This is a genomic window from Caballeronia sp. LZ008 (genome assembly GCF_031451435.1).
GTDB lineage: Bacteria > Pseudomonadota > Gammaproteobacteria > Burkholderiales > Burkholderiaceae > Caballeronia > Caballeronia zhejiangensis.
Genome location: NZ_JARUXK010000002.1, coordinates 558128 through 615798, shown reverse-complemented (window position 1 = coordinate 615798; position 57671 = coordinate 558128). Strand labels below are relative to the sequence as shown.

Below are 57671 nucleotides of genomic sequence, written 5' to 3'. Positions count from 1 at the left end.
TGTTCGCCCATTTGATTGAGGACTTGCCTGTGCAAGGTCGGCATTCAGCTCCCTCTAGATCATACGTATGATTTGGAAGGTAGCAGACGATCTTTCATCGGAACAATCGGGGTTGACCCGGTGCAAGTGCATTGCCGGACGCGGGCATCAAACCTTGATATAGGTCGGCTCAACCATTCGGCGGGGCAGTCAACCTTTTGTACGGCTAGGCGGGCCGTTTCCGTTTCTTTAACGTTGAGTCATCGCTGTGCCGGTCCTCGGCACGCCGTCAGATCCAAGCAAGAGAAGGAAACATCATGACGCTCGACCTGCTTTCGCAAGCCGGGACGCCGCGCGCGCCCCTGATCGAACTCGAAGACCGATGGCGCAGCCCAAGCCCGCGCGTGCTGCAGCCCGCAGCGGATGCGCAGTCCGAGCGAATGGCAATGTCTCGGTGGCTGCATCACGGCGAAGCGCCGCTCGAAGCCGTCAACGAAGGCAGCGGCACGCATCATTGCGTCAGCCTGAATCTCCGGTGCGCGCAACTGATCTTTCGTCATGCGGGGCGCAAGCTGCTGCACGGGCGCGTGCCGGCCGGCGTGGTGCAAGTGACCGCACCCGCGACGCGCGTCTCGGCCGTGTTCGAATCCGCGATGGATGTGCTGCATCTCTTCGTGCCGCAGCGGGCATTGGCGGAATGCTACGAGGATCTGTTCCAGCGGCCGCATGCGGGCGACATCGTGCTCGGCGATCCGAAGCTGATACGCGATCCCGCGCTCGAACGTCTGGGACAAGCGCTCGCCGTCTGCAAGACGGAAGGCGCGGCGCCTGGCAGAGTGTTCATCGACAGCGTCGCTTGTGCAATCGCGTCGCGGCTCGTCGCGCGTCATTTCTCGGCGCCGGCCGTGCGCGGACGCGAGCCTTCGGCGCTGCCGCAATGGCGCATCAACCGCGTATCGGAGTTCGTCGAATCGCATCTGGCCGACAACATCAGCCTGGCCGACATCGCCGCGAGCACCGGACTCACACGGATGCATTTCGCCGCGCAATTTCGGCGCGCCACCGGCATGCGCCCGCACGAATACCTGCTGCAAAAGCGCATCGATCACGCGCAGGCGCTTTTGCGCACCTCGAAGCACAGCATTCTCGATGTCGCGCTTTCCTGCGGATTCCGCTCGCAGGCGCACTTCACGACGGTCTTCAAGCGTCTGGTCGGCGCTACGCCGAAGCACTGGCAGACGACGCTCGACGCGGCATGAGCGCTGTCCGATCGAATGGCGCGACTTCAATGAAACGCCGCCCCAGGGCGGCGTTTTCGTGCCCATCAACGAAGATCGTTCACTCTCCCGCGTGCGCGCCGCCCGCGAGCTTGCCGCGGAAGATGTGATACTGATAAAGGTTGTAGCCGATCATCACCGGAAAGACGAGTCCGATGCCGATGAGCATGAACGCGAGCGTCGGCGAGTCCGAAGCGGCTTCGAGAACGCCCAGCTTGCCCGGAATGAAATCGGGGAACACGCTGATCGCCAGTCCCGCGAAAGACAGCACGAAGAGCGCTACCGATGCGCGGAACGGCCCGCGCGAACTGCCGAGATAGAGCGATGCCATGATGAACGCCAACGCGGCCACGGCGCCGAGTGCGAGCACGATCAGCAGATGCATGACGCCCGGTTGCGACCACCGCGCATGACCGATATCGCTCCTGAACCACGTCGCCAGCGTGAGCGGCGCGGCGGCGGCCACCGTGAACATCGCGCTCAGCAGGGACATCCTGCGCGCCCATTGCTCGACCATGCCCGAGGTCTTCCCGACGAGCCAGGTCGCGCCGAGCAGGCAGTAGCCCGCGACGACGCCCATCGCCGTGACGACGACGAACGCGAGCGCCACCTTGCCGGGCGCGAGCCCCGTGATGACCTTGCCGAGCACGACGCCCTGCGAGAGCGCCGCGATCAGGCTGCCGATGCCGAACACCTTGTCCCAGAGCGGACCCTGATCCACGCTATGACGAAACTCGATTGCGGCGCCACGCATGATCAATCCCGCGATCAGCGCCATGACGGGCAAATAGAGATGCTCCATCAGCAGCGCATAGGCGGCGGGAAACGCGCCGAACAGTGCGCCGCCCAGCACGACGAGCCACGTTTCGTTGGCGTCCCATACATGACCGATCGACTGGACCATGACATCGCGGTCGGCGGACTGCCTGCGCAGCAGCGTGAGGATGCCGACGCCGAGATCGAAACCATCGGTGACGACATAGAAGACGAGCATCAGCCCGATCAGGCCGAACCATGTATCGGCGAGCATCGTATGAACGGCACTATCCATTTGCAGACTCCTGAGTTCAGTAACCGGTGACGGCGTTCGCTTTCGATCGAGCCGTTTCGCCGGCCATAGCGGCGGGCGGCATGATGTCCAGATCGGGGCCGGCGCGCAGCCAGCGTCTTGCGAGCACGAAGAACGTGAACAGCAGCACGGCGTAGAAGGCGAGGAACATCGCGATGCTGAGCGAGACCGAAGAGGCCGGAACCGACGAGACGGCATCGCGCGTGCGCTGCAAGCCGTACACGACCCACGGTTGCCGGCCGACTTCGCGCACCATCCAGCCCGCTTCCACCGCCACGTAGGGCAACGGGATGCAGAGCACCCACGCGAGCAACAGCTTGCGCCGGGCGAGCAGCGCATCGAGCTTTCCGCGCGTCTTGCGCAGCGCATACGCGGGCATCGGCGCAGCGCCCGAATCTTTTTTCTTGTGCAGCATAAACACGTCTCCTGTGAGTTGTCGACCGGATTGCCGAACGCCGTGACACGCCGCATCGCATGCGGTATGCGGCGGCGCGGATCGACTGATGAGTTGATTGAAACGGCGGCTTCAGATCCGATCGGCCGAATTAAGCCGTTCTTCGAGCGAACGCTTGATGCGCATGATGTTCGATATCCCGAACGACAGTTGATCGATCGGTTGTTGCTGCGCAACGGCGGAGCAGCGCATCGAGCGCGGCGGCAAGCGTCGATATCTCGCCCGACGTCACTTCGACTTGCAAGGATGGTTCTTCGGCGGCTACTGTAGCCGCTGCATTCAGGACGGCGGATGCCGCGTGTCTTTTGGAGCTTCGCATATCGGTTCGATTCCGCACAGTTCTTTTTAGACGTACCGACGGGTCCGTTCTACGGCTTCAACCGCCCTGATGCGACGGTCCACCAGGGCGTCATTCAGAACTGGTGGCGACAAGGCATGATGGGTAGTGCAAAGGCACATTACGAGGGCATCAAGGCCTTTTCCGAAACGGACCAGACAGAAGATCTTCGCGCCATCACCGTACCCACGCTCGTTTTGCACGGTGAGGACGACCAGATCGTGCCAATCGGTGATTCGGCGAAGAAGTCGATCGAGTTACTCGAGAACGGAACGTTAAAGACATATCCCGGCTATTCGCATGGGATGTTGACCGTCAACGCGGACGTGTTAAACGCTGATCTGCTGGCTTTCGTGCAGGCCTAAGCCGATGCCCGTTTCGCAGCACAGTCGTGAAGCGGGCAGCCTTCCAAAGTCGGCCAGTTTTGGCCGCTCGCCAAAGTGACAGGGTGGCCAGTCGAACGGCCAGTTCACTCTGGAAGCTGCCAAATCCTCAATGCGCGGATAGAAACTCCGACGTGAGGCGCCTGGAGCGCCACTCGCGGTCTATGGCACATGGCGGGTGAGAACGCACGGTACGCTCTTGCGGTGGACCAACCTGTTGACATGCTGGACCTGCCTAGCGGGCTGACTACGGTATGTCGCACCTCTAGCTATTGGCTCGCAGCGACTCCGGACTGCGGACGCGATTCCGTGGTCGGCTGCACAAGGCGCGCATGCAGGTGTGCGCGCATTCAGGACACTGAGCCATACGCAGGTCGGTCTCATCGCGATGGTGCCGCATCTGTTCACGACGATCGTCTTGGTCCTGCGGTCGCACAGTTCGGGTCGCCGTAACGAACGCCGTATGCATTCGGCGATTCCGCTCGCACCTTGCCGCCGCCGCGCTGCTCGGCACAGGTTTGAAGACGAACCCGTATGTATCGGTCACGATAATCATCCTGAGCCTCGCCGGACTCTATGCGTTCAAGTCGCCGTTGTGGGCATTGCCTACGCTGTTTCTCACGCGCTCGACCGCGGCCGTTTCCATCGCGATCATCAAATCGGTGAGCAATCTCAGTGGCTTCGTCGGTCCGTTCGCGAACCACGCAGGCTTTCGAGGCGGACGAACTGCTGGCGTGGCACGCCTGATTCAGGCCCGTCCGCACGAGCCGATTCGGTGATTTCGGAGTCGACTGCTACTTCGCACAGGCCGTCCTCTTCGCTTCGCTCAACGAGAGAGTTTCGAGCGGCGCAGGTCGCGGGCCTGCGCAGGGCGAACGTACCGCTGCCCTGAACGACAGCGACGGACTTCGTCGCGAGTTAGATCTTGTTCACGCCCTGGTAGCCCCGAGACATGTGGTCAATCGACCCGTTGGCGTAGACGACCGAATACTCGCGAGTCTCTCACGGTCGATATCGGAAAATAGTCTCGGCACGCTCGCCTCTTTGGACGAGTAGATAAAGGGGGCGCATACCGGTCCTGACAAAAGTCTGGAATTGTCGTCGCGGCGGAAATGCACACTCAGCGCGTCCCATGAGTACCCGACAGCGTGAGAACACGTCGTGTGTGCGCGCGCGTCGATCCGTCCGGTGGGAGACATCCCGTATGCCCGTTTGCGGCATCCGATTCGAAGGTCCACCGGCGGATCGGTTCCTCTCTCCTGCGCGGCCGCATTAACCATTTGCTCAATCTTGACGCTGTTTTTTTCAACTTGGAGATGACATCCCGCTGGCAGAATTTGATCATCGCCGGAACACATCAAAGAAAAGCTCACAGGCGCGGCCGTCCCGACACCGCTTCACCGGCTCAGTGAGCAACATGACGGAGACACAGACAAATGAAATACCGGACCGCGCTATGCGTCTGCGCCGCACTTCTGAGCGCCTCTTCCGCATGGGCGCAAGACGAGGAAGAGGACGCACCGCCGCCGAAACCCGTCGGCGCCAGCTCGGTGACGATGTACGGCTTGATCGATCAGGGTGTCGAATTCGTCAACAACGTCGCCACTGGGAAGAACCAGACCGCGAACGGATGGCGTACAGGAGATGGCACCGCCACCTCTTACTTCGGCGTCCGGGGCAGCGAGGATCTGGGTGGCGGAGTCAAGGCGATTTTCGACCTGCAGGGCGGCTTCAGCCCGACGACCGGCGCATCGAGACAGGGTGGGCGCATCTTCGGCCGGCAGTCGTATGTGGGTCTCGACGGGAAATATGGCCGCCTGACATTCGGCCGCCAGTACACGATGCGCTTCTTCGGCATCTCGTTCATCAATCCGTTCGGAACCGGCGCGCAAGGTCTGACGACGCTCGACAACGGCATCGCCAATGCGCGCGCCGATAACGCCGTGAGTTATCGCTATTTCCTCGGCGACTTCGAAGGCGGCGTCAACTACAGCTTCGGCCGCGATGCCGTCAACGGCAACAGCAATGTCGCGACTAACTGTCCGGGGCAGACCTCTCCGTCGAATCAGTGCCGGGAGTATTCGGCGTTGCTCAAGTACGAAGGCCACATCTGGGGCCTGGCGACGTCATACGAGCGCAACTATGGCGGCACCTCCGCGACGTGGGGCGGCCTGACCTCGCCCGATCTCACGGATAGCCGCTTCACGTTGGGCGGATACTTCATGATCGCGAAGGCGAAGTTTGGCGTGGGATGGATCAGGCGCGTGAACGAAGGTATCGCCACGCCGAGAAGCACTCTCGTATGGGTGACAGGGACGGTTCCGGTGACGCCGTTCTTCCATATCGACGGGATGCTGGCGCAACTCAAATACGAGCATTCGCCCAACAAGGCGGTGATCGAAGTGCTGCGCGGCGAATACCTCCTTTCCAAGCGCACGCTTCTGTATGTGACGGGCGAGCATATCAACAACTCAGGCACGCTGGCGCTTGCGGCGACCACGCTGTCTCCGGTGCCGACACCTCCCGCCGGTGGATCGCAGATATCCGTGATCGCGGGCATCCGGCATACGTTCTAAGACAGAAGTCGGAGAAGCTTCGGTTTCTCCGTTGCGGTTTCGTCCAGTGGTTCAGGCAGCGGTTGTCGCGGCGGCCCTCGCGGCCGACATATCGGCCACTGCGCCAAACGCCTGTTTCCGCTTCAGGCTTCCCACGCCGATATCCATGTCCTGCAAGTACGCGACCTCGCGCTCGCTCAGCGAAAGATCCCGCGAATAGGGCCGCTGCGTCTGATTGAAGTCCCAGATCGCCTGCGCCGATGCAGCGTCGAAGCGCTTCTGGGCGCGCTTGCGTGCATCGAAAAAGGCGTCGTGCGATGCGGGCGACATCAGAAATTCGTAGAGCGCGCCGTAGGCCGCCATCACCGAAACCAATCCTTCGTGCTTGCCTGCAAGCGCATCATTCGATGCATAAGCCGTCTGGAACACGCAGCGCGGTAATGCCTGCCACAGGTTGCCTCCGTCGATGACATGCAGGCCTGCATCGTCGTTGAGATGCGAGATGCTGGAGCAGCAGGCATCGGCGGCGCCGCTTGCCACCGCATCGAAACATTGGTCGTTGCTGCCATGATCGATGAATTCGATCAGCGAAGCGTCGATGCCTTTTTCCGCCATCAGTTGCAGCATGAGCGTATGCAGCAGGCCGAGCTTCGGGCCGACCGCAACGGTCTTTCCGCGCAGATCGTCGAGCGTCGCCGGGCCTCCGGGTCTCGCGAAGAGCGTCAGCGCGCACTTCTTCATGCCGGCCCCGACGATCTTCACGGGCGCACCCTGTTCGATGCGCGTGAGTACGAGGTTGTAACCGGAGACCATGCACACGTCGGCGGCCCCGCGCGTGATGGCATCGAACGGTCCGCTCGTGCCCGGCACCTGGATGATCCGCGCATCGACGCCGTAAGTCTTGAAGTAACCGAGTTCATCCATCAAGGCGTTCAGCGTGGCGTTTTCCGGTCCCGGATTGCTGACGATGCGAATGTCAGTGGAAGCGGCCCTGGCGATAAAAGGCGCGGCGAGGCCGCCTGCCGCCAACCCCATTCCCATGGCGCCTGCCTTGCGCAGGAAGCGGCGGCGCGTCGAGTCGTACGTCATTGCGCTTGTCTCCGAACGCCGGTCGAACCGGCTGAGTTGAGTGAAGCCCTTTGCGAAATACCTGGAAATACACGCTTGCCAGCCTGCATTAGCGCGTGACGAGCGGCGCGCGCCATGCTACGGCATGCACGGTCGAATTGTGCCAACGCGTACGCCCCCGGTCGATTGAGTAAAATGTCCGACGACTTAACCATTCGCTCATACCGGAAGAGGAGTGTGACGTGTCGGCGGAAATCGACTGGTATCTGCAGATCAACCTCAAGGCGCGGCACCTGCGGCTGCTCGTGACGATCGATACGTACCGCAATCTGAGTCAGGTGGCGGAAGTCACGCACGTCACCTTGCCTGCGGTGTCGAAGTCGCTGGCGGAACTCGAACGCGGGCTCGGTCTCTCGCTTTTTACGCGTACCGGGCAGGGCCTCGTACCCACGCCCTACGGGGAATGTCTGACGCGCCACGCGCACGCCATGCTTCACGTTCTGCATCAGGCGCGCGACGAATTGAAGGCGCTGAGCGCGGGCACCGAGGGCAAGATTGAAATCGGCGTCCTGCCGGTGTCCGCGTCCATTCTGCTGACGCAGGCGCTGAAACTGCTCAAGGAGCGCTCGCCCGGCACCAATGCGAAGATCGTCGAAGGCTCCGCCGCGACGCTCCTGCCGGACCTGTGGCAAGGTCATCTCGATCTCGTGGTCGGCCGCCTGCCGCCTCCCGATACGCTCGGCAGCTTCGACGAAAAGGAACTGCTCGAGGAACCGGTCATGCTCGTGACCGGGCGGCATCACCCGCTTGCGCGGAAAAAGTCGCTGCAATGGACGGATTTGCGTCCGTATCCGTGGATCCTTCCGCCCATCGGTTCGATCCTGCGCGATCCGCTCGAACGCGCACTGGAAGTGCACGACGTGCCGCTGACGAACAACTACATCGAGACCGTGTCGCTGCACGTGATTCGCGCCCATTTGCAGGTCTCCGACTGCATCGCGGTAATGGCGGATTCCTCCGCGCGCAACGCCGCGCATCCCCAGCCGCTCCATACGCTGCCGCTGACCCTGCCGCGCCTCTTGCGGCCCGCCGGCGTGCTGTGGAACCGCGCGCGCACCCTCACGCCGAGCGCGCAACTCATGCTTTCCTGCCTCGAAGATACGGCGCGGCGTCTCTCGGAAGAAGCGCGCGCGGCCCGCTGAGTTCGCGCCCGGGCGCGACGCAGAGCGCGCGCGCACCTTAACCATTCACTCAACTCGACGGCTGTTTTTCTCAAACCACCGTATGAAACCCGCTGGCACAATTGACTCACGCTCACCTGATAACGAGCGGCGACTCGAACTGCCACCGGTCACGAAGCGTTTCCGGTAAAGGCTGCGGCGGTTCCGCGCATCTACACGGAGACAGCAAGATCATGAACTACAAGAGCGCGCTAGGCGCTTGTGCAGCCCTGTTCGGCTTCGCGGCGACCGCATTCGCGGCCCCGGCATCCCGTCAATCCGTGGAAGATTTCTATCGCGGCAAGGCGTTGACGCTCGTGGTCAGCGCGGACGCCGGCACGCCGACAGACATCATCGCGCGTCAGTTCTCCCGCTTCTTCGTGAAGTACGTTCCGGGACATCCCAAGGCCATCGTGATGAACGTGGTGGGCGCGGGCGGCATGGTCGCGGCGGCCTCGCTGCAATCGCGGCAGCAAAGCGACGGCACCGTGATCGGATTCCTGCAGCGTAACAATCTCTACATTCCGCTGCTCGACGAACGGCAGAACCGCTTCGATCCGCGCAAGGTGCGATGGCTCGGCAGCCTCAACAAGGTCGAATACTGCCTGGTATCCATGACGCGATCCGGCGTGACCACCGCCGACGATCTCAGCAAGAAGAAGATGTATGTCGGCGCGACCGGCTTCGCCAACGAGGATCGCACGCTGCCGGCGCTGCTCGACGAATACCTGGGCGCGAAGATGAGCATCGTGCCCGGCTATACGGGCCGCGGCGAAGTGTATCTCGCCATGCAGCGGGGTGAGGTCGATGGCTGGGCGTCCACCATCGACGGTCTGCAACAGGGCGAACCGGTGCGGCTGCTCAAGACCGGCAAGATGAAGGTGCTGCTGCATCTGGGCTGGACCAGTCCCGCGGCGTTCGCCAATGTGCCGAACCTGTCTTCCTACATCACGCGGCCCGACGTGAAGGCGCTGTTCAATCTCTTCATTCTGCCGTTTCAGGCGGGCCGTCCCATCGCCGTGCCGAAGGACGTACCGCAAGACCGTCTCGACGCGCTGCGCGAAGCGTTTGCGCAGACCATCGCCGATCCGGATTTCATCGACGCCATGAAGCAGGCGGGTTATCCGATCGATCCGATCAAGGGCGACACGGTGGAGCAGATCGTCGCCCGGCTGTATGCGACGCCCGAAGCGCAACTCGAAGATGCCCGCAAGCTCATCTTCAGCGCACACTGACGACGGCCCGAAGGCACATCAACATCAAACGGACCATTCACATGACGCCCGAAATCATCGACATTCATCCGCATATCATTTCGACCGATACGGAACGCTATCCGATCGCGCCTCAGCACGGGCACCGCTCCACGTGGTCGGCGACGCGTCCCGTCACCTTCGAGCAACTGAACGCCGAGATGGATGAAGCCGGCGTGTCGAAAGCCGCGATTGTGCATTCGTCGACGACCTACGGCAGCAACAATTCGTATGTCGCCGACAGCGTGGCGCGGTATCCGGACCGCTTCACGGGCGTCTATTCCTTCGACGTGATGGCCCCCGACGCGCTGACGACCTTCGACTACTGGCTCGCGCGCGGTATGGGCGGCATCCGGCTTTTCACCGGCGGCGCCACGCATCAAGGCGACGGAAGCTGGCTCGTCAATCCCGCGACGTTCCCGGTCTGGCAACGCTGCGCCGAACTCGGCATGGCGATGGCCGTCCAGACCACGCCCGACGGTTTGTCGATGGTGGCGGAACTGGCCGAGCGCTTTCCCAACGTGAAGATCGTGCTCGATCACTGCGGCCGCCCGAATCTGGAACAAGGCCCGCCATATGCGAACTGCGCCGCGCTGTTCTGGCTCGCGAAATACGACAACGTCTACATGAAGATCACGCCGCGCACGTTCGATCTCGCGCAGGCGGCGCCCGGCGGCGCGGAACCGTTCTTCGCGAAGCTCGTGGAAGTGTTCGGCGCGGATCATCTGGCGTTCGGCTCGAATTATCCGGCTTCGGCAGGACCGCTGAAAACGCTCGTAGAGCAAGGCAATGCGTGCTTCGCGGCGCTGAGCGACGAGGAGCGCGCATGGGTATGGGGAGGGACCGCAAAGAAGCTCTATCCGATGCTGGCCGGCTGAGCATCGCACCTGCGCTTGGCTGCGACATCAATACAGGTGAGCCGACGAAGCTCGCCATTCCATCAGGATGAGACATGGAGTTCTTCAACGATGCAACGTTGATGGCGGCGGGACACGCGCTATCGACGCTCCTGCAGTTCAACCGGATCATCTTTCTGGTGTTCGGCGTGACGGTCGGGCTCGCAATCGGCTTGCTGCCCGGCATCGGCGGGCTGACGGGCTTTGCGCTGCTCGTGCCCTTCACGTACACGATGGACCCGTACGCCGCGTTCGCGATGCTGCTCGGCATGGCGTCCGTCATCACCACCTCGGACGTGATTCCCGCCGTGCTCTTCGGGGTTCCTGGCCACGCGGCGTCGCAGGCCACGGTGCTCGACGGCCTGCCGATGACCCGGCGCGGAGAAGCATCTCGTGCATTGAGCGCCTGCTATATGTCGTCGCTGATGGGCGGGCTGATCGGCGCGGTCATTCTTGCCGTGTCGCTGCCGCTGGTGCGCCCCTTCGTGCTGTCGATCGGCACGCCGGAGATGTTGTCGCTCACCGTGTTCGGCGTGTCGATGGTGTCGGCGCTGTCGGGCAACGCGCCGCTGCGTGGCGTCGTGGCGGCATGCTTCGGCATTCTGGTCGGCATGATAGGCACCAATGTCGCGACCGGACAGATGCGCTGGACCGGCGATATTCTTTACCTTCAGGACGGCATTCCGCTGGTGCCGATCATCCTCGGCATCTTCGCGTTGCCTGAACTGTGCGAGCTGGCGATCCGGCGCGCGGCCATTGCCGAGAACGTGCAATTCACATCAAGGCAGGGCATGCGTCAGGGCGTCATCGACAGTTTCCGCAACTGGTTTCTCGTGCTGCGCTGCGGCGGTCTAGGCGCGATCCTCGGCGCGGTGCCGGGCATCACCGGCGCGGTGACGGACTGGATCGCATACGGCCACGCGTTGCAGACCGCCAGAGGCGCGAGGGAAACCTTCACCAAGGGCGACGTGCGCGGCGTGATCGCGCCCGAGGCGGCGAACAATGCGCGGGAAGGCGGCAGTCTCGTGCCGATGCTTTCGTTCGGCGTGCCCGGCGGCGCGGCCCAGGCCATCCTGCTCGGCGCAATGATGGTGCACGGCTTCATTCCCGGCCCCGACATGCTCACGCGCCATCTCGACTTCACCTATTCGATGGTCTGGTCGATCGCGCTCGCCAACATCTTCGGCGCGGGCCTGTGCTTTCTCCTGAGCGGCCAGTTCGCCAAGGTCTCGACGCTGCGCTACACGCTCATTCTGCCGGTGATCATGCCGGTCATCTATGTCGGCGCGTTCCAGGGTTCGCGAAGCTGGGGAGACCTCTTCGTGCTGCTTATCGCCGGCGTGATCGGATGGACCATGAAGCGGCTCAGATGGGCGCGTCCGCCGCTGATTCTCGGCCTCGTGCTGGGCGTGCTGATGGAACGCTACATGTCGATTTCCTTCGTGCGCTACGGCACGGACTGGCTGTCGCGGCCGGTCGTCGTCGTCCTCCTGAGTCTTGCCGCGCTGGTCTTCTTCAAGCCGCTTTTCAGCGCGCTGCGCAGCGGCGGAGTCGCACAGTTCAAGCCGAGTGGATCGATCGTCCTGAAGCGCGAGGATCTCGTGTATGTGTTCTTCATCGGCATCGGGCTCTACATGCTGCTGAGTTCGCAAGACTGGCTGCTGATGGCGCGCATCGGGCCGACGGTTGTGGCGAGCATTCTGGTATTCGCGGGAACCGTCAGCCTCGCGTACAAGGTCTTCGTGATTCCGGCGAACGGCGCGGCGCGCGCCAGCAGCGGCGTTCATATGGATGTATCGGGCGATCACGATGAAAAGCTCGCCACGGTAACTGTGCTGTCGCGCGCCGCGCGCTTTCTCGGCTGGTTTGTCGCCTTCCTGGCGTGCATGTCGGTGATCGGCATGCTTCCGACCGTGCCGCTGATGATGGTGGCGTACATGCGCGTCGAGGGGCGCGAATCGTGGAAGCTCAGTCTGATCCTCGCCGTGTGCGTAACCGCGTTCCTCTATTTCGTCTTCGACCGGATTCTTCATATTCCCTGGCCGGACAGCTTCCTCGGACGATGGCTGCCGGGTCTGGGCGGAAATTGACTCTTCATTCAAAGGAGACTCGCATGGCGCAGGATCGGCTGGCGCGTATCGACGCGGAGCAGGCTACGGACGAACAGAAGCGGGTCATCGCGCAACTGGGGGCGGGGCGGGGGCGCATTCCGACGCCGTTCAACATCTGGCTGCATAACCCGCGTCTGGCCGAGGGCATGGAAATCATCGGCACGCATGTGGACCGTTCGCCCGTGCTCAGCGAAGCGGAAACCGAAGTCGCCATTCTCGCGACGGCGGTGTTCTGGAACGCCCCGTATGTGATCGCCAATCATCGGCGGCATGCGCTGAAGGCGGGCGTGCCCGATGCGGTCGTCAGCGCGATTCTGGACAAACGCCGACCCGCGGGCGAACATGGGCGCTTCGGCCTCGTGTGCCACGCAGTGAGCGACATTCTCGCGGGTGGCTCCATCGACGATGCGCGCTTCGCCGGGTACGATGCCGGGCTGGGCCGGGCGGTCATCGCGGAACTGCTCGTGACGATAGGCTATTTCACCTCGATCTCGCTCGGCATGACCTTGCATGCGCTCGAACCGAAGGACTGAGCGCCATGCCTGCGCAATCCGATGCGTCAAGGCAGTGGGAGATTCAACGTGACGGGGCTTGACGGCTATTTGCAGGTGAACCTGAAGGCGCGGCATCTGCGCCTGATCGTGACCATCGATACCTACCGGAATCTGACGCAGGTGGCGGAAGTCACGCACGTCACGATGCCGGCGGTGTCCAAGTCGCTGGCCGAGCTGGAGCGCGGGCTCGGGCTCACCTTGTTTTCGCGCACGGCGCAAGGGCTCGTGCCGACGCCGCACGGCGAGTGTCTCATCCGTCACGCGCGGGAAATGCTGACCATACTCCATCAGGCGCGCGATGAAATGAAGGCGCTGAGTTCGGGCACGGAAGGCAAGGTGCATATCGGCATGTTGCCCGCTTCGGCGTCCGCGCTGCTGCCTCAGGCGCTCAACCTGCTGAAGGTCAAGTCGCCGGGAACGAACGTCAGGGTGGTCGAAGGCACGCGCGGCGCATTGCTTCCCGAACTCTGGCAAGGGCGGCTCGATCTGATCGTCGGCCGGCTGCCTGCGCCGGACACGCTCGGCAGCTTCGAGGAAAAAGCGCTGCTCGAAGAACCCATCACGTTGATGACCGGGCGGCATCATCCGCTGGCGCGGCGCAAGAACCTCAACTGGTCGGATCTTCATCCGTATCCGTGGATCCTGCCGCCGCAAGGCTCGATTCTACGCGATTCGCTGGAACGCACGCTCAGGGCGCACGATGTACCGCTGACGAACAACTACATCGAGACGCTGTCGGTCCACGTGACGCGCGCGCATCTACAGATCTCGGATTTCATCGCTGTCATGGTCGGCACGCCGGCCAACGACGACGCGCAGCCCCTGCATGCGCTTCCCTTGACCTTGCCGCGCTTGCTCAGGCCGGCAGGCGTGCTGTGGAACCGGAATCGCGGGTTGACGCCGAGCGCGCAGCTCATGATCGCCTGCCTGGAAGAAGCCGCGCAGCAATTGCAGAGCGGCAACTCGTAAGTCTTTGGAAAGCATCGATCACACGACGTGTATCTTGATTTGCGTGCATTAATTAGGCATCCATATCGTGTGAGGCAGCACCTTTACCAAACGGTTAAGCGTCACGCCGCTTTATTCAATAGACGGCGTCGGGCTTCTCAAAAGATCATGTCGTCAACAACACGATATTCCTCCATGGAGACTCAAGTGACAAAGAAGGTCCATCTCAAGCTCGCCATCGCCGAACATCCGCACACTTCCGCCATCCGCAACGGTTCGATTCCCATCGAGGGCGTCGATGCGGAATTCATCACCGTTCAGCCGCAAATCGGCGCGTTCCGGCGCATGGTCCGCGATGTCGAGTTCGACGTGTGCGAACTGGCGCCGACCACGTACATCATCGCGCGTGCTTATGGCGCGCCGTTCGTCGCGCTGCCGATCTTCGTCGTGCGTCGCTTTCACCATTCCGGGCTGCTCGTGCGCCCGGACGCGGGCATCAAGACGCCCAAGGATCTCGAAGGCAAGAAGGTGGGCGTGCGCGCGTATTCAGTGACGACGGGCGCATGGACGCGCCAGGTGCTGATCGACGAATTCGATCTCGATCCGTCGAAGGTGACCTGGGTCGTCGATGACGAAGAGCACGTCACGCAGCTCGAGCTGCCGCCGAACGTGATTCACGCGCCCAAGGGCACCTCGCTAGCCAAGATGATGGCGAAGGGCGAACTCGTCGCGGGCTTCCACGGCAACGCGGGCATCGGCCGGACCGGCGATCCGACCGGCGGCTGGAAGGAAGTGGAAGCGGATTATCCGGACCTGTTCCCGAACGCGGAAGAACTGGAATCCGAGTACTACGCCCGCACTGGCGTGTACCCGATGCACGGCACTATCGTCGTCAAGGATTCGGTGCTCGCGGAGCATCCGTGGGTCGCGAAATCGATCTACGACGCGTTCGACAAGGCGAAGCAGGACTGGCTCGCCAAGCTCAACGCAGGCGAACTGAACGACAAGAAGAACAAGAAGTACATCGAGCTGCAGAAGATCGTCGGCAACGACCCGCTGCCCTACGGTATCGAAGAAAACCGCAAGACAATCGAAGCGCTCGAAGCGACCGCCTTCAAGCAAGGCCTGACGCCGCGTCGCATGTCCATGAATGAGCTGTTCGTCGATCCCCGCGTCTGAACCTGCACGGAAAGCACAAGAACATGATCATCGATTGCCACGGTCACTTCACGACCGTTCCCGCTTCGTTCCGCGACTGGCGCGCCAGGCAGATCGCGGCCGCCGACGATCCCGCCAATGCGCCCCCGCTGTCCGGCGCGCACGTTTCCGATGACGACATTCGAGAAGGCGTCGGCAACGGTCAGTTGCGTCTGCAACAGGAACGCGGCGGCGACCTCACGCTGTTTTCGCCGATCGCGGGTCTCATGAGCCATCACCTCGGCAACGAGCGCACGAGCCTGGAATGGGCCGAAGTGTCGAACAATCTCGTGCGACGCGTCTGCGATCTGTATCCGGACAACTTCGTGCCGGTTTGCCAGTTGCCGCAGTCGCCGCTCGCGCCGCCGAAGAACTCGTTGCCCGAACTGCGCCGCTGCGTCGAGGAAATGGGATTCGTCGGCTGCAATCTGAATCCGGACCCAAGCGGCGGTTACTGGACCGGCAAGCCCATGACGGATCGCGAGTGGTATCCGCTCTATGAGGCGCTGTGCGATCTGGATGTCCCCGCGATGATCCACGTCGCCGCATCGTGCAATCCGTGTCATCACGGCACCGGCGCGCACTATCTCAACGCGGACACGTCGGTGTTCATGCAGCTCCTGCAAGGGGATCTGTTCAGGGACTTCCCGACGCTGCGCCTCGTGATTCCGCATGGCGGCGGCGCGGTGCCTTACCACTGGGGGCGTTATCGCGGCATGTCGCTCGAGATGGCCAAGCGTCCGCTCGAAGGTCTGCTGAACAACATCTTCTTCGATACGTGCGTCTATCACCATCCGGGCGTCGAGTTGCTGACCAAGGTGGTGCCGACGAGCAACGTGCTGTTCGGTTCCGAAATGATCGGCGCGGTGCGCGGACGCGATCCGAATACCGGCCAGTATTTCGACGATACCAAGCGCTATATCGACGCATGCGAAGCGTTGAGCGATGCGGACCGGCACGCGATCTTCGAGGGCAACGCGCGACGCGTCTATCCGCGTCTGGACAAGCACCTCAAGGCGAAAGGACTGTAATGAACATCATCGACATTCATCCGCACATCATCTCGGACGACGAGAAGCGCTATCCGCCCGCGCCGCTGTTCGGCAAGCGTTCGGACTGGTCGCAGGAACGCCCGAACACGGTCGAGGCCTTGATCGAAGCGATGGACGAAGCAGGCGTCGTGAAGGCGGCCGTCGTGCATTCGTCGACGACTTACGGCTTCGATAACAGCTATGTGGTGGACGGCTGCAATCAGTACAAGGACCGGCTCATCGCCGTGGGTTCGGTCGATATGCTCGCCGATGACGTGCAGACCGTCATCAGGAACTGGGCCGACCAGGGACTGGCGGGCTTGCGCATCTTCACGGGCGGATCGACCAAGGATTTCGATCCGAGCGAACTGGACAACCCCAGGTCGTTCAGGGCGTGGGAAATGCTCGCGGAGCTGAAGCTCCCGATGTGCATCCAGACCGGATCGGTCGGCCTGCCGCAAGTGCGCATGCTGGCGGAAAAGTTTCCGAACGTGAACATCATCCTCGATCACCTCGCGCGTCCGGACGTGCTCGACGGGCCACCATACGCGAACGCAGCCGGACTCTTCGCGTTGCGTGACCTGCCGAACGTCTACATGAAGCTCACGCCGCGCATCTTCGGCGACGTGAAGAAGGAAAAGGCGAGCGCCGAGACCTTCTTCCCGCGTGTGGTCGAGGCATTCGGCGCGCAACGGCTCGCATGGGGATCGAATTTCCCGACATCGACCGGCACGCTCAGCGAGATTCTCGCCACCGCCCAACAGGGGCTTGCATGCCTGAGCGACGAAGACCGCGCATGGGTCTTCGGCAAGACCGCACAGAAGCTCTATCCGGCGCTGAGCTGACAACCTGAACGAGAACGCATCATGTCAAACACCCGCCTGAACAGCATCATCCGTGCTTTCGAATCCGGCAAGCCCGCGCATGCCGCCTTCGCGAAACTCGACAAGCAGACTGCCATCGAAATGAGCGATGCGCCTTATGACGGCATCGTCTTCGAAATGGAGCACAACCCGTACGACGTGTCCGCGCTCGGCGACGCGTTGCAGTACATGCTCAGCCGCAAGCAGATTGCGGAGTCCGGTTCGGTTGCGCCGAAGGTGACGCCGCTTGCGCGCATCCCCGCCAATGGCGCGGAGATGAACCAGAGCTTCGCGAAGCAGGTGCTCGATCGCGGCGCGTACGGCGTGATCTGGCCGCACGTGGCGACGGTCGAGCAGGCCTACAACGCCGTGGCTTCCTGCCGCTATGCGCGGCCGAAGAACGCGCCGCTCTATGAGCCAAAGGGCCTGCGCGGCGACGGTCCCGCCAACGCCGCGCGCTACTGGGGCCTGTCGATGGCCGAGTACTACGAACGCGCCGATGTCTGGCCGCTCGCGCCGCAGGGCGAGCTCCTCGTCGGGCTGATGTGCGAGAGCACGCAGGCGATCGACAATCTCGACGACATCCTCGCCAACGTGCCGGGCATCGGTTTCATTCTGATCGGCGAAGGCGATTTGAGTCAGGAGCTGGGGTTCCCGCGTCAGTACGAGCATCCGGAAGTGCTCGCGGCGATGGGGCAGATCGTCGAGACGTGCCGCAAGCACAATGTGGTCGTCGGCAATCCGCATGTGACCGCGAAGAATCATCGCCGCTTGCAGGAAGAGGGCTATCGCTTCCTGATGTCGGCACCCGCGCGCACGTATGGCGTGGTCGGTCTCGCACGCGAACTGGCGGGTTACTGATGAACGGCGCCGAAAGTCTCGTGGCGACGCTGGTGGAGCAGGGCGTCGATATCTGTTTCGCCAATCCGGGCACCTCGGAGATGCATTTCCTCGCTGCGCTCGGCGGCAATCCGGCGATGCGCAGCGTGCTGTGCCTGTTCGAAGGCGTGGCCACCGGCGCCGCCGATGGCTGGTATCGCATGAAGGACAAGCCCGCGTCGACCTTGCTGCACCTGGGCCCTGGCCTGGCGAACGGCCTCGCGAACATCCATAACGCGAAGCGCGCTTCGTCGGGGATGGTCAATGTCGTCGGTGAACATTCGGTGTCGCATCTCAAGTACGATCCACCGCTGACCTCGGATATCGAAGGTCTCGCGCGCCCGCTGAGTCATTGGGTGCGGCGCGCGGAATCGTCGAACACGATCGCCTGGGACGCGGCGCAGGCCGTGGCCAGGGCGAGCGGGCATCCGGGCCAGATCGCCACGCTCATTCTTCCCGGCGATACCTCGTGGCAACCCGTCGATGCAGCACCCGGGTTGCCGCCGAACCGCGTCGAGGCGCGCCGCGCGCCGAGCGCCGAGCGCATCGAACATGTGGCGCGCGTGCTGCGCTCGGGTGAGCCCGCGCTGATCATTCTCGCGAACAAGTCCACGCGCGGCGTGGCGCTGGAGAAGGCGGGACGCGTCGCGGCCGCGACAGCCGCCGTGCTCGGCTCGCAGTTCTTCACGGCGCGCATCGAGCGCGGCGCGGGACGTGTGCCGCTCGCGCGCATTCCGTATGCGGTCGCGCAGGCCCAGGCGTTTCTGAAGGACTACAAGCACATCATCACGGTCGAGACGCGCGAGCCCGTCGCGTTCTTCGCGTATCCGGACAAGCCGAGCCTGCTCAAGGCGGAAGGCACGCTCGTGCATCCGCTCGTCGAGGCGGACGAAGACAGCGAACTCGCCTTCGACATGCTGTTGCAGGCGCTCGGCGCGGCCGCCACCGCGCCGCTTCTTCAGGCGCGCATCAAAACGCCGGTGCCTGTGGGTGCGCTGAATCCGGCGAGCATCGCGCATGTGCTCGCGGCCGGCTTGCCGGAGCACTGCATCGTCGTGGACGAGTCGCTGACGACGGGTCGCGAATCCATGAGCCTGACCATGGGCGCGCGGCCGCACGATCTCATCAACAACCTGGGCGGCTCGATCGGTTATGCGACGCCCGTGGCCACCGGCGCGGCGCTGGCGTGTCCCGAGCGACGCGTCGTCTGCATGGTCGGCGACGGCAGTGCGATGTACACCATCCAGTCGCTCTGGACGCAGGCACGCGAAGGACTGAACGTCACCACGATCATCTTCGCCAACAACAGCTACGCAATCCTCAAGGCCGAATACGCCAACATGGGCGCGGGCGCGCCGGGAGAGCGCGCGTTGTCGATGATCGATATCGACAAGCCGCGCATCGACTGGCTGGCGATGGCGAAGAGCATGGGCGTGCCGGCAGTGGCCGTCGAGACGGCGGAAGGCTTCTACAAGGCGCTGGTCGATCCGGCGCGCGAAGCCGGGCCGAGCCTGATCGAAGTACGGCTCTGACATCCAACGACACCAGCAACAGGAGCACACAGCATGACAACCACGCAAACCGAAGCGCCGACGTTGCGCGTCAATCTCGCGGAATACGCGGTGACGAAGGCGATGCGCAATGGTCAGGTTGAGTCTGATCTCGTGAACCTCGAATTCTGCGGACCGACGCCCGCGCACAACGGCTTTAAGGCGATGGTACGCGAGAACAGGTTCGACGCGGGTGAACTGGCGATCGTCACGTTCCTCCAGGCGAAGGCCTACGGCAAGCCCTATGTGCTGCTGCCCGCGCCGATCTCGGGACGTTTCCAGCATCACTGCGCCGGATACAACATCGACTTCGGCCATCTCGATCCGAAGGATATCGAAGGCAGGAAGGTCGGCGTGCGCACCTACACGCAAACCACCGCGTTGTGGATTCGCGGCATCCTGCGGCACGAATACGGCGTCGATCTGGACAAGGTCACGTGGATGACGCTCGGCGACGGCCATCTCGCCGAATACAGCGATCCGCAGAATTGCCAGCGTTTGCCGGCGGGTTCGTCTATTCCGCAGATGATGCTCGACGGAGAGCTCACGGCCGCCTTGCTCGGAGAAGACATGCCGAAGGACGAACGCGTGCGCACGCTCGTGCCCGACCCGCAGGCTGCCGCGAGAGACTGGTTCGCTCGCACCGGCGTCGTGCCGATCAACCACATGTTCGTGGTCCACGAGAAGCTCTCGAAAGAACGGCCGGATATCGTGCGCGAGCTGTATCGCATGGTCGTGGAAAGCCGCGCGAGCGCGGACAGCGTTCCCGCCGTGTTCCCGCCGCTCGGCCTGGAAGCGAATCGCAAGGGCCTGCAACTGGCCGTCGACTGGGCGCTCGATCAGAAGATCATTCCGCGTCGTCTGTCGGTCGACGAGTTGTTCGACGATGTGACCGGTTCCCTCGGTTAAGGACCTCGGAGCGCAATGTGGACATCACCCGGGTCGAACGCGCGCGGACAGCGAACCGCTGGGCCATCCTCGTGCTGCTCGCGCTGGGGCTCATGATCTCGCACGTGGATCGCACCAGCATGTCCGCGGCGTTCGCCGACCGTCATTTCGTGCAGGAATTCGCGCTGACGCACGTGCAGCGCGGATGGCTCGGCTCCGCGATGTTCTGGGCGTATGGCCTCTTTCAGTTGCCGATGGGCTGGCTGGTCGATCGCTACGGCGTGAAGTGGCCGTATGCGATCTGCTTCCTGCTCTGGTGCCTCGCCGCCGCTGCGACGGGCGCCGTGACGACATTGTGGGCGCTCATCATCGTGCGTCTGATGATCGGTGTCGCGGAAGCCGTGGTGGTTCCGGCGACCTATCGCTATCTCGCCGATCATTTCGACGAAACGCGAAAGGGCACGGCGCTGGGCATCTTTTCCATCGGCGGAAAGATGGGGCCGGCGCTCGGCGCGCCGATTGCGGCGTGGCTGATCTCGACGGGCTCATGGAAAGCGATGTTCATGATCACGGGACTCGTCGGGTTGATCTGGCTGGCGCCGTGGCTGCTGATGCTCGAGAACGACTTTCCTTCGCGCGCGCAACTCGCCGTCGCCAGGAAGCGGGCAGCGTCGGTGCCGCTCTCGAACCTGCTGTCGAGTCCGGTCGTGTGGGGCGGGCTGGTCACCAACTTTTGCTACAGCTATTTTGCGTTCTACTGCATGACGTGGATGCCAGCTTATCTCGTCGAGCAACGCGGCCTGTCGCTCGGTGAATCGGGCCTATATGTGTTCTTCAGCTTCGTCGGGATCGCGGTCGTGGCCGCCCTCGCGGGATGGGCTGCTGACCGGATGATCGCACGCGGATTCGATGCCGTGATCGTGCGCAAGTCGTTCATCGTCGCCGGATTCGTCGGCGGGACGACCGTGTTGCTCGGCGCGTATGCCCGTTCGCCGCAGATGGCCTTGCTGTGGAACGTCGTGTCGCTTTCCCTGCTCGGCCTCGTGACGGCAAACAATCTGGCGCTCGTCAAACTCACGCTGATTCCCAAGCAGGCGGTCGGACTGAATACCGGCCTGCAGCAAGTGGCGACGAGTCTCGCGGGCGGCGTATCGGCGAGCCTGTCGGGCTGGCTGCTTCATGTCGGGCACAGCTATACCTTGCCGATGCTCGCCATCTTCGTGTTCCTGCTGCTTGGGGCCGCCAGTACCGTTGTGCTGCTCCGAAGGAAGTGGGCGCCAAAGGTCAATGCTCCCATGCGTGACGTGTCATGACTCCGTCGCATCCGTCTTCGTCGCCGTCCACGCAGAATCATCCGGACGATGTGACGTCCCTGCTGCGTCACGCGTCGCTCGTGCGCTTCCTGATCGCGCGGGTCGGCTCGATCAGCGCGCAGCAAATGCTGATGCTCGCGATCAGCTGGCACATGTACGACCTGACATCGAGCGCCTGGGATCTCGGCCTCGTCGGTCTGTTCCAGTTCGTTCCCGGTCTCGCCACGACGCTCATCGCGGGGCATTGCGCCGACCGGCTGCATCGGGGACGGATGGTTGCCGCGTGCCTGGCGTTGCAGGCGGTCGTGGCGACGCTTCTGATCGTCTCCACCGCGACGCACAGCGTAACGCGCGACGTGCTGCTGACGCTCTCGCTCGTGCTCGGCGCAATCAGGCCGTTCCAGATGGCGGGGCAGCAGGCGCTCCTGCCGATGCTCGTTCCGCCGCGCCTGCTTGCGCGTTCGATGGCGCTCAGCACGGTGGTCCAGCAAATCTCGGTGATCGCCGGGCCGGCGCTGGGTGGGGTGCTGTTCGCGGTCAGCGTCGGCACCGTATATCTGACGAGCACGCTGCTGTTCTGCATCAGCGCCGTAATGTACGCGTTCGTTCGCTACGACTACACGCCGCCCTCGCGCGAACCTGCCACGGCGGACTGGATCCTCGCGGGCTTGCGCTTCCTCTGGGGCAGTCCGCTGTTGGTGGGCGCGATCTCGCTCGATCTCTTCGCGGTGCTGTTCGGCGGCGCGACCGCGCTGCTTCCCGTCTACGCGAAGCAGATTTTGCACGTCGGACCGCAAGGCCTGGGCTTGCTGCGCTCCGCACCCGCCATGGGCGCATTGTGCATCGGGCTCGTGCTTTCACGACGAGCGATCGTCAGCGGTGTCGGCAAGAAGCTGCTGATTGCGGTGGCGGTGTATGGCGTGTCGATCGCGGCATTCGGCCTCTCGCGATGGTTTCCGTTATCGCTGCTCTTGCTCGCGGTGTCGGGCGGGGCGGATACGATCAGCGTCATCGTCAGGCAGACCTTGATTCAGCTCGAAACGCCCGATCACATGCGGGGGCGCGTGGCGGCGGTCAACACGCTGTTCATCGGGGCGAGCAATCAGCTCGGCGAATTCGAGTCGGGCGTGAGTGCGACGGCGCTGGGCGTCGTTGGCTCGGTCGTGGCGGGCGGCTTCGCGACGGTTCTGATCAGCGTCGCCTGGAGCCGCCTTTTCAAGCCGCTCGCGACGCGCGACGCGCTGCATTGATCCGGCAGCGCGTTCTTTCCGGGTCAGGATGACGAGCGTGAAGTGGTGGCCATGAGAGCCTGCTTTTCAAGGGTGGTGCGATACATCGAGCGTGCCGGCATCGGTGCGCGGCTGAGTGTCCTGAATGAGATCTACGGTTTCGTCGATCCGAGCGAGAAACAGTCATGAGCGAACAGAGAAAATCGCTTCGGTTCCTGATGCACGACTGGTTGGGGCGAGCCGGAAACATTCGAATCAGTCGCGCGGCACGTTCGAGGGCCATGCCCTGGCGTGCGGTGCGCATCGAGATCATGGTTGCGTCCGAAGCCTTCGCTATCGTGTTTTTTCGCCACGACGATGGCTCGTGGTGCGTCTATCCGCCGACGTCTCCCTCGCTTGCGATGAACCCTGTTCCGACCTGAAAGCGCACGCAAGCGGCGGGAGCTAAGTGTCAACCCTCAATTGCTAACCCTGCTAGACTGTTTGAGCGAACTTCACGCATCCCGCGATGCAGTGTCGCCAGGCAAGCCTGGGAGGTGTTGCATGAAACCGCTCGTCAAAGCTGTTTCAGGGTTGGTCCTTGCCATTCCCGTTCTTTCCTTTGCGCAGACAGGCGACCAGTCCTTGACTCGCGCACAGGTTCGCGCCGATCTCGTCCGCGCTGAAAATGCGGGCTACAGCCCGACCGCCTGGGCGGATTTCCCTGACGGTGAAATACAGGCTGCCGAATTCCGCGTCGCTGCGCGCAAGGCGATGAAGGGCCGGGCCGACGAAGCCGGCCGTAACAGAACGCCCTAGCAGTCCGGCGATATAGTCAGATAGCCGCGTGACAGGACGGCACAGCCGGTTGGTTCATCTTCCCGATTGCGCCGTCCCGCTCGACCCGGAACCATAAGCCGTGCTGGCCGCGGCCTGCTCGCGCATGATGACGGCTTCGGCGCGTCGCAGGCTGCCGGGACAGTCGCCCGTGCAGTTACTCAGTGGATTGTAGCCAGCCCTTTCAAGCCGCGCGAGTTCCGCGCGGACGTGCTCGCGTGTGACTGGGTCGCTCGATTGAGCGGACGCCAGTGCGGGAAGCAGGAAAACGGCGGCGATGATGGTGGCGATCGAGGCGTTCATATTTACCCTTTGACATGTGTCTGCCGCGTGTTGCAGCAGCGATGAGACGAATTACACACTAAGGGTAAATACTGAGTCTATTGAATTAAAAGGCCTGAGGCTTGAGCATTTGGTCAAGCCCGAACCATTCACTAAAACTTGTGCGTCATCCCCAACACGATGCCTCGCGCATACGCACCGGGCGCGGTCGAGATGCCGCTGTATTGCGTGCCGTCGAGCGTGTAATTTGCTTGACCGTGGTTATCGATCAAACCGGCGGCCGCGTAGAGACTCGTCGCTTTCGAAAGGAAGTACTCGTAGGTGAGACCGATCTGCTGTGCGTCTTTTCCCTGTCCGGCGCGATCATGGGCATAGCCGTACATGACCGAAAGCAGATTGAATGGATCGAGCAGATAAGACATGGAGGCTTCGTAAATGTCGCGTTCTTCGCTATTGTCCGTCTGCCGTTCCGACTGATACGCGAGATACATGCGCAGATTTCCCGCGCGATATCCCGCCGCCGCGCGCCATACCTTCTGCACCGAACTGCCGGTGGGATTGCCTTGCGATTCATATCCCGCGCACAGGCGAACCGGACCGTTCACATAGCGCGCGACCACGTTATAGAAGTGCAGGCCATTGCTTGGCTTCATCGTCTGGTCGCGCAAGGAGATCATGGCTTGCGCGCTCAAGCCGTAAATCGTGGGCGCAAAATAGGCGATCGCGTTGCTTGCGCGCACGGTCACATCCTGAAAGTTGTTGATCGGCGATGCAATACTTTTCACGGCAGTCGGATCGATTTCGCCGTTCAGAAAAAGATATTCGGGCTTCTTCTGACGGCCGATGCGCAACTCGCCGAACGGTCCGCTCATGCCGACCCACGCAAGGCGGTTCCATGCGGCGGTCGGATCGGTCGCTGCGCCCGTCACGCCGGAGAAGCCCTGTTCGAGCTGGAAATTGACACGATATCCGCCGCCGATGTCTTCGCTGCCTCTCAAGCCATAGACGGTGGCGAAGAGTCCGCTCGATACCGCACGGCCGACCGATCCCTGACCGCCGTTCTGAAATTCGATGCCGTTATCGACGATGCCATAAAGCGTCAAGGACGATTGCGCTTGAGCATTATCGAATGCGCTTGAAACGCAAAGCGCCAGGGGCAAAAGAATCCGCTTTTTCATGGTGTCTCCGGTTTTAATTATTGAATGTCGATGCGCGGTGACCGCGACGCGAACGTTCGCACCAGGCGCGACGAGAAGCCGCGCGTGTTATGGCTTAGCGGCCGATCGAGGCGATGTGCGTGCGTTGCGCGCCAGGCGAGGCGAGCTCACGCTAGAGGACGCGAGCCTTTATAGACGGTCGACGGCGCGAGGCGGTATCGGCTCTCGCGGCAGGAATCGAATGCAGAATAGAGGATTGCGAACGATGCGTCCCTGTACAAAAGTAAGGTTCGCCGGGATTTAAGTCCGTTTATGGCCTGTTTGTTAAGGGATCGCGTCTTCTCGCACCGGCCCTGAAGAAAAGTGCCATCGAAACTCAGTTTTGTGTAGGGACTCGGGCGACGCCTTGGCCTATTCTTGCTTCCATCCGGAAGATTCAATCGAACATAAGAGAAAGGGCATATGGAGACAAGCAAACCCGGAGTGACGCGGCGCTGGGCAGTGCTTGCGCTGCTCGCGCTCGGCGTACTGATTTCCTTCGTCGATCGTACGAGCATTTCGGCCACGCTGGCGGATGCGGATTTCATTCGGCATTTCGCGCTGAACGACGTGGATCGCGGCTGGATCAACGCGGCGTTCTTCTGGTCCTACGGCGTGTTTCAGATACCGATGGGCTGGGTCGCGGACCGCTACGGCGTGAAGTGGCCCTATGCGATCAGTTTCGCGTTGTGGTGTATCGCGACGGCCTTGATGGGGGCGGTGACCGCGCTTGCGAGTCTCGTCGTCATGCGGCTCATTATCGGCATGGCGGAAGCGATCGTGATTCCAGCCAGTTACCGCTGGATTCGAAACAACTTCGACGAAAGCCAGAACGGTCTCGCCGTCGGCATTCTCGCGATGGGCAACAAGTTCGGCCCCGCGCTAGGCGCACCCGTAGGCGCGTGGTTCATCGTGCATTACTCATGGCAGACGATGTTCGTCGTCACCGGCCTGGTCGGGCTGTTCTGGCTCGTGCCCTGGCTCACGATGGTGCGCAGCGACTTTCCTTCGAAGGAGCAGATCGCGATCTCGGATCAGCGCGCGCGCTCGGTGAGCCTCGGCAACATCATGACGAGTCCGGTCGTGTGGGGCGGCATGATCACCAACTTCTGCTACGGCTATTTCACGTTCTACTGCATGACATGGATGCCCGCGTATCTGGTCGAACAGCGGAACCTGTCGATCTCGCGCTCGGGACTCTTCACGTTCTTCAGCTTTGCGGGCATCGCGATCGTCGCGGCTCTAGCAGGGTGGGCGGCGGATCGTGTGATCGCAAGCGGCCGCGATCCGATCCTCGTGCGCAAGGCCTTCACCGTGACGGGCTTCGCGGGCGGCTGCACGGTGCTGCTCGGCGTTTATGCGAACTCGCTCGAGATGGCGTTGTTCTGGAACGTGCTGTCGCTCTCGCTGCTTGGTCTCGTCACCGCGAACAATCTCGTGCTGTCGCGTCTCACGCTGATTCCGAAGCAGGCCATCGGGCTCGTGACCGGAGTGCAGCAGGTCGCGACGAGTCTCGCGGGCGGCGTGGCCGCGAGTCTGTCCGGCTGGCTGCTGCACGTGAGCGGAAGTTACGACCTGCCGATGATGGTCATTCTCGGCTTTCTGGTGGTGGGTGCGATGGCCACCATCGTGCTCTATCGCCCTGAATGGGCGCCGAAAGTCACCGAACAGCAAGGCACGCTGCGACGCGCCTGAATGCCTGGACATCGTTGCACTCATCACATTCAAAAGAGAAACACCAAACATGGCGAAGATCGTATTCGGAATGGCGGTGCCGCACAGCGGCATGCTGGGTCAGGCTCCGGAGGACTGGCTCATCAACGGCGAGCGCGACCGCAACAACAAGGAACTGTGGTTTCGCAACCGGACCTGGACCTATCCCGAACTTGAAGCGCATCGCGAGGCAGCGTTCGAGAAGTTCCTGACTATCGAGGAACGCACGGCGCGCGCTCAACGCTGCCGCGCAGCGCTCGACAAGATGGCCGCCGCTTACCGAGAGGCGGAAATCGACGTGGCCATTATTCTGGGCAAGGATCAGAAAGAGATCTTCACCCACTTATCGCCGTCGATCGCCATCTACAGCGGCGCGCAAGTGCACAACGGTCCGCCGCAGCGCGCCGTGTATGCGCCGGATCGTCATGTGGTGCACGACTGCCATCCGGAGCTGGCGACTTACCTCATCGAATATTTTCAGCGCGAGAACTTCGACCTGACCGATCTCTTTGCGTGGCCCGACAACGTGTGGATGAAGCCGCTGCCCGAGTATCCCGTGGTGCCGCATGCGTACAGCTTCGTCTATCACCAGATCATGGGCGATGCGCCGCCGCCGCATGTGCCGGTCATCATGAACTGCTTCTATCCGCCGACGCAGCCGTCGATGTCGCGCTGTATCGAGTTCGGCCGTATCCTGCGCGACGCCGTCACCGCGTGGCCCGAAGACGTGCGCGTGGGCATCTTCGCGTCCGGCGGGCTGTCGCACTTCGTGAATGACGAGGAGTTCGATCATCGCATCATGAAGATGCTGGCCGATTACGACTATGACGGCCTGGCCGCGGTGGACGACCGCTCGTATCAGTCCGGCACATCGGAAATCAAGCTCTATGTGAGCGTGATGAAGGCCGTGCAGGAAACCCGGGCGCAAATGACCCTGGTGGACTATGTGCCGTGCTGGCGCACGCCCGCCGGCACCGGCGAAGGCATGGGCTTCATGTACTGGAAGGCCGCCGAGTGAGCGGTCTTCGTCGACACGACATCACGCCAGGGACGCAAAGCGGCATGCCGACCCTGGCCTGCTTATAACGACTGGAGACATGCTTTGTATTCGAGGATGTGTTTCATGAAGCGCGTGGCGGGACTCGTCGTCGGCGCATGCGTAGCGAGTCAGGGTGTCGCGAACGCGGCATCGGACGATATGAACGGTGCGAGCGGCACCATGCTGCTGAACCGCGTGGGACCCGTCACGTCCGAGTTGTACATCGCCAATGCGGACGGGACCGACGAGCACAAGCTCTTGCCAACGCCGGGGTTCGATTACCACGCGTCGTTCTCGAAGGACGGGCAGTGGATCGTGTTCACGTCCGAGCGCGACGGACTGGGCGAATCGAATCTGTATCGCGTGAAAATCGACGGAACGGGTTTGCAGCGGCTCACGGATCACGTCGCCGTGGACGATGCCGCGCAGTTCTCTCCCACCGCCCCCGATGTGATCGCGTTCGTCTCGTCACGCAAGGGCGAGGCGGGCTTCGGCACGACGAACGTGTGGACGCTGAACATCGCGACCGGCGCGCTCACGAACGTCACGGGCGCCATTGCTTTCGATGCGTCGAAGCCGCACAGCTACTTCCGGCCTTCGTGGTCGCCGGATGGCAAGTGGCTGGCGCTGTCGTCGGATATCGGCTCGGAATGGCGCGGCCATAATCTGCCGGTCGGTTGGGAGCGCACGCAGGAGAGCAGCATCTACGTCATTCGGCCCGATGGTTCGGGATGGAAGAAGATCGCGAGTCATTCCGGCTTCGACGACGGTTCGCCGTCTTGGTCACCGGACGGCACGCGTGTCGTGTTCTATGAGACGCCGGTCGAATCGACGTGGGGCGCGCACCGGCCGGAAGGCATCAACGCGGTCAGTTCGCAGATCGTATCGGTCGCGCTGAGTGATCTTTCCAGAACCTCGCTGACCTCGACGCCCGGTTTCAAGGTGTTTCCGCATTATCTCGATGCCACAAATATCGCGTATCACGTCAAGGGCGGCGACACCGAAGGCATCTACACAACGGCGGGCGCGTTCCGCTCGACGTCCAACTCGGGCATTCGCTCGCCGCAATATTCGGCTGACGGCAGGAAGATGGTCTACGAGAAGGTGACATTCCGCCCCGCGCATCCGAACGGCACGCCGATGTTCAGCTTCGATCGCGCGTGGAACTACAAATATATCGACGTGTTTCCGCAACTCTCGCTGGATCGCAAGCAGCTCGTGTACACGGAGAAGGCGATCGGTTCATCGATTGCGGTCATCAATACGGACTTCACCGGTTATCGCCGCATCTATGATTCGCAGACGAGCGGTCTCGATCCCGACATGATCAAGAAGGGACTGGCCGGCGCGTTCCAGCCGACCTGGTCGCCGGATCGACAGTGGGTTGCATTCGGCATCGGCGACTGGTTTTTCACACGCGGCGCGGGGCCGGGGCGCATTGCGCGTATCAAGGTCGATGGCAGCATGAACGGACATCCGGAGATTCTCTCGGACGGCGCGATGAATGCTGGCTTTCCGAGCTATTCGCCAGATGGAAAGAAGATCGTTTATCGCGTGTCTAACACGACGCTGCAAGGCCTGCGCATTCTCGATCTGGACACGCACACGACTACGGTGCTGACCAGTGGTCAGGACAATTTGCCGGGATGGTCGCCGGACGGCACGAGAATCGTCTTCACGCGCAAGCAGGTGAACGCGGACGATCCGAACAAGTTCAACTACGACGTGTTCACGATCCATCCTGATGGCACGCATCTCGAGCGCCTTACATCGGACGGCTCGAATCAGGGTCACGCCGTGTGGACCTACGACGGGCGCATCGCTTATAGCTCGGGTACCTATGGCTTTCGCGACGAGCTCGCGCTGTACGACAACAGCTTTCAGCCCGACGGGCAAAACTGGGTGATGGACGCGGACGGCAGCAACCCGCACGCCATTACCGACACGCTCTGGGAAGAAGCGATGCCGCTGTACGTGCCGAATCACTGAAGCACGAATTCGCGTGGTTAAAGGAAGGCGTCGTGGCTGTGCACGACGCTTTTTTTCTTGGGCATCGCCTTAGGGAAATTCACGCGCGCGGCTAACAAAAATGCCAGCGAATCTCACTTTTGTGTAAAGGCTCTGGCGCCTGATTTCAATACCATGACCTGGCGTCCTACTAAAGAACCAGGAAAACGACGCATCGAGACCCGCAGCAAACAAGCACACGTCGGATTCACTTTGACGCTTCAGACGTCACGCGAATCTAACCGGGTGGATAAAAAAGTGGATGGAGACATGAAGAAACTTTCGACAGCCCTGAAGAGGCCGCTGATTGGCGCAGCGTTGCTGTGTTGCGTGAGCGAATATGCCAATGCCGAAGTCTACACCGCGCCGAACGGCTTCGAGCCGCCTCAGGCAAAACAGACACAGGTGAACCCGACCGCGCCGTTGTCCGCGCCGAGCCTGAAGTCAGGCGAAGAACTGGGCGAGCCGCCCGTCACGTGGAACGACACTTACATCGGTTATCGATACGGCAGCGACTTTCATTACCCGGGCATTGCGAAGGAGGTGGCGCAGAACATCGGCTCCCTCACGACGACGGGCGGTTTTCGCTACGGCAGTTACGCGTTCAATGTGGATTACCTCGTGTCGAATTCGGCGAATCCGGAGGCGGGCGGTCCTTCGTCGGGCGGCGCGCAGGAAGTCTATAGCGTGGGCCGCGTGGAACTGAGCGCGGGCAAGATACTCGGCCGCTCGGTGGGCTTCGGCTTCATTCGTGACTATGGCCTGACGGCGGGCTATGAGTTCGGCACCAAGAACGATGCTTATGGCGAGCGGGCGCGCATGATTGTCCTCGGACCGACCATCGAATTCACCGTGCCGCACGGCTTCTGGAATATCACGGCGGGCTTGCGCACCGAGAGCAATCACAACGGCATTACCGGTCAGGACGTGCGCTTTCATACGGCGTGGCACATCGAGAGTTCATGGCTCTTTCCGTTCCGCGCGGGTCCGGTGCCGTTCATTTTGCGTGGGTTCGCGAGCGTGACGGGCCCGAAGGGCAAGGACGGCTTCGGCGTCGAAACACAAACGGAATTCCTCACGCGTCTTTCCTTGCTAGCCGATCTGGGTTCGTTCGCGGGACATCCGCGCACGGTCTATGCCGGCGTCGGGTACGAGTACTGGCATCACATGTACGGCACGCCATCGAGCGCGGCGCCAGGCACCGTCACCTCCGTGCCCATGGTGATGGCGGAAATTCACTTCTAGGCCGAGTGCTCGAACAACGCGGGCTCGGTGACACAGTCGCGCAATCCGTCGAGCGGCTTCGCGCTGATTAAAAAAAGTCAGGAGACAAGGTGAAGAAGAAGCTATCCGCGCTGACGGGCGTGGCGTGCGCCTGCATGCTCAATCTGGCGCATGCGCAATCGGCGGTCACGCTTTACGGGATCATCGATAACGGCATCGAATATCGGAATACAACCGGCGGTTCGGTCGCGCGCGCCGTGTCGGGCGGATTGTTCGCGAGTCGTTATGGACTGAAGGGCAGTGAGGAAATCGGTGGTGGGCTGGCGATCAATTTCCAGCTCGAACAGGGTTTTTCCGGCGTGACGGGCGCAGCCGCCAACGCCGCGGCGGGTTTTAACCGGCAGGCGTGGGTCGGTATGTCGGGCGCATTCGGCGAAGCGCGCATCGGCTTGCAGAACACGCCGCAATACATGTTCATCAACCCGGAACTGGATCCGGTGGCCGTGATGAGCATCGGCTCGCCGATGAACAGCTTCAACAGCCTGACGATTCGCGAAAACAACGCGATCTCTTATTTCACGCCGACGCTCTACGGCGTGACCGCGCAGTTCATGGTCGCGATGCGCGACTCGACGACTCAACCGGTCAACGGCATTCAGTTCTATAACGCGGCCGTTCGCTACGTGAACGGGCCGTTTGGACTTGCCGCCGGCTATGAGCAGGCTGCCAACGCGACGGGCACATCGATCCTGAAGGTATTCAACGCGGGCGGATCGGTCACGATCGGCGCGGCGCGCTTTTATCTGGCGTATCACACGGAACGGCAGACCGACGACAGCGTCAAGCGCGATGTCTATGAAGTGTCCGGCGCTTATTCTTTCACACCGGCAGACCAGCTCTCGCTCATGTACGGTTACGCGCACGACCGGCTGGGGCAGGGCAACAATGCACAGCAGATCGGCGTCACGTATTCGTATTCGCTCTCCAAGCGAACCACGCTCTACGGTTCGGCGGGATTCATTCAGAACCGCCATCAGGCCAGATTCACGCTCAACGGCACGGGATATACCGGTCTCGCGGTAGCACCGGGCACCGATTCGCGCGGTGTGATCGTCGGCATGGTGCATCGGTTCTGATCGATGCGTCGGGGTAAATAGCAGGCGCGTCGCGCGGAATTATATGGAAAAATTTCTATCGTTTTCGCGACCCTTCAGCGGGTTATGATCTCCTGGTCGTTAAGTCCCGCGTTACCTCGGAACATCGCAAGATGCAGCGCCCCAAGCTGCTGCAAATGGTTGGAAAGCAGACGGCGGTCGTCAGGGCCGGTCGTCACGGCCAGTCAAGGAGAGGCAATGACACGCGGTGCCTCGGGGAAAAATCCGCCCCGATCCCAGCTCACGACGGTTCCGAAGGTTCGGCTCTATGTCGATGAACCCGAGGAAAAGCAGTGGTTCGTGCATGTCGGCCATGTCACCGAGCGCGGGCGCTGGCGTACCGAGCCGCACGCGCATCCGGAATATGGCCAGCTCATTTTCGTGCGCAACGGGCGCGGCGTGATGAACCTCGAAGGCCGCAGCGTGCCGTTCGAAGGACCGTGCGCGCTGCTGCTGCCGACCGAATGCGTTCACGGCCTGGACTACGAGTACGACGCCGACCGCTGGGTCGTGACCATCGAAGTGTCCTATCTCGCGCAGGTCAATGCGCGGTTGCACGAATTCATCGCGCTGTGGGCATCGCCGCGCGTGATTTCGCTGACCGATTCCGACGCGGCCGGCATCGATGTCTATAACCTCATTCGAAGTCTCGCGCAGGAAGTCGATTCGGATGCCGTGGGCCACGTAACGGGAACCGAAGCGCTGCTGACCCTGCTGCTTCTCAGGTTGCTGCGCGAAGCGAGCCTCGACGAGACAGGCAACGAATCCGGTTCGCGTTACGATATCCGCGTGGTTGAACGCTTTCGCAAGCTGATCGACGAGCATTTTCGCGAGAACCTGCCTTTGCAGGACTACGCATCGAGGATGGCCATCTCGCTGGTGCAGTTGCGCGCGGCGTGCGCGTCGGCGGCGGAGCAGAGCCCGACCAAGATGATCCATGCGCGCATCATCACCGAGGCCAAGCGCAATCTCATCTTCGGCGACCTGTCGGTGGAACAGATCGCTTTCGGGCTCGGCTTCGCGGACGCCGCGTATTTCACGCGCTTTTTCCGTCGAGAAGTGGGGCAGGCGCCGAGTCAGTTTCGCGCGGCGGCACGGCAGCAGCAGCCGCAACGGAAGGCATCGTCGCAATAGCACGGCGCGCCCGGGTGACGATGAAAAAAGTCCAGGCGAATCGTCGAATTTTGCCGGGACGCGCGGTGCGGGATCGAATAGGCTAGTCATAACGTCATCCGCCATTCGACCATGTTTCATTTCTTTCGAAGCACCTTGTCGGTTTTCGTGCTGCTGCTCGCGGCGGCGCCGTATGCCAGCGCCGCGGGGCCCGCGCAGGACGCGCCGCACGAATGGGTCTACGTGGGCACGCAGGATCATCGCATCGAAACCTTGCGGCTCAATACATCGAGCGGCGAGCTGGCGGTCGTTTCATCGTCCGTCGGTGACATCCGGGCTACGTGGCTGATGGCGCATCCGCGCCTGCCGGTGCTCTATGCGGTCGACGACCAAAGCAAAAAATCGGGCAGCGTGACCGCTTTCGGCGTGAACCGCGAGACGGGTGATCTTCGGCGGCTTGCCGTGGTCGCGACAAAAGGCATCGGTACCACGCATCTCACCTTCGATGCATCGTCGGACACGATTCTCGCGGCGAATTACAACAGCGGTTCAGTGTCGAGCCTCGCGGTTCGGGAGGGCGAGCCGCAAGCGCCCGCATCGACGATCACCGAACGCGGCTCCGGCCCGAACAAGCGGCAGATGAGCGCGCACGCGCACGACGCGGTCGTCGATCCATCCGGACGCTACGTGCTCGCGCCCGATCTCGGCGCGGACCGCGTGTTCGTCTATCGCTTCGATCGATCGACGCACACGCTCTCAACGAATGACGCGAACTCGCCGCACGATTTCGTTGCACCGTTCGGCAGCGGACCGCGTCATATCGTGTTCGGCGCGGATGGGCGCTTCGCATATCTCGTCACGGAGTTGTCCGCCGACGTCATGGTGTTTCGATGGGATGCGCGGCAAGGGCGCTTGACGCTCGCGCAATCATTGCCGATTTCCACGGCGGGATTTGCGGGCGTGAAGAGCGGCGCGGAAATCACGGTGAGCGGCGATGGGCATTTCGTGTATGTGGCCAATCGCGGCGAGAACCATATCGTCGTCTATCGTGTTGATGCTGTGAGTGGAACGTTGTCGGAGATTCAGCGTGTCGCGTCGGATGGCTCGAAGCCGTGGAGTTTCGGCATCGATACGACAGGGCGGTGGCTGGTGGTGGCAAATCAGGAAAGCGGTACGGTGAATGTGCTGGCCATCGACCGGAAATCGGGGTTGCTGAAGAGCGCGGGACGTTCGGTAAAAGTCGAGCGTGCGGTGACTGTTGCGTTTGTAGTTGGATGATCGATGTATGCAGTGTGCCGTTGGCACGATTAGCGTAGCGGGTTCGCAGAGTTTGGCAGTGGGCGCGAAGATTACGTCGTCGCGGGGAAATAAAGTGTCATGAACGGTGAGAGCAACCCTCACGCCTGACTCGCCGCTTCTCAGATCGGATGCGTCGTCACTTTGACGCTACTCCGCGCTGTGCCGATGACAATGCGGTGAGGGTGAATTAGACTGTGGTCTATTGGAAATGCAATGCACGGTCGGCGACGTAGCGACGTCTCATTCCGTTCGCATGGCGGATGTCATGGACCCACCGGCGTAGTGGCTGTTGAGGGTCGGGTTCTGCCTTCTGTCGCCTGCATCAGGTTTGAAGTAAACGACGCGCGCACACGCAGAATCATTTCATTGCGTTGCGTTGCGACGCTATAGCGCAGGAATGTCCGAGCGAATCGAGCATGCAGCACTCGTGCTTGTTGAGCAGACCGCGTGAGAGGCAACGTCGCAAGACTGACTGTCGCGCGGGCGCCTGCCGAAGCGAGCTCAGCCGTTGCCAGCAGCCGCTGGTCTGTGGCTGGGAAAAACAAGGACTTATCAAAGACGAGTTTCCGCCACAATCGGTCAAAGCATGGGGTTTAAAACCCGAATGAAATGACATCGCATGTCATTGCTAAATCTCCGCCTTGCCAGCCATATTCGATTTTGTAGTTCGTTTCGATGCCTTTGCAGAATTCGCCCGTCTTGTCGGCAAAGGTTCGAACCTGCGAGAATTTCCACAAGCTGGTGTGCTGTGGGTCGTTCTCCATGGTGTAGAGATAAACAGAATTACACAGGCCCTGCGGCCGGACGTTGGCGAGCCATTTGTTTGGTCCCACCTTCTTGAATTTGACAGGGTCGTTTTGAAAAACCATGACTTTACAGGTTTTTGTTTAGGCAAGCGTTGATTGTTGAACCCACTTCTCGAAGTTCCGCCATCGTCGGGTTATTACATAAGCTGAACAGCTCCTGCAACTGTCGGATCGTCAAAGCATTTTTGCTCGTCTGGGCATTCCGTTCGACTTCCGCTCGGCGCCTAAGAATGTCGGTGGAGATCCGATCAGTTACCTTTCTTGGGTCATTGCCCGCCTCTGCACGAACATCATCAATCCGCTTTGTTACTTCAACCGAGAGTTTCGCAGGATCCAGCGCGTAGTGAACCGACAGCTGAGTAAAGCGACAGATAACTTCCGCGCTGGAGGACGTGAAATCGAGGCATGGTCACAGAACGATTGCTCCCCTATCCAGTCGGTGACCGCAACACCCTCAAGTTGCCACTCACGGCATTATTCGCGATGATTCGCGCTCGTTCCCAAACGACGTTCCACAGTTCATCGACGAACTCGCACTCTTCTATGAGCCACCTTGTCATGCGTATCTGCTGCTGCAGCACACACCAGCGTATTGACTTCGCGAGTTGCTCGGTCATTCGCACGCCATAGCCATCCAGAAACGCGCGCCACATCTGGTCTGGCTCCGCCTGCATGCTAGCCTCTAGCCAAAGTGCGATCGCCGCGATATCAATGACTTGCGGACCCCGTCCACAATCGTCGAAGTCAAAAAGGGTGACCTGATTGCCCAAGATGCGCATGTTTTGCGGCCGCACATCGCCATGGCAGAAGCCCACGGTGCCGAGCGCGCCATCGGCGCCTTCGCGTTTCAGCGACGCGATTGCATCGGCGAGGTGATCCGCTGTGGCTTTAGAATGCAGTGCGATTTTTTCGATGGACCCTATTGCCGTGCTTAGCCCGGGTGAGCGCGACGGCGCTAGGGTGCTCAGGACCGGCTGCCGATGCAGGTCCGCGAGCGCGACACCGATAAGCGCGTAATCGCTTGGGCGATCAGCAGGTTCGTTTCCGCCAACGGGCTGGAAGACAGTAGCAAATCGCGTGGAACCGTCCGGGAGTGTCAGCGTTGAAACGTTCGACCCAAGGCGACTCGCAATCGGTCGACCTGCATCCAGCGCGGGCGTCGCTTGGATGGCATTCAGCACTGCCATCTCGGCGTGGATGTCCTCGAGCGATCGGTCGTGGCGGCAGAGACGGACATACGCGATCGCTTGACCCGTCGCCGCACTGAGCCGCATGGTCCAGTTGGCACCGGCAACGACAGTTTCGACCTCGCCCCGAAGGTGATAGAGATCGCGGAGGTGGGCCGCGACGACTGCCTCGCCTTTCTCGCGGTCAGTCGGCCTCATCGTGCGCTGTGATGCTGAGTCCACGCGACGATTCGTCCGAACGCGTCACGAATGTTTGCGGGACTCGCGTAGACATGATCTTCGCCCCAATAGCGGACGAACTCGACGGGCTTGCCTTGCCGGCTCAAGGCGACGAACATCGCCTCGGATTGGGCGATCGACACGTAGTCGAGGTCGCCATGCATCAGCAAGAGCGGGGCTTCGATTTTGTCGGCGAACAGTATCGGGCTATTGCGCATGTAGGAGGCGGGGTCCTGCCACGGCGGGCGGGAAAGATGAAAGAAGTCTTCGCACATGTCGGCGAAATGGAATTCCGCCTGGTGCCTCGACTCATAGCGCCAGCGCGGATCAAGCTGGCCATGAAGTGCGATCAGGTCCGAGACTCCGGCCAGCGAAATGCCGGAACAAAAATGCCGCGTCTTCGCTAGCAGCGCCATAACGGCCCAGCCGCCGGCACTTTGCCCGAAGACATGCACACAATCCCGGTCAATGATTCCTGCTCGTTCCGCTGCGTCCAGCGCGCGTCCGGCGCCCGTAGCGACCGCGTCGATCAAGTCGCCATCGGTGTTCTCGTCGAAAGGAAGATCGGGGTCCAGCACGACATAGCCTTGCGCTGCAAAAAGATGAGCGTTGTAAATGAAAGTCGGCCCTTCGACGAGCAGCGGAGCATCCGGATTGGCCGCTCGGTCGAGCGTCGGATAGACGAACATGACAGCCGGACGGCGGTCGCCCTCTCGCCAGTCCGGTGGCAACACACAGCGCATGGTCGTTACGCGGCCGCCCGGCAGTTCGTATTGGACCTCGAACGCTCTGCCGATGCGCACACCCGCTAGGTGCCCGTTGATTCGCAAGATAGTTCGCCATCTCTCGTGGCCGCGCAGCCATAAAAGTTCGGCCCCGGTGTTGCCGCGCGCGACCACCATGCGCTCGTCGGTCGCTTTATCATGCCAAAGTTGACGGTCGGTAGGGCGCATGGCCGTGTCAATGACGTCCGGATGGCTCGACGTTGTTTCGTCGCTTGCAAGCGCGGCGACGCCAGGATGCGCCGTATTCGGCTCGGTAACGGTTGAGATGCTTCGGTCCACGAGCGAGACGGTCACCTGTTCGTGGGGCGGCCGCTTCCTTCCGCCTTGTTTGACCGTCAGCCTGTTACCGGTAGAGTGTTGGCCCACCTGCATCGCGGCCCAGGCTTTTGGGGCGGCTTCGATTGTCGACCTTGCGCTCTCGATTCCGGCTGCACGGCGACCCGCGGGAACGACAAGAACGGAGAGGGTGTCGTCGTCGACCCATCGAAGTGACGGTTGCCCCTCGAATTCCATGGCGACGTCGCGATCAGCGATGGTCTCGACGCTGACGCTGTCTGGGTCAACTATGCACAGCCGAACCCAGTCGCGATGCGCGGCGATTGCGGCTATACGTTTCCCGCTCGGCGACCAGTACGGCGATGTGATGCCCGCGCCGTCTGGTCCGCTGACGATGCGCGCGCTCCCGGTCTCGACATCGATGATATGTAACCGACCACGGTCGGCCCCCCAGAGAAACGGTCGCGTGGAACTCGGCAGTCCCGCGAGCCCTGCCGTCACGGAAACTGCAATGCGCTTCCGATCAGGACTCACGTCGAGGATCGGAATATGGGAGCCGTCTAAGCTTTCGAATGCTAGGACATCGTCGAGGCTCAGTGATCGGGGCGACGGATTTGAAGTGAGCATACGGCGCGCTTCGCGTTGAACGAAAGAACACATCCTATAATGCGTTCGCCAGGAGTTGCACGAAACCCTTCGTTGGTCGCGGCATCCTAAAGCGGCGCTGACCATCCGCGGTGCATGTCTTCAAAATGGCCTGTCGAGCCGAAGCATTCCTACTTGGGCGGGGCCACCTTCGGCCCCAACCGGCCGTTCGACATGCCGGCGTAAATCGCAGACAATCTCGCAGATTTACACCCTGGAGGCCGAGCGTAGAAATGCCAGATATGTCGACGAGAACTCGATCAGGCCGACGACCCCATGTCGATGAACTGTGGCGGTGACTGCTGGGGTTGCATTGGCGAGGTTGAGGCTGAACTGGGCTATGCCCAATCTGTCAATCAAGTCCGAGACGAACACGTTCGCGGACTTCGCTCGGGATGGATAGACGCTGCGAAGCAGTGACTATCACTAATCCTGTTCGGGTCACTGTCGGCCAGTTTCGGCCATTGGCATCGGCCATACGGTGGTCGTTCGAACGACCGGTAGTCTTCAGAAACCGCCGCACTGGTGCGCGCTCCTCGGCCCCGTGCGGACGTTTGGCGAGGTTCATCTCTACGTAGCAATCACGGATTTGCCGAACTTGCTCTCTCACATCGGAGATCGTTGAACTGGCGACCGACCAGCGCATCGTACGTCTTCGGCTCGGCCGTGAGCCCGCATCAGTTCGTCAAGCGTCGTGCGGCTGGCAAGTTCGCGGGCGAAAACTCGAGCGGTGCGCACCCACAGTTGATGCGAACGCAAGATTCGACCTCCGTCCACGTCGAAAGTGAAAAAGTGAAGATGCGGGTCACCGTTCGGCGCTGCTCGATGCGCTGCGATTGTCGCAATCATGGCGAAGGTCGAGTTTTCGTTGTGAACCGCATACGTTGGCCCAAAGGCGCATTTTTGACGTAACGGCCGAGAAGCGGGGCGTCCGTATAAGACCCCTTCTGGAAACGTACTAAAATGTCGTCAACGGAATTACACCGGCGAGGGTTCGAATGCTGACGCGAGAGGGCGCTGACGAAGCCGAAATAATCGTCCGGCCGCGCACCGGTGGCGGATGGCAGGTCGAGGTTCCGTCCTCTGAGGGGATCCGTATTACGACAGTGAATACGGAGCAGGAGGCGCTCGCCTTAGCGCGATCGGTGGGTCCTGACATGGACGTGCGCCTTCTTCCTGCTAATGATGGCGTCGCGCCGGAGCGGCCGCGGGCTGACAGGCCCGACTGAGATTGTGCTGGTCGTTGATCAACAATGACATGATCATTGTGTTTGGGAATGAGGGAAGTGTCGGGCACGGGTACGCAGCCCAAGCCCTACGCGCTGTCGACCTCGAAGTGTGCGCGGATGATGTATTCGTGGGCGCTTCATCAGTGACGACCCCAGCGCGCGAAAGGCCGACGTTGCGGTGCGTAATTGATCGACTATGGCCGAACGACATGGTGCTCGTTTTCGATCTGGCGTCCCTAGGCAACGGCTACTCCGATGTTCTAGATACGTTACGGATGGTCGCGGAGAAGAGCGCGGCGGTTGCCTGCCTCAGCCGGACAGATGCAGGATGGACGATCGTTCGACACGAAACGTTGGTTGCCGCTCTCACCTTGGTTGCGGACATGGATCGAAAAATCCGGACAATACGAGCGAGAGACGCCTCTCGGCGGTTGAGTGACCGCGGAGCGAAACTTGGGCGCCCTGGTTCGCTGAGCGCGGAATTGCGGCGTGAAGCGCTCGCAGCGCTAGCAGCAGGAAGCACGGTCTCGGAAGTTGCCCGCGCCTTGAACACATCACGACAGACAATTTTGCGGGTTCGCCGATCGCAGGAAACGAATGAGGGCAGTGCTTGAACTGTCGCACCTATGCAGCGCGCTGCTCTGGGGTGATTGGTGCACGACCAGGCGCGCCTGCTAATTTGAGGGCATTGAGGCGCCAGGACCACTGAAGCTCGCAGCGTCGAGGAAGGTGACCGCTACGCCGACGGTTTCGCCTGTGTCCGAACATAGGGAAAGTGCGAGCGTCGCGCGTCAGTTCGAACTGCACTACCAGCCACAACTGCACCTGCATACTAGCCGCGTCTACGGGGCCGAGGCGTTGCTGCGCTGGAACCATCCACAACTGGGTGTGCTCACGCCGGCCGATTTCCGCGACGTGCTGCTTGAATCGACTGCAGACGAGGCGACGGGCGACTGGCTGATTCGCCTCGCACCGCGCCAAGCGGCGAAATGGCAGGCAGCGAACCGCATGGGGTTCAAGGTCACCGTCAACCTCTCAGCCACGACGATCCAGAAGTGCGATCTCGCCGCACTGGTTTCGGAGGCGGCCGGTGTATGCGCTTCCGCACTCGACATCGAGGTGACGGTGACAGTCGTAATGAGTGACTTCGCCGCCGCGTCGCGCGCGCTCTCGGCTGTACGAGAGCTCGGCGTGACCGTCTCGCTCGACGATTTCGGCACCGACTACTTCAGCATCACATACCTCGCACGGCTGCCCGTCGATTGCATCAAGATCGACAAGGTCGTTCGTGAAAGAGTTCACTGCCAAGGAGACCCGTCGCCAAGCATGCGCAATGGTCGAAGCGATGGTGGCGCTTGCGCGCGCGTTAGGGATGAGAACGGTCGCGGAAGGCATCGAGAACGAAGCGCAATTCGTCCTCGGCAAAGAAATCGGTTGTGACGCCGTCCATGGATGTTTCATTGGCAAGCCGGGCTCGGCAGCGCGCATCGATCCTTTCGCCGAGACCCGGTTTGGCCCGACTGGAGCTTTCTTACACGACTCGGGATATCAATGACGACGCCACGCGGTGGCTCGCCAAGGCGACGAAGCGCGTGGCGCCTTCTGACCCGCCGTGACAGGCGTCGTCTCGGGCATTGCCGCAATAATCCCGCGCCCCTCGTACCGGGGGCGCATAATGAGCTATGTGTATGCTCAAGGATGTTTGATGAACGCGAATGAAAAAGGTCCCGTGCACCGTGGGCTTCGAGGCTTTACGCACTTGATCGAAGAAATGGGCGCTAATCGCTCGAAGGAAAAATCGCGCGAAACGGTGCGGACGCTTCGAACCGTCGCCGGTGTCAAAGGGTTCGTGAGGGGAGCAATAAAATAAGTACGCTACCGCCGAGCGCCTAGGCGATGACCAGCCTAGCGGACTGTGACGTTTCGCACTACCGCGGCATCGAGCGTGTTCTGTTCAAGGAGCGGCGGCGAGAAGCATTAGGCGCCATCTAAATGTTCGTGTGGGACACGACCGACGTGGACTTGCGTGCCGCAGTCGCCGTCCTAGCGGTCCTATTGTCTAAATGCGAGCCATCTGCCTGGCTTTGTGGAATGGCACCGAAACAAGCGAGACTAAAGCTGCGGACGGGCATTGGTAGGTGCCTCGCGTCATGTTTTGACTTGGCGTTGCTGAGAGGCCTGCTGGTGGCATGGCTCTCAGCGTGTGGGAGTGCGACGCCGGCGCGGCAACTACTGAAAGGTGCATCGATGATAGTGATGACGGTTATTGTGTTGGTCCTTGGTGGATGGCTCGTCTTGTATCTCGCTAACGAGAACAGCAACGACAGAATTCGGCGGGAAACATGGGAACGCGAACTTAGAGATTTGCATGAAGACCGCTAGAAGACGCCTAAACGGCCCAAAGTGTTGAGCGGTCAACTCGTCAACCGTCCGAGTTTGAAACCATCATGCGTTCGGGAGGACGATTGCCGCGCCGGCACGTGCGTGCGCGTTTCGGCTTGGGGCTGCAACGGCTCACGGCCGGTTTCCGCATGTCAAGGGCCGATCGGTAATCGCTTCGTCATTAGGGCGCAATTACCCCGCCGCAGTTCAACTGGGAGCCGATCCGAAAAGCTTTGACAAAGCCACGCCAGCACTATATTGTGAACAACGAAATATTCAAGAAGCTCGATTGCTGATCACCATTACTCGCGTCGTCGGCGCGGTACTCGCTGTCCTCTCTTCTTCCTTGAAGTTTTTGTCGCTCCGCTCGCGAGCTCTTATTTTTTCAAGGAATTCTCATGGATACCGGTACAGTTAAGTGGTTCAACGATAGCAAGGGCTTTGGTTTCATCACCCCTGATGCTGGTGGGGACGATCTCTTTGCGCACTTCTCGGAAGTTCAAGGCGACGGCTTCAAGACGCTCGCAGAAAATCAGAAAGTAAGCTACGAGACAAAGCGCGGCCCGAAAGGCATGCAAGCCGCGAATATCTCGCCGCTGTAACGCAGTTCAAGGGCCGGTTTACCGGCCCTTTTGCTGTCGGTACAGTCGACACCCGCGCTGCGCGACGGGCCGCGATCACATCGGCGCGATCTAACGGCACATCTATGTCCCATGCGTCTGACAATATAGTCAGCTCGTCCTGCCAGTCATTTTTTCCCGAAAACACGGGGTCGACTACCGGTGAATCGAGTGTCCGATCATAGCTGTTAGACGGCAAGGTGACGCGCAGTGCTACGGCGGTCTGCTCTAAGTCGATATAGGCAACCGTTTCAGCGGCTGAACAGAGCCGGCGAGAACCCACATGTCATCGCCAGCGGTCAAGGAAGCGTGGCGATGAGCGGGTCCGCGGCAGTCTGCGACCTCATCAACGATTGCCTTTCGGCCTTCGCAACGGAGTAAAGCAGAGCGACTCCTGCAAAGCGGGCAATATCGTCGCGTTGAAAAAGTCTGAACTCCTGGCGACTGCATGATCGGTATATCCGCCGTTGCAACGCGCTGGATGATCCCCACCCTATCGCAGGCACACGCCCTGGAGGGCAAATGTATCCTCTACTGGAGTTTCTTTCGACACTTCCGCAGTTCCACGCAGATCGTGCTCGGAGCGAAGTGGTCCACATTGGCACCGGGTGCACTTTGTCGCGTAGGGACAGCTGCGGGCCCGAGGTCGATTCAGTACTTCTCGCTCGGTGGCCGGGGCAACCGCTAGGCGATGCCAGCATCATTGACGGACTCGATGCCGTGAACTTCTATATGCGTGAAGCGCGTAGCATGGGCGCCGAGATCGGCCTGCTCAACCGAGCGATCGGTGTACTCGATCGATCGATGGGCGGTGAGACGCTTTTTTCGAAGTCAATCTACGTTTCGCCGGCGCGTGCGACCCAGGACGGCAGTTGACGGCCGGCGAAATCGACATCATGTGCGTCGCTCGGGCTCGCGCCCCGTGGCAGTCGTCACAACCGGACTGCATCCGTGATAGGCCGTGCAGCAGATCCTGTAACGAAGGCGTGCGAGAAGTGCGCGCGGACAGTCCAGTATATTTCAAGCAACTCGCGGCTATGCTTGTCGAGTGGGGACCCACCCTGGGGATTGACATGGCGACAGAAGAAAACGTACTTGCTACCTTTGAGCAGTTCAACGTTGAGGGAAGAGACTACGTCACGTTGAATGACGCGTGCAACGGACTGGCGCAGTGGCTGGCGTCGGCCTGGGATCGTCTAGAGGAAGGCGACGCCCAAATTTTGGTGGCCGTCGGTGCCACGTTGTGGCGAGAGGGCTATTCCCAGAGATAGTTTCCGTCGTCGTTTGACAGTTGCCGACGTCGGCTGGCGGCACCGCTTAAGAAAGGAAGGAGGCTCGGGCTGCGGCATGCCATCTCGACGGGGCGCACGTCCGTTTCACCCTCCGTTTGCGTTCAGACAGGGTGAGTTCCGTCAACGAATGGAGACCGTAGAACAACATTCACTATGCCGGAAGCTCATAAGAAAATCGATCGAGGTTGGCGGATAGCCGGGCGGTTCGGGATCTTTCAGACGAACGTGGTCGTCGATTAACGACAGCATTTTGCCAAGCGGAATCGCCTAGATCGTATCCTTGTCGATCGCAACCGATTCGGTGATGTGCCCAATTGATAAGCAGGCAATTTGCCGAGTACGTCGGGCGCCTGGCATGGTTTGATCCGGTGACAGCTGAAGGACCACCGCGAATGTAAGCCCTGGCGCGCGGATGCCGACATGGTGAACCCGTGCCCATTCCGCAAGCCTCTGACGGCGCTATCTCGGCCCCCCTGCAGCTTTTCGAAGCGGCGCCGCCTCGGAAGGGCGGTGAGTTTTTTGCGTCCGTCGTGATGGCGAGCCGAACCGCTCGAGCAGCTTATGTTGGAAGGTAGCTATCGGCGCCGGAAGAAACGATTGCCTCAATGTTCCGTGAGCGTCATCAGAATGTCCGCGTACCATGCGCTGTTGAGGCCGAGCGTCTCGTCGACCTGGAGGTCTCGATCGCCCATGTCAATGGTGGATGAGTGAACGCCAAGAAGCGTCCATGGCAATCTCTCACCCGTCGCCGACTGTTCCCTCAACTGCTTGCTCATCACCACAGGTGCGCCGCTTGTCCCTCGATGCGTTCGCGCATCCGTAATGAAGCATCCCTTACCCTGAAAGCGGAGACCGAAAGCCGATGCAACGACGCCTTGTCTCACGACGGGCAGATGGTGGAGCGAGTCGTGAAAGCCGAGCGGGAATCCTACAATGAGAACCGAGGCGCCTATCGGCATGACATCCCCTGACTTCGGCAGATGTTCAGGCGTGAAAGCTTCGAAGACGGCACTTGATGGCAGCCTTGCTTTGTGCATTTCCAGCACCGCGACATCGATCGTGCCGCCGTCGTCCGAGCCTTCACGCCACATTGCGAGGCCTTCCGAAAACAATGGCATCGAAAACCACGTCGACGCGCCTAGGTTGTTTAGATCGACGTGAAGCTCGATTTCGAGGCGATCGGGAAAGTGCTTGCTAGGTTCGTCGTTGACTACATGACGGCTTGTGACGAGAAAGAGGCGCTGGTCACGGGCAAAGAAGAAGCCGCTTGCATTGGTGAGATGCTGTGCGCTGGCGAAGGTTCTCACACGGGCCGCCGTGAGAAGCAAGTTATCCGCAGTCGGTCGATGCAGTGCGGGAACTACCGGTACAGTTGAGCCGGCGCTTACGAGCGGCAAGACAAGTCGGCTGATCAGTCGAAGCAGCGCATCTTGCTGCGGCGTTGCGTCGTCGGCGGAAAGAAAGGCCGAGAGGGACAAATCTGATGAGCGCCCCCCTGAAGCGGTGCTGGGAACGTGCCGAACGACGAGATGATCGTCGGCTGCGGCAACCAACAGCCACCTATCGCCATTCGGGCTTACGTACAGTTCGACAAGGTTAGCGTTCATTGAGAGGTCTATGCAACGTATGAAGATCCGAGGGCGAAATCGTCGCGATAATTGGATGCATGACCAAGAGGATCGAGGGGCGACGGTAATGCCCATGCAAAGCCGGCTTGTCAAGCCTCGTGCTGCGCATCGAGAAACGTATCGACTGCCGCCTGCCCGGCGCTCTCTGCATTGAAATAAGCTCAGCGATGAGTAAAGGGACCGTTATGAATCTGAATGCTGCGGCCGGCGCGACCAAGCACGCCAAGATTGGAGCCGCCTTTGAGCTGAAACGTGACGTCATACGGATCTTCGGCTGACATCGCCAGGCTGACGTGGATCTCGAAGCCGCGGAATGGAATGATGCGGTACATAGGCGCTCCATTGGTAGAGACAGGCGTCTCTTCGGACTTACGGAGAACGCGTAAGTATAGCCCGTCAATTGCTAGCAGAGCGCGCTTCCTTCTGACATCAGCCCAGGTTGCGCCTTTCAAAGTTAGCTGTACAAAGTCTCCGAAGCGGGTAGCATGGGACGTGCCGACTGGACAGCGATGCCACTTTGGCTTCCAGCAGTGCTTCGACTATCTTACCGAAGTCCGTCATTCGGGACCGTGCAACGCGGTCGATCTGTCAGTACTACCGAAACTACTTCTCACACAGTCATATTTTGGCGCCTGAACGGCGCGAGGGCTCACTCATGGCAGTCAATTTTCGCTTATATCGGGGGCTGGAAATCTATCCGCTCGTTTTTCCACGCCAACCGACCTTGTGCGGTCACGGTCACAACTATGAGGACGGTTTCGATGCCGCCGTGCGCATCAAAGAGCCGGAAGCGGAAACCGGTCAGTCGCGCAGTTGCGTGTTCAGGCTGCCCGCACAAAGCGGGTATCAGAGCTCGGGCGATGCACGGCGCGCCTGCACGGCGTATGCAGAGGAAGTGATCGACACTTGCCCAAGAAGCCGCGCATTCTTCGGCAAGCAGACGAACCATCGCGTGCGGGAAGCAGCGACCCAGCAGAATGCAACGGCCCAAGCGCGGCCGCCTTTCGAACCGGTCCATAGAACAGTTGAAGATCATGCAAACGAGTCCGACGAGCTTTCGCATTGACCCGACGCCCCGAAGGGCAGACGGCGAGTACATGGCGCACGCACGCATCAGCGGTCACGCCGCGGATGGCAGCCCGACCGACGTGTTTATTAGCGGTGACCTCGGGGGCTTCGACCTTCGCGCAGATGCCGTCGAATTTGCGACCAAGTGGGCGCAAGAGTGGCTTGCAACACGCTTCAGATGATGCGAGCGGCCCGCGCCCCGCTTACGGCACACTGCGCCATGCCGTCGGTCTGCACTGGTTGCCGGCCGTTCCTCGACGGCTTCGAGGTCCTTCAACAAATGCGCTAACGCACCGGTATAGGACTAGAAGCATTCACGAAATCGGTCGTTGCGGTCCTGAAGGTTCCGGTACGTACATATTTGATTACCCGTGGTGGCGCATGCATGAGAACCTATCCCAAAGGTTGCGTAGACCGTCCGATGCTGACTCATGTTAGTCTCCGAAGACGAAAGGGAGGCTTTCATGCACCGAACGATCGCATACCGCGGCTTCGAGATTCAGATCGAACTGACTTCGGCTGCCGACGAGAACACCTTTGATGTGACCTTTCAGATAAGGGGCGCCACGAACCTCGAAGTGCTCGGTGCGCGGGGAGGCCGCATCCCGTTGCGCAACGGACCTTTTACTGAGCGTTGGGCCTATCTGGTGGCCGAAATTTCCGGCCAAGCAGCAATCGACGTGTTACTCGGTCCCGCCGATTGACTGCATGTCTGTTTCCCGACCCACTACACTCAGTAAGTGTTTATGGACGGCCCCTAGCCGGTTTCGGGGGTAAGGTCAGGTTGACGATCACCCGCGTACGGAAATGAACATCGGTCGGCCCCGATTTTGAACCGGCAAGAAAGCGCCCTTTCAAGATTCCGTTCAGCAACGACAGTAGGCAACTATCTTTTGCCGAGAGCATGAGCCCGGTAGTGGGAAGCATCCCTTGTTGCCTTGTGCCGCATTGCATCTCTGAATACCAGGCCCAACGGCACCTGCAATCAGCGAACTACGGAGGATCCGGGATCCATGAGACTTCGCGTCGGATACGAACTGTGGTACGAGTGCCTGCAGCCCACGCCGATGATGCTGATGCTGAACACGCATTTTTCGCACGCCAAAGATGTCGTTGTGGCGGATGTCCTCGTCACCGATCCGCCGCTGCCGATAAGGCAATATCGCGATTTGTTCGGCAACCTATGCAGTCGGATCGTGGCACCTGTCGGACGTGTGGCATTGAGCACCACAGCGCTGCTGAATGTGTCAGATTCCATGGAGACGCGGCCCACCGAGGGGTGGGCGCATCCGGTCGAGCAGTTGCCCGACGATACGCTGACTTTTCTATTGGGCAGCCGCTATTGCGAGACCGATCTACTGGTCGAGATCGCGTGGCAAATTTTCGGTCAGTGCACGCCGGGTCGCGACACTGTTCTGGCAATCTGCGACTACGTGCACCAACACATCGAATTTGATTATGGGCATGCGCGACCGACTAAAACTGCGTGGGACGTGTACCGCGAACGCAAGGGCGTCTGCCGTGATTTCGCCCACCTGGGCGTCACCCTATGCCGGGCGATGAATATTCCGGCGCGCTATTGTACGGGCTATATCAGCGATGTCGGCTTGCCGCCCGTTACCGCGCCGATGGATTTTGCGGGATGGTTTGAAGCTTACGTGGGCGGTAGCTGGCAGACGTTCGATCCGCGAAACAACGCGCCGCGTATTGGACGTGTTTTGATGGCATACGGGCGCGATGCCGCCGATGTCGCAATCAGCAATGCATTCGGGGCCGCCGTGCTAACGCACTTCAAGGTGCACTGCGACCAGGAATGACCGGGCCACGCCCCTCCGACACTAAGCCGGCGCGGTAATATACGGATAAGATGCGTCGCGCTGCAATGTGCAGTTTGAAGCGAACGGTCTGTTGCGTGGTGCTGAGCGTTGTGGCGCGACGCGTGAGACTGTCCAAAGCATTGAGGTCTTTCCAGCGGCCGCTTTGGAGAAGGCTGAGTGCCCGTTGCGGGTCGGAAATCCAACTCACTGACTGCAATCTGCTGACCGGCCGATCTGGGACGCACCTTGACTATTTCCGAAAGCGCAGAATCGATCTCCCTTCATTGAAGAGGAGGTTATCATGGAAACGCTTAATTCCTCCAACGCACACTGGGTGCCTTGGAACAAGGGAAGGCTGACCGGTCAGAAGCCGCCATTGAAGCTCCGTGAGATCTGGGCGATTCGGACGAGGCTCCAGATGTCGTCCAACACTCGCGAGTTGGCGCTGTTCAACTTGGCAATCGACAGCAAGCTTCGAGCGTGCGATCTGACGCGACTGCAAGTGCAGGACGTCTTCGTCGGAGGTCATGTCCTAGCTCGCGCGACTTTCATGCAGCAAAAGACGCATAGACCAGTGCAGTTTGAGATCACGGAGCAGACTCGTCAAAGCGTCTCTGCCTGGATATCAACGCGGGGATTGAAGCCTGCCGATTATTTGTTTCCGAGTCGGCTGCATGCTTCGGCACATGTATCGACGCGCCAGTATGCGCGCATCGTTCATCGTTGGATCGCGTCGATCGGACTCGATGACAGTGCTTATGGTACGCACACCATGCGTCGTACGAAAGCGTCGTTGATCTATCGACGCACCAAGAATCTGCGCGCTGTCCAATTGCTTTTGGGCCACACAAAAATTGAGAGCACCGTGCGATACCTCGGGATCGAAGTGGACGATGCGCTCGAGATGGCTGAACAGACGGAGGTTTGATAGCCGGCCGGCGAGCGTGCGCTTGTCGGGCCAGGAGGCGACGCTCGCCAGGAGATATCAGCGGACGAGCGCCAGTCTGAATAACCTCTTCGAAGTTCGCCAATTCTCGGTCGCTGAGAATCGAAATGTCTCCTTGTCACGGTTTCTCCCCACCGCTTCGCTGTCCGAATGTCTAATTATCGGCATAGTCGGGCCGGAAAGCCGCCATGCACGTGCTCGCGAGTCGTTTTCGCTCACATGTGCCTATTTACCAGTCATTCGACGTCGACAGAGCAGCGGGCTTCTTAAACTGTCTTTTCGTGGCCCAGAAAGTGCGCACAATGATTACCTCGTTGTGTTTCGCTACCGATGGAATTCGCCATGTCGCGCTTGATTAAGGTTGGAAATCATGAGTACCACGTCGTGGTACACCCGCTGGTTGCTGGCGGCTTCGCCTTCACCGTTGTCGACATAGACCTGACAGGACCCAAAATCACCGAGGCTCGCCACGACAGCGCAGTTATGTTCCCTACCGAAGAAGACGCGTACAGCCGCGGTTCAGCCTACGCACGTCGGCGCGCTCGGCTCTATAGACGTTGACTTGTCGCAGCAGCGGTGCGGCGCATACCAGTGAACCTCGCGGGTAAGTGCTTCAGTAGTTCGCATGGCTATAAAGGACGTTCCTTCATGACTGCACCACCTCAACTACCTGTGCTGCGCTTGGATGGAGATATCTTCTTCAAGCAGCGAATTGTCAACAAGACGTTTCGAATTCAAGTCACACACGAGTGCTTGATCGACATTTTTGGTTCGGATGGCTCAGTAGAAGGGGACAACAAAGCGTTGCACGTCAATCACCAAAGGATCGTTTCGATCGCAACCCGGAAGGTGATGACAGGCACAATTTCGCCGGTTAAAGTCCTCCGTGACCACTTCAGGACGTTCTCTACGGTCGGCGGCGATAGAGGCCATCGACCGAGGTAGGCGTTGCCCTTTTGAAGAGCTTCGCGTTCTGTCTAGCGACAGCGTCGCGGTTCGGTGCGAGTGGCATTGTCGCGGGCGACCGTTCAAGCCTCGGAAGCAGCCGTTCAAATGGCTACGGTCCAGCGGCTGCAACGGGTCGGCTTCAGCCCTTCGGACCACGGTCGTCGCAGAAGAACGAGGCGGTAATCCGCGAATTTCGGCTGATGGTCATCAAGGGCCGTCAGAGATTGCATCCGCATCGAATCGTCGCTGCTGCTTCCAGCCCCACCGCGCCCGTCCAGCAACCCACAAAAAAGGCGGCACAACCAAGTGCCGCCAATCCAAAAATCAAAACCCCTACCGCACCTTACCCGCCTTCCACGCGGACAGCAGTTGCTCATACTTCACCGTTTCCCCCTTCGGCTTCTCATTGGCAAGCGCCTTCCACGGCGCGTGCTGGTCGGACAGCCACTTCGACGGATCGCTCTGCGCATTCAGCTCCGGCGCGCAAACCTTCATCCCCGCCCGCTGCAAACGGGACAACACCTGGTCCATTTCCTTCGCCAGGTTGTCCATCGCAGCCTGCGGCGTCTTCTCACCGGCGACAGCAGTGCCGACGTTCTTCCACCAGAGTTGCGCCATCTTCGGATAGTCGGGCACGTTGTTGCCGGTCGGCGTCCACGCGACGCGCGCCGGGCTGCGATAGAACTCGATCAAGCCGCCGTATTTATCCGCGTTCTTCGTGAAGTAGTCGCTATGAATGTCGGAGTCGCGAATGAACGTGAGACCGACAATCGACTTCTTGAGCGACACGCTCTTCGACGTCACGAACTGCGCGTATAGCCACGCGGCAGCGCGCTGATTCGGCGGCGTCGACTTGAAGAAGGTCCACGAGCCGACGTCCTGATACCCGTTTTGCATGCCCTCCTTCCAGTAGGCGCCGTGCGGGGAGGGCGCCATGCGCCACTTCGGCGTGCCATCCGCATTCGTGACGTTGCCCGGTTTGAGCATCGACGCCGTGAACGCGGTGTACCAGAACACCTGTTGCGCGATGCGTCCCTGCGCGGGCACCGGGCCCGCTTCGCTGAAGGTCATGCCCGACGCTTCCGGTGGCGCGTATTTCTTGAGCCAGTCGATGTATTTGGTCGTCGCGTAGACCGCTGCCGGGCTATTAGTGCCGCCGCCGCGCGATACCGACGCGCCTACCGGATGACAGCCATCAGGCGTCACGCGGATGCCCCATTCGTCGACGGGCATGCCGTTCGGAATGCCCTTGTCGGCTTCGCCCGCCATGGAAAGCCACGCGTCCGTGAAGCGCCAGCCGAGCGACGGGTCTTTCTTGCCGTAATCCATATGGCCGTAGACCTTTTCTCCGTCGATGGTTTTCACGTCGTTCGTAAAGAACTCGGCGATGTCTTCATACGCGGACCAGTTGACCGGCACGCCGAGTTCGTAGCCATATTTCGCCTTGAACTTGTCCTGCAAGTCCTTGCGTGCGAACCAGTCCGCGCGGAACCAGTAAAGGTTCGCGAACTGCTGGTCGGGAAGCTGATAGAGCTTCTTGTCCGGCGCGGTCGTAAAGCTCGTGCCGATGAAATCTTTCAGGTCAAGACCGGGGTTCGTGTATTCCTTGCCTTCGCCCGCCATGTAATCGGATAGCGGAACGATCACGCCATAGCGATAGTGCGTGCCGATCAGGTCCGAGTCCGAAATCCAGCCGTCGTAAATGCTTTGGCCGGATTGCATCGAGGTCTGCAATTTCTCGACGACGTCCCCTTCCTGAATGATGTCGTGCTTCACCTGAATGCCGGTGATTTCGCTGAACGCTTTCGCTAGCGTTTTCGATTCGTAGGTGTGCGTGTCGATGGTTTCCGACACGACATGAATCTCTTTGACGCCCTGCGACTTGAGTTTCGCCGCGGTATCGATGAACCATTTCATCTCGTCCATCTGCTGCTGTTTCGACAGCGTGCTGGGTTGAAACTCGCTGTCCACCCATTTCTGCGCCTCGGGCGTTCCCGCCAGAGCCTGGTTCGCGAAGGCACCCGACACGATACTTGCCACTGCCAGCGCGACGATCCGTCTCCTCTGATGCATGGTCTTCTCCTGTGTCTTCCGTGCCCCTTCGATCTTGTCGGCGCCCGCTGGGGGCATCAGCGGAACCGGCAGTTGTCAGTCATCGCTGCATGCGTCGGCTTGCTAGCCTTTCCACATGATCGCGAGCAGCACCAGCACCGAGGCTACGAAGCCCGGCCACGAACTCGAGCCCTCCGCGCTGATCGCAAGCCACGCGAGATTCACATAAGCGGCAGTCAACAGGCCGATGAAAAGGCGATCGCCGCGAGTCGTCGCGATAGGCAGAAAACCCTTGCGTTCATGAGTCGGCGAGCACAGTTCCCATACCGTCATGCCGCCCAGCATCACGACGATGCAGCCGAAAAAAATCGCCACCTCGGGCGTCCAGTACATCCACGTGAACATCACACTCTCCCCATCGCGAAGCCCTTCGCGATGTAGTTGCGCACGAAGTAGATCACGAGCGCGCCGGGAACGATCGTCAGCACGCCCGCCGCCGACAGCACGCCCCAATCCATGCCGGCCGCCGACACGGTGCGCGTCATCACGGCAGCGATAGGTTTCGCGTTGACCGAAGTCAGCGTGCGCGCGAGCAGCAGTTCGACCCAGCTGAACATGAAGCAGAAGAAAGCCGTGACACCGACGCCCGACTTGATGAGCGGCAGAAAGATCTTCACGAAGAAGGCGGGAAACGTATAACCGTCGATATACGCGGTTTCGTCGATCTCGCGCGAGACGCCCGACATGAAGCCTTCGAGAATCCATACGGCAAGCGGCACGTTGAACAGCATGTGCGCGAGTGCGACGGCAATGTACGTGTCGGTCAGGCCGATGCTCGAATAGAGCTGGAAAAACGGCAGCAGGAACACGGCGGGCGGCGTCATGCGGTTGGTGAGCAGCCAGAAGAACATGTGCTTGTCGCCGAGAAAGCGATAACGCGAGAACGCATACGCGGCAGGCAGCGCGACCAGCACGGACATCACCGTGTTCATCAGCACGTAGATGATCGAATTGATGTAGCCCCAGTACCACGAGGGATCGGTGAAGATCACCTTGTAGTTGTCGAACGTCACGTGCTGCGGCAGCGTGGCGAACGTCGACATGGTCTCCTCGTTCGTGCGCAGGGAGATCGACAACATCCAGTAAAGCGGAATCAGCGCGAACAGCATATAGACGACGAGCACCAACGTCCGCATCCAGCGGCGCTTATCCTGCATGGTCGTCTCCTTGCGCGGCGAGGCCGCCTCTGCCGACGCGATTCATCCAGTTATAGAGAATGAAGCACAACAGCAGAATGATCAGGAAATAGATCAGCGAAAAAGCCGCGGCCGGGCCGAGGTCGAACTGGCCGACCGCTTTTTGCGTCAGGTACTGACTGAGGAAGGTCGTGGAATCGCCGGGTCCGCCGCCTGTCAGCACGAACGGCTCGGTGTAGATCATGAAGCTGTCCATGAAGCGCAGCAGCACGGCGATCATCAGCACGCCGCGCATCTTCGGCAACTCGATGTAGCGGAATACCGCAAAGCGGCTCGCGCCATCTATCTCCGCGGCCTGATAGAAGGCGTCCGGAATCGCGCGCAAGCCCGCATAGCACAGCAGCGCGACGAGCGGCGTCCAGTGCCAGATGTCCATCACCAGCACCGTGAGCCATGCGGCCGTGGGACTCGCCGTGTAGTTGTAGTCGAAGCCGAGACTATTGAGCCAGTAGCCGAGCAGTCCGATATCCGGGCGCCCGAAGATTTGCCAGATCGTGCCCACCACGTTCCATGGAATCAGCAACGGCATGGCGAGCACGACGAGCGTCGCCGATGCGCGCCATCCCGAAGCCGGCATCGACAGTGCGAGGGCCACGCCCAATGGAATCTCGAACAGCAGAACGCACGCAGAGAAAATGACCTGTCTGCCGAGTGCCTGGCGCAAATCCGGATCGGTCATGGTGTTGCGAAACCACTCCGTACCGACGAACACATGCTGCGTCGGGCCGATGATGTCCTGCACCGAATAGTTGACCACGGTCATCAGCGGCAGGATCGCGGAGAACGCGACGCAGATGAACACCGGAACGACCAGCAACCACGCTTTCTGATTGACGGGCTTCATCGCGCGGCCTCTTCGGAGATGCGTGTTTCGATTCGTTCGTCGTTGCAGAAGAATACGGTCTCAGGCGCAACCAGATGCAGCCAGGCAGGTCCGTCGACAATCCGTACATGCGGTTCGAGCCTCGCATTGAACACATGGCCGTCGCATTGCGCGGTCACCAGTTGATAGTTGCCGAGTTGCTGTGCGCGAAGCACCCGCGCGTTGAGCGCACCCGCTCCGCCTTCATGCGAAAGCCGTACGAATTCCGGGCGAATCCCCAGCTTGAGCGCGCCGTTTGTCTGCTGATGCGCGGCCCGTAGCGTCGCGAGCGTGCCCGCGTCGAGCGGCAGGCGCTGGGAGCCGATTTTTGCGCCGTCTGCGTCGAGCTCGATCGGACAGAGATTCATGCCCGGACTGCCGATGAAATAGCCGACAAAAGCGTGATCCGGCCGCAGAAAAAGCGCATCGGCTCCGCCTTTCTGAACGACGCGGCCATTCGTCATGACCACGACTTCATCCGCGAAAGTCAGCGCTTCTACCTGATCGTGCGTCACGTAGATAAGCGTGAGCTTGAGTTGCTGATGGATCTTCTTCAACTGCCGGCGCAGCATCCACTTCATCGCGGGATCGATCACGGTGAGCGGTTCGTCGAAGAGAATCGCCGCCACGTCCTTGCGCACGAGGCCGCGCCCGAGCGATATTTTCTGCTTGGCGTCGGCGGCCAGATTGCTCGCCTTGAGCGGCAGATCGCGCGTCATATCGAGGATTTCCGCGACTTCGTGCACGCGCTTCGTGACCTCGGCGGTCGACATCATCCGATTGCGCAGCGGAAACGCGAGGTTGTCGAACACGGTCATCGTGTCGTAGACCACGGGGAACTGGAACACTTGCGCGATGTTGCGCTCGCGTGCGCCGAGCGCAGTCACGTCGCGTCCGTCGAACAGCACCTTGCCCTCCGACGGCTTGACGAGCCCCGACACGATATTCAGCAGCGTGGTCTTGCCGCAACCCGATGGCCCGAGCAACGCGTAAGCGCCGCCGTCATCCCAGACCATGCTCATGGGTTGAAGCGCGTAGTCGTCGAGCGTCGCGGGGGCCGGTCCGTACGCGTGCCCGAGATTCTGGAACTCAATGCACGCCATGAGCTGCCTCCGGGCTGGACACCAGTTGGGTATCCGCGCCGAACACGAACAGTTCGTCAGGGTCGATGAAAACATCGAGCTGCGTGCCGAGCTCGATCTGATGCACGCCCTGCAATTGCGCAACCAGGTCGACCGCGCCGGTCAGCGTGCGCAAGTGCAGGTACGTTTCCGAGCCGCTCAGTTCAGCGAGTTCGAGCCGGCACGCAACGGCGATCGCATGAGCGGCCTTCGCCTCGAGACGCACGTGCCCGGGCCGGATGCCGATGCGGCATGCGCCGTTCGCGGCGAGACCGTGCCGGACCGGAACCTCGACGCCGATCGGCAGACGCGCGCGGCCGTTGCCGCAGTCGCTCGTCAGCATGTTCATCGGCGGATCGTTGAAAACGGCTGCGGCCGCGACGTTGACCGGTGCGTTATAGACATCGAGCGTGGGACCGAACTGCAGAACCCGGCCTTTATCGACGATTGCCGTATGGCCGCCCAGCAGCAGCGCTTCGAGCGGTTCGGTGGTCGCGTAGACGACCGTCGTCTTGCCGTCGGCGAAAAGCGTGGCCAGTTCGAGGCGCAATTCCTCGCGCAGCTTGTAATCGAGATTGACGAGCGGTTCGTCGAGCAGCACCAGCGACGTGCGCTTCACGAGTGCACGCGCGAGCGCGCAGCGCTGCTGCTGTCCGCCCGACAGTTCGCCTGGCCGCCGCTCCAGCAAATGGTCGATATGCAGTCGGGCCGCGACTTCGTGCACGCGCCGGCGGATTTCGGCAGGGTCGGTTTTTTGCAGACGCAAAGGCGAGGCGATGTTCTCGAACACCGTCATCGCGGGGTAGTTGATGAACTGCTGATAGACCATCGCGAGATTGCGCTGGCGCACGCTGACGCCTGTCACGTTCTGGCCGTCGACGAGCACCCGGCCGTCGTTCGGCCTGTCGAGACCCGCCATCACGCGCATCAGCGTGGTTTTGCCGGCCTGCGTGGGTCCGAGAAGCACGTTGATGGCGCCTGGGACAAGGCGCAAATCCACGCCGTACAGATACGGCTGCCCGCCAGAAACGACACTGACCCGCTCCAGTTCAAGGACCAAATCGCTCTCCTCTCGGCATGCACGACGCCAGCCGCAGAGCTGGCGCTTCAGAATGACGTCAATTGGGTTGCGCTTCGATTACATGCAGCAGCCAGAATGTCCCTTTTGTTGGTTTGCGTTTAAATCGGGGTAAACCTTACGACAGGATGAAATCCGGAAATCGGCTGCGGGCTGGGGGCGATCGGCATGAGATACGTTGAAATAGAGCATTGACTCAATTTCTTTAGACGCACGTTGGACGGTCCGATTGCTGCGTAGCAAAAAGGCGGATTCGTATGCTGCCCGTCGGCACGAACGGCGCATTCGCCGACCCTCAGAAGAGAAACCACGCCTCGGCGTCTTTCGCGAGCGGCGAGGCTGCGGTGCGTTCGGGCAGCGCGCGGAGATGCGCGCGTGCATGCTGGAGTGCATCGGAGAAACCGCGCAGTGTCTGCGTCGTCGGCCGGTCGTCGAGGCGGCGGCGTTGCACGGCCTGCGCGACGTTCCGGTGTATCAGCGCCGTCTGCGCATCGATATAGGCGATGCACGCGCGCGCGAGCGCCGTCGATAACGTGCCGATACCCATGAGCGCCGGC

General features: G+C 60.9%; 54 protein-coding genes and 2 pseudogenes (2 of these 56 running past the window's edge). 38 read left to right on the top strand and 18 right to left on the bottom strand.

Features of this window, described 5'->3' with window-relative positions:
* Window positions 1-44, bottom strand: the start of a protein-coding gene (locus tag QCE49_RS17230; protein WP_250457000.1) for a FadR/GntR family transcriptional regulator. It extends 676 nt beyond the left edge of the window; only the first 44 of its 720 coding nucleotides appear in the window; its start codon is at window positions 42-44; its stop codon lies off the left edge, out of view.
* A 252-nt stretch (window positions 45-296) separates the two neighbouring features.
* Here QCE49_RS17230 and QCE49_RS17225 point away from each other — a divergent pair, with 252 nt between their 5' ends.
* The gene (locus QCE49_RS17225) at window positions 297-1238 is read left to right on the top strand and encodes an AraC family transcriptional regulator (RefSeq protein WP_250456999.1); all 942 of its coding nucleotides are present in this window, start codon (window positions 297-299) and stop codon (window positions 1236-1238) included.
* Window positions 1239-1317: 79 nt separating this feature from the next.
* Here QCE49_RS17225 and QCE49_RS17220 read toward each other — a convergent pair whose 3' ends face one another.
* Entirely contained in the window at window positions 1318-2307 is a 990-nt protein-coding gene (locus QCE49_RS17220; RefSeq protein WP_250456998.1) for a cytochrome d ubiquinol oxidase subunit II, read from the bottom strand.
* Window positions 2308-2323: 16 nt separating this feature from the next.
* Window positions 2324-2698 (bottom strand): annotated as a pseudogene (locus tag QCE49_RS17215) (cytochrome ubiquinol oxidase subunit I); the annotation flags it as partial.
* Window positions 2699-3112: 414 nt separating this feature from the next.
* On the opposite strand from QCE49_RS17215, the pseudogene QCE49_RS17210 reads away from it, so the two are divergent.
* The 3 genes and pseudogenes from QCE49_RS17210 to QCE49_RS17200 form a co-directional block, all read left to right on the top strand.
* Window positions 3113-3481, top strand: a pseudogene (locus QCE49_RS17210) (alpha/beta fold hydrolase); the annotation flags it as partial.
* Between the two features lie 536 nt (window positions 3482-4017).
* A complete protein-coding gene (locus QCE49_RS17205) occupies window positions 4018-4278 on the top strand; it encodes a hypothetical protein (RefSeq protein ID WP_309806213.1) in 261 nt (86 codons plus the stop codon).
* 657 nt (window positions 4279-4935) lie between these two features.
* Window positions 4936-6075, top strand: coding sequence for a porin (locus tag QCE49_RS17200; protein ID WP_309806212.1), 1140 nt, complete (start codon window positions 4936-4938; stop codon window positions 6073-6075).
* Window positions 6076-6126: 51 nt separating this feature from the next.
* Here QCE49_RS17200 and QCE49_RS17195 read toward each other — a convergent pair whose 3' ends face one another.
* Window positions 6127-7143: an ABC transporter substrate-binding protein gene (locus tag QCE49_RS17195; protein ID WP_250456996.1), complete on the bottom strand. Its 1017-nt coding sequence runs from the start codon at window positions 7141-7143 to the stop codon at window positions 6127-6129.
* A 221-nt stretch (window positions 7144-7364) separates the two neighbouring features.
* Here QCE49_RS17195 and QCE49_RS17190 point away from each other — a divergent pair, with 221 nt between their 5' ends.
* From QCE49_RS17190 to QCE49_RS17115, 16 genes are all read left to right on the top strand, one after another.
* Complete coding sequence (locus QCE49_RS17190) at window positions 7365-8324, top strand: LysR substrate-binding domain-containing protein (RefSeq protein WP_250456995.1); 960 nt, start codon at window positions 7365-7367, stop codon at window positions 8322-8324.
* A 212-nt stretch (window positions 8325-8536) separates the two neighbouring features.
* Window positions 8537-9577: a tripartite tricarboxylate transporter substrate binding protein gene (locus QCE49_RS17185; protein WP_250437676.1), complete on the top strand. Its 1041-nt coding sequence runs from the start codon at window positions 8537-8539 to the stop codon at window positions 9575-9577.
* A 41-nt stretch (window positions 9578-9618) separates the two neighbouring features.
* Window positions 9619-10473: an amidohydrolase gene (locus QCE49_RS17180; RefSeq protein ID WP_250456994.1), complete on the top strand. Its 855-nt coding sequence runs from the start codon at window positions 9619-9621 to the stop codon at window positions 10471-10473.
* Between the two features lie 74 nt (window positions 10474-10547).
* Window positions 10548-12581 (top strand): tripartite tricarboxylate transporter permease, encoded by a 2034-nt coding sequence (locus tag QCE49_RS17175; RefSeq protein ID WP_250437678.1) that lies wholly within the window; start codon window positions 10548-10550, stop codon window positions 12579-12581.
* A 23-nt stretch (window positions 12582-12604) separates the two neighbouring features.
* On the top strand, window positions 12605-13135 hold the full coding sequence (locus tag QCE49_RS17170; RefSeq protein ID WP_250437679.1) for a carboxymuconolactone decarboxylase family protein: 531 nt from the start codon (window positions 12605-12607) through the stop codon (window positions 13133-13135).
* A 48-nt stretch (window positions 13136-13183) separates the two neighbouring features.
* Window positions 13184-14125: a LysR substrate-binding domain-containing protein gene (locus tag QCE49_RS17165; RefSeq protein WP_250437680.1), complete on the top strand. Its 942-nt coding sequence runs from the start codon at window positions 13184-13186 to the stop codon at window positions 14123-14125.
* 186 nt (window positions 14126-14311) lie between these two features.
* Entirely contained in the window at window positions 14312-15283 is a 972-nt protein-coding gene (locus tag QCE49_RS17160; RefSeq protein ID WP_250456993.1) for an ABC transporter substrate-binding protein, read from the top strand.
* 23 nt (window positions 15284-15306) lie between these two features.
* Window positions 15307-16332 carry an amidohydrolase family protein gene (locus QCE49_RS17155; protein WP_250456992.1) on the top strand — a complete coding sequence of 342 codons (1026 nt, stop codon included), beginning with the start codon at window positions 15307-15309 and terminating at the stop codon, window positions 16330-16332.
* Window positions 16332-17177 carry an amidohydrolase gene (locus tag QCE49_RS17150; protein ID WP_250456991.1) on the top strand — a complete coding sequence of 282 codons (846 nt, stop codon included), beginning with the start codon at window positions 16332-16334 and terminating at the stop codon, window positions 17175-17177. Before QCE49_RS17155 ends, QCE49_RS17150 begins: the two co-directional genes overlap by 1 nt.
* A gap of 21 nt (window positions 17178-17198) precedes the next feature.
* Window positions 17199-18056, top strand: coding sequence for an HpcH/HpaI aldolase/citrate lyase family protein (locus QCE49_RS17145; protein ID WP_250456990.1), 858 nt, complete (start codon window positions 17199-17201; stop codon window positions 18054-18056).
* Window positions 18056-19606, top strand: a complete 1551-nt coding sequence (locus tag QCE49_RS17140) for an acetolactate synthase large subunit (RefSeq protein WP_250456989.1) — start codon at window positions 18056-18058, stop codon at window positions 19604-19606. The genes QCE49_RS17145 and QCE49_RS17140 overlap by 1 nt, the downstream gene beginning before the upstream one ends.
* Window positions 19607-19639: 33 nt before the next feature.
* Window positions 19640-20533, top strand: a complete 894-nt coding sequence (locus tag QCE49_RS17135; protein WP_250456988.1) for a phosphate ABC transporter substrate-binding protein — start codon at window positions 19640-19642, stop codon at window positions 20531-20533.
* A 17-nt stretch (window positions 20534-20550) separates the two neighbouring features.
* Window positions 20551-21825, top strand: coding sequence for an MFS transporter (locus tag QCE49_RS17130; RefSeq protein WP_250456987.1), 1275 nt, complete (start codon window positions 20551-20553; stop codon window positions 21823-21825).
* Window positions 21822-23075 (top strand): MFS transporter, encoded by a 1254-nt coding sequence (locus QCE49_RS17125; RefSeq protein ID WP_309806208.1) that lies wholly within the window; start codon window positions 21822-21824, stop codon window positions 23073-23075. Before QCE49_RS17130 ends, QCE49_RS17125 begins: the two co-directional genes overlap by 4 nt.
* A gap of 164 nt (window positions 23076-23239) precedes the next feature.
* Complete coding sequence (locus QCE49_RS17120; protein WP_250456986.1) at window positions 23240-23476, top strand: hypothetical protein; 237 nt, start codon at window positions 23240-23242, stop codon at window positions 23474-23476.
* A gap of 121 nt (window positions 23477-23597) precedes the next feature.
* On the top strand, window positions 23598-23852 hold the full coding sequence (locus QCE49_RS17115) for a DUF4148 domain-containing protein (protein WP_250437689.1): 255 nt from the start codon (window positions 23598-23600) through the stop codon (window positions 23850-23852).
* A 54-nt stretch (window positions 23853-23906) separates the two neighbouring features.
* Here QCE49_RS17115 and QCE49_RS17110 read toward each other — a convergent pair whose 3' ends face one another.
* Together QCE49_RS17110 and QCE49_RS17105 are read right to left on the bottom strand one after the other, a co-directional pair.
* Window positions 23907-24173, bottom strand: coding sequence for a DUF4148 domain-containing protein (locus QCE49_RS17110; RefSeq protein WP_250437690.1), 267 nt, complete (start codon window positions 24171-24173; stop codon window positions 23907-23909).
* A gap of 131 nt (window positions 24174-24304) precedes the next feature.
* Window positions 24305-25330 (bottom strand): porin, encoded by a 1026-nt coding sequence (locus QCE49_RS17105; RefSeq protein ID WP_284508402.1) that lies wholly within the window; start codon window positions 25328-25330, stop codon window positions 24305-24307.
* A 441-nt stretch (window positions 25331-25771) separates the two neighbouring features.
* Here QCE49_RS17105 and QCE49_RS17100 point away from each other — a divergent pair, with 441 nt between their 5' ends.
* The 7 genes from QCE49_RS17100 (at window position 25772) to QCE49_RS17070 (ending at window position 34876) form a co-directional block, all read left to right on the top strand.
* Window positions 25772-27043, top strand: a complete 1272-nt coding sequence (locus QCE49_RS17100; protein WP_250456984.1) for an MFS transporter — start codon at window positions 25772-25774, stop codon at window positions 27041-27043.
* Window positions 27044-27092: 49 nt separating this feature from the next.
* Window positions 27093-28079: a protocatechuate 3,4-dioxygenase gene (locus tag QCE49_RS17095; protein WP_250437693.1), complete on the top strand. Its 987-nt coding sequence runs from the start codon at window positions 27093-27095 to the stop codon at window positions 28077-28079.
* Window positions 28080-28184: 105 nt separating this feature from the next.
* Window positions 28185-30089 (top strand): hypothetical protein, encoded by a 1905-nt coding sequence (locus tag QCE49_RS17090; protein ID WP_250437694.1) that lies wholly within the window; start codon window positions 28185-28187, stop codon window positions 30087-30089.
* A 288-nt stretch (window positions 30090-30377) separates the two neighbouring features.
* Window positions 30378-31352, top strand: a complete 975-nt coding sequence (locus tag QCE49_RS17085) for a hypothetical protein (protein ID WP_250456983.1) — start codon at window positions 30378-30380, stop codon at window positions 31350-31352.
* A gap of 89 nt (window positions 31353-31441) precedes the next feature.
* Window positions 31442-32467, top strand: a complete 1026-nt coding sequence (locus QCE49_RS17080) for a porin (RefSeq protein ID WP_250456982.1) — start codon at window positions 31442-31444, stop codon at window positions 32465-32467.
* A gap of 216 nt (window positions 32468-32683) precedes the next feature.
* The gene (locus QCE49_RS17075) at window positions 32684-33619 is read left to right on the top strand and encodes a helix-turn-helix domain-containing protein (protein ID WP_250456981.1); all 936 of its coding nucleotides are present in this window, start codon (window positions 32684-32686) and stop codon (window positions 33617-33619) included.
* 135 nt (window positions 33620-33754) lie between these two features.
* Window positions 33755-34876: a lactonase family protein gene (locus QCE49_RS17070; RefSeq protein WP_250456980.1), complete on the top strand. Its 1122-nt coding sequence runs from the start codon at window positions 33755-33757 to the stop codon at window positions 34874-34876.
* 614 nt (window positions 34877-35490) lie between these two features.
* Here QCE49_RS17070 and QCE49_RS17065 read toward each other — a convergent pair.
* The 3 genes from QCE49_RS17065 to QCE49_RS17055 form a co-directional block, all read right to left on the bottom strand.
* Window positions 35491-35766, bottom strand: coding sequence for a hypothetical protein (locus QCE49_RS17065; RefSeq protein WP_250456979.1), 276 nt, complete (start codon window positions 35764-35766; stop codon window positions 35491-35493).
* 365 nt (window positions 35767-36131) lie between these two features.
* Window positions 36132-37112 (bottom strand): phosphotransferase, encoded by a 981-nt coding sequence (locus QCE49_RS17060; RefSeq protein WP_250456978.1) that lies wholly within the window; start codon window positions 37110-37112, stop codon window positions 36132-36134.
* Entirely contained in the window at window positions 37085-38797 is a 1713-nt protein-coding gene (locus tag QCE49_RS17055; RefSeq protein ID WP_250456977.1) for a S9 family peptidase, read from the bottom strand. The genes QCE49_RS17060 and QCE49_RS17055 overlap by 28 nt, the downstream gene beginning before the upstream one ends.
* A 1276-nt stretch (window positions 38798-40073) precedes the next feature.
* Between QCE49_RS17055 and QCE49_RS34580 the strand changes: the two genes are divergently transcribed.
* The 6 genes from QCE49_RS34580 (at window position 40074) to QCE49_RS17035 (ending at window position 44317) form a co-directional block, all read left to right on the top strand.
* The gene (locus QCE49_RS34580) at window positions 40074-40658 is read left to right on the top strand and encodes a helix-turn-helix domain-containing protein (protein WP_075644186.1); all 585 of its coding nucleotides are present in this window, start codon (window positions 40074-40076) and stop codon (window positions 40656-40658) included.
* 142 nt (window positions 40659-40800) lie between these two features.
* On the top strand, window positions 40801-41484 hold the full coding sequence (locus QCE49_RS17050) for an EAL domain-containing protein (RefSeq protein ID WP_051078933.1): 684 nt from the start codon (window positions 40801-40803) through the stop codon (window positions 41482-41484).
* Window positions 41378-41599: an EAL domain-containing protein gene (locus QCE49_RS34575; RefSeq protein ID WP_081987255.1), complete on the top strand. Its 222-nt coding sequence runs from the start codon at window positions 41378-41380 to the stop codon at window positions 41597-41599. The genes QCE49_RS17050 and QCE49_RS34575 overlap by 107 nt, the downstream gene beginning before the upstream one ends.
* 1225 nt (window positions 41600-42824) lie before the next feature.
* Entirely contained in the window at window positions 42825-43028 is a 204-nt protein-coding gene (locus QCE49_RS17045; RefSeq protein WP_008345092.1) for a cold-shock protein, read from the top strand.
* A 738-nt stretch (window positions 43029-43766) separates the two neighbouring features.
* The gene (locus QCE49_RS17040; RefSeq protein WP_160297420.1) at window positions 43767-43922 is read left to right on the top strand and encodes a hypothetical protein; all 156 of its coding nucleotides are present in this window, start codon (window positions 43767-43769) and stop codon (window positions 43920-43922) included.
* A gap of 197 nt (window positions 43923-44119) precedes the next feature.
* On the top strand, window positions 44120-44317 hold the full coding sequence (locus tag QCE49_RS17035; protein WP_033537232.1) for a hypothetical protein: 198 nt from the start codon (window positions 44120-44122) through the stop codon (window positions 44315-44317).
* A 623-nt stretch (window positions 44318-44940) separates the two neighbouring features.
* On the opposite strand, the gene QCE49_RS17030 is transcribed toward QCE49_RS17035, so the two are convergent.
* Window positions 44941-45945, bottom strand: a complete 1005-nt coding sequence (locus QCE49_RS17030) for a trypsin-like peptidase domain-containing protein (RefSeq protein ID WP_008345086.1) — start codon at window positions 45943-45945, stop codon at window positions 44941-44943.
* Window positions 45946-46127: 182 nt separating this feature from the next.
* Window positions 46128-46298, bottom strand: coding sequence for a hypothetical protein (locus QCE49_RS17025; protein WP_008345084.1), 171 nt, complete (start codon window positions 46296-46298; stop codon window positions 46128-46130).
* A gap of 323 nt (window positions 46299-46621) precedes the next feature.
* On the opposite strand from QCE49_RS17025, the gene QCE49_RS17020 reads away from it, so the two are divergent.
* The 5 genes from QCE49_RS17020 (at window position 46622) to QCE49_RS17000 (ending at window position 49779) form a co-directional block, all read left to right on the top strand.
* A complete protein-coding gene (locus QCE49_RS17020; protein ID WP_250456976.1) occupies window positions 46622-47032 on the top strand; it encodes a hypothetical protein in 411 nt (136 codons plus the stop codon).
* Window positions 47001-47216, top strand: a complete 216-nt coding sequence (locus QCE49_RS17015; protein ID WP_035970473.1) for a hypothetical protein — start codon at window positions 47001-47003, stop codon at window positions 47214-47216. Before QCE49_RS17020 ends, QCE49_RS17015 begins: the two co-directional genes overlap by 32 nt.
* A gap of 282 nt (window positions 47217-47498) precedes the next feature.
* Window positions 47499-47738, top strand: a complete 240-nt coding sequence (locus tag QCE49_RS17010; protein ID WP_250456975.1) for a hypothetical protein — start codon at window positions 47499-47501, stop codon at window positions 47736-47738.
* A gap of 309 nt (window positions 47739-48047) precedes the next feature.
* Window positions 48048-48851, top strand: a complete 804-nt coding sequence (locus tag QCE49_RS17005) for a transglutaminase family protein (protein ID WP_250456974.1) — start codon at window positions 48048-48050, stop codon at window positions 48849-48851.
* A 301-nt stretch (window positions 48852-49152) separates the two neighbouring features.
* Window positions 49153-49779: a tyrosine-type recombinase/integrase gene (locus QCE49_RS17000; RefSeq protein WP_250456973.1), complete on the top strand. Its 627-nt coding sequence runs from the start codon at window positions 49153-49155 to the stop codon at window positions 49777-49779.
* Window positions 49780-51078: 1299 nt separating this feature from the next.
* On the opposite strand, the gene QCE49_RS16995 is transcribed toward QCE49_RS17000, so the two are convergent.
* The 7 genes from QCE49_RS16995 to QCE49_RS16965 form a co-directional block, all read right to left on the bottom strand.
* Window positions 51079-52818: an ABC transporter substrate-binding protein gene (locus tag QCE49_RS16995; RefSeq protein ID WP_008346806.1), complete on the bottom strand. Its 1740-nt coding sequence runs from the start codon at window positions 52816-52818 to the stop codon at window positions 51079-51081.
* A gap of 102 nt (window positions 52819-52920) precedes the next feature.
* Window positions 52921-53202 carry a DUF2160 domain-containing protein gene (locus QCE49_RS16990; protein ID WP_175981569.1) on the bottom strand — a complete coding sequence of 94 codons (282 nt, stop codon included), beginning with the start codon at window positions 53200-53202 and terminating at the stop codon, window positions 52921-52923.
* A complete protein-coding gene (locus tag QCE49_RS16985) occupies window positions 53202-54014 on the bottom strand; it encodes a carbohydrate ABC transporter permease (protein WP_008346802.1) in 813 nt (270 codons plus the stop codon). Before QCE49_RS16985 ends, QCE49_RS16990 begins: the two co-directional genes overlap by 1 nt.
* Window positions 54004-54897, bottom strand: coding sequence for a carbohydrate ABC transporter permease (locus QCE49_RS16980; RefSeq protein WP_250456972.1), 894 nt, complete (start codon window positions 54895-54897; stop codon window positions 54004-54006). The genes QCE49_RS16985 and QCE49_RS16980 overlap by 11 nt, the downstream gene beginning before the upstream one ends.
* A complete protein-coding gene (locus QCE49_RS16975) occupies window positions 54894-56018 on the bottom strand; it encodes an ABC transporter ATP-binding protein (RefSeq protein ID WP_250456971.1) in 1125 nt (374 codons plus the stop codon). Before QCE49_RS16975 ends, QCE49_RS16980 begins: the two co-directional genes overlap by 4 nt.
* A complete protein-coding gene (locus tag QCE49_RS16970) occupies window positions 56005-57096 on the bottom strand; it encodes an ABC transporter ATP-binding protein (RefSeq protein ID WP_250437321.1) in 1092 nt (363 codons plus the stop codon). The genes QCE49_RS16975 and QCE49_RS16970 overlap by 14 nt, the downstream gene beginning before the upstream one ends.
* 313 nt (window positions 57097-57409) lie before the next feature.
* On the bottom strand, window positions 57410-57671 hold the end of the coding sequence (locus QCE49_RS16965) for a hypothetical protein (protein ID WP_250456970.1). Its footprint extends 542 nt past the window's final position; only the last 262 of its 804 coding nucleotides appear in the window; its start codon lies beyond the right edge, outside the window; its stop codon occupies window positions 57410-57412.

Excerpts from the sequence above, each read along its gene's own strand:
- QCE49_RS17225 (WP_250456999.1), top strand. The coding sequence starts at position 297 with ATGACGCTCGACCTGCTTTCGCAAGCCGGGACGCCGCGCGCGCCCCTG.
- QCE49_RS17220 (WP_250456998.1), bottom strand. The coding sequence starts at position 2,307 with ATGGATAGTGCCGTTCATACGATGCTCGCCGATACATGGTTCGGCCTG.
- QCE49_RS17200 (WP_309806212.1), top strand. The coding sequence starts at position 4,936 with ATGAAATACCGGACCGCGCTATGCGTCTGCGCCGCACTTCTGAGCGCC.
- QCE49_RS17195 (WP_250456996.1), bottom strand. The coding sequence starts at position 7,143 with ATGACGTACGACTCGACGCGCCGCCGCTTCCTGCGCAAGGCAGGCGCC.
- QCE49_RS17185 (WP_250437676.1), top strand. The coding sequence starts at position 8,537 with ATGAACTACAAGAGCGCGCTAGGCGCTTGTGCAGCCCTGTTCGGCTTC.
- QCE49_RS17180 (WP_250456994.1), top strand. The coding sequence starts at position 9,619 with ATGACGCCCGAAATCATCGACATTCATCCGCATATCATTTCGACCGAT.
- QCE49_RS17175 (WP_250437678.1), top strand. The coding sequence starts at position 10,548 with ATGGAGTTCTTCAACGATGCAACGTTGATGGCGGCGGGACACGCGCTA.
- QCE49_RS17170 (WP_250437679.1), top strand. The coding sequence starts at position 12,605 with ATGGCGCAGGATCGGCTGGCGCGTATCGACGCGGAGCAGGCTACGGAC.
- QCE49_RS17155 (WP_250456992.1), top strand. The coding sequence starts at position 15,307 with ATGATCATCGATTGCCACGGTCACTTCACGACCGTTCCCGCTTCGTTC.
- QCE49_RS17150 (WP_250456991.1), top strand. The coding sequence starts at position 16,332 with ATGAACATCATCGACATTCATCCGCACATCATCTCGGACGACGAGAAG.
- QCE49_RS17145 (WP_250456990.1), top strand. The coding sequence starts at position 17,199 with ATGTCAAACACCCGCCTGAACAGCATCATCCGTGCTTTCGAATCCGGC.
- QCE49_RS17140 (WP_250456989.1), top strand. The coding sequence starts at position 18,056 with ATGAACGGCGCCGAAAGTCTCGTGGCGACGCTGGTGGAGCAGGGCGTC.
- QCE49_RS17135 (WP_250456988.1), top strand. The coding sequence starts at position 19,640 with ATGACAACCACGCAAACCGAAGCGCCGACGTTGCGCGTCAATCTCGCG.
- QCE49_RS17125 (WP_309806208.1), top strand. The coding sequence starts at position 21,822 with ATGACTCCGTCGCATCCGTCTTCGTCGCCGTCCACGCAGAATCATCCG.
- QCE49_RS17120 (WP_250456986.1), top strand. The coding sequence starts at position 23,240 with ATGAGCGAACAGAGAAAATCGCTTCGGTTCCTGATGCACGACTGGTTG.
- QCE49_RS17115 (WP_250437689.1), top strand. The coding sequence starts at position 23,598 with ATGAAACCGCTCGTCAAAGCTGTTTCAGGGTTGGTCCTTGCCATTCCC.
- QCE49_RS17110 (WP_250437690.1), bottom strand. The coding sequence starts at position 24,173 with ATGAACGCCTCGATCGCCACCATCATCGCCGCCGTTTTCCTGCTTCCC.
- QCE49_RS17105 (WP_284508402.1), bottom strand. The coding sequence starts at position 25,330 with ATGAAAAAGCGGATTCTTTTGCCCCTGGCGCTTTGCGTTTCAAGCGCA.
- QCE49_RS17100 (WP_250456984.1), top strand. The coding sequence starts at position 25,772 with ATGGAGACAAGCAAACCCGGAGTGACGCGGCGCTGGGCAGTGCTTGCG.
- QCE49_RS17095 (WP_250437693.1), top strand. The coding sequence starts at position 27,093 with ATGGCGAAGATCGTATTCGGAATGGCGGTGCCGCACAGCGGCATGCTG.
- QCE49_RS17090 (WP_250437694.1), top strand. The coding sequence starts at position 28,185 with ATGAAGCGCGTGGCGGGACTCGTCGTCGGCGCATGCGTAGCGAGTCAG.
- QCE49_RS17085 (WP_250456983.1), top strand. The coding sequence starts at position 30,378 with ATGAAGAAACTTTCGACAGCCCTGAAGAGGCCGCTGATTGGCGCAGCG.
- QCE49_RS17075 (WP_250456981.1), top strand. The coding sequence starts at position 32,684 with ATGACACGCGGTGCCTCGGGGAAAAATCCGCCCCGATCCCAGCTCACG.
- QCE49_RS17065 (WP_250456979.1), bottom strand. The coding sequence starts at position 35,766 with ATGGTTTTTCAAAACGACCCTGTCAAATTCAAGAAGGTGGGACCAAAC.
- QCE49_RS17055 (WP_250456977.1), bottom strand. The coding sequence starts at position 38,797 with ATGCTCACTTCAAATCCGTCGCCCCGATCACTGAGCCTCGACGATGTC.
- QCE49_RS34580 (WP_075644186.1), top strand. The coding sequence starts at position 40,074 with ATGATCATTGTGTTTGGGAATGAGGGAAGTGTCGGGCACGGGTACGCA.
- QCE49_RS34575 (WP_081987255.1), top strand. The coding sequence starts at position 41,378 with ATGGTCGAAGCGATGGTGGCGCTTGCGCGCGCGTTAGGGATGAGAACG.
- QCE49_RS17045 (WP_008345092.1), top strand. The coding sequence starts at position 42,825 with ATGGATACCGGTACAGTTAAGTGGTTCAACGATAGCAAGGGCTTTGGT.
- QCE49_RS17035 (WP_033537232.1), top strand. The coding sequence starts at position 44,120 with ATGGCGACAGAAGAAAACGTACTTGCTACCTTTGAGCAGTTCAACGTT.
- QCE49_RS17030 (WP_008345086.1), bottom strand. The coding sequence starts at position 45,945 with ATGAACGCTAACCTTGTCGAACTGTACGTAAGCCCGAATGGCGATAGG.
- QCE49_RS17025 (WP_008345084.1), bottom strand. The coding sequence starts at position 46,298 with ATGTACCGCATCATTCCATTCCGCGGCTTCGAGATCCACGTCAGCCTG.
- QCE49_RS17020 (WP_250456976.1), top strand. The coding sequence starts at position 46,622 with ATGGCAGTCAATTTTCGCTTATATCGGGGGCTGGAAATCTATCCGCTC.
- QCE49_RS17015 (WP_035970473.1), top strand. The coding sequence starts at position 47,001 with ATGCAAACGAGTCCGACGAGCTTTCGCATTGACCCGACGCCCCGAAGG.
- QCE49_RS17010 (WP_250456975.1), top strand. The coding sequence starts at position 47,499 with ATGCACCGAACGATCGCATACCGCGGCTTCGAGATTCAGATCGAACTG.
- QCE49_RS17005 (WP_250456974.1), top strand. The coding sequence starts at position 48,048 with ATGAGACTTCGCGTCGGATACGAACTGTGGTACGAGTGCCTGCAGCCC.
- QCE49_RS17000 (WP_250456973.1), top strand. The coding sequence starts at position 49,153 with ATGGAAACGCTTAATTCCTCCAACGCACACTGGGTGCCTTGGAACAAG.
- QCE49_RS16995 (WP_008346806.1), bottom strand. The coding sequence starts at position 52,818 with ATGCATCAGAGGAGACGGATCGTCGCGCTGGCAGTGGCAAGTATCGTG.
- QCE49_RS16990 (WP_175981569.1), bottom strand. The coding sequence starts at position 53,202 with ATGTTCACGTGGATGTACTGGACGCCCGAGGTGGCGATTTTTTTCGGC.
- QCE49_RS16985 (WP_008346802.1), bottom strand. The coding sequence starts at position 54,014 with ATGCAGGATAAGCGCCGCTGGATGCGGACGTTGGTGCTCGTCGTCTAT.
- QCE49_RS16980 (WP_250456972.1), bottom strand. The coding sequence starts at position 54,897 with ATGAAGCCCGTCAATCAGAAAGCGTGGTTGCTGGTCGTTCCGGTGTTC.
- QCE49_RS16975 (WP_250456971.1), bottom strand. The coding sequence starts at position 56,018 with ATGGCGTGCATTGAGTTCCAGAATCTCGGGCACGCGTACGGACCGGCC.